General features: G+C 61.6%; 54 protein-coding genes and 1 tRNA gene (2 of these 55 cut by a window edge). 20 read left to right on the plus strand and 35 right to left on the minus strand.

Features of this window, described 5'->3' with window-relative positions; translation table 11 throughout:
* From KUD11_RS06655 to KUD11_RS06675, 5 genes are all read left to right on the plus strand, one after another.
* A protein-coding gene (locus KUD11_RS06655; RefSeq protein ID WP_109385496.1) for a TRAP transporter large permease crosses the window boundary here: on the plus strand, positions 1-1,206 show its 3' portion. The gene continues 117 nt to the left of window position 1, outside the view; 1,206 of the gene's 1,323 nt are visible here — the last part of the coding sequence; the start codon falls outside the window, past its left edge; the stop codon is at positions 1,204-1,206.
* Positions 1,207-1,286: 80 nt separating this feature from the next.
* On the plus strand, positions 1,287-2,321 hold the full coding sequence (locus KUD11_RS06660) for a TRAP transporter substrate-binding protein (protein ID WP_109385494.1): 1,035 nt from the start codon (positions 1,287-1,289) through the stop codon (positions 2,319-2,321).
* 79 nt (positions 2,322-2,400) lie between these two features.
* Entirely contained in the window at positions 2,401-3,759 is a 1,359-nt protein-coding gene (locus KUD11_RS06665; protein WP_109385492.1) for a glutamine synthetase family protein, read from the plus strand.
* A gap of 97 nt (positions 3,760-3,856) precedes the next feature.
* Entirely contained in the window at positions 3,857-5,239 is a 1,383-nt protein-coding gene (locus KUD11_RS06670) for an aldehyde dehydrogenase family protein (RefSeq protein ID WP_109385490.1), read from the plus strand.
* Entirely contained in the window at positions 5,236-6,381 is a 1,146-nt protein-coding gene (locus KUD11_RS06675; protein WP_109385488.1) for an iron-containing alcohol dehydrogenase, read from the plus strand. Before KUD11_RS06670 ends, KUD11_RS06675 begins: the two co-directional genes overlap by 4 nt.
* Positions 6,382-6,467: 86 nt before the next feature.
* Here the strand turns inward: KUD11_RS06675 and gltB are convergent, their stop codons facing one another.
* The 5 genes from gltB to KUD11_RS06700 form a co-directional block, all read right to left on the minus strand.
* Positions 6,468-11,000, minus strand: coding sequence for a glutamate synthase large subunit (gltB, locus tag KUD11_RS06680; RefSeq protein ID WP_109385486.1), 4,533 nt, complete (start codon positions 10,998-11,000; stop codon positions 6,468-6,470).
* 76 nt (positions 11,001-11,076) lie between these two features.
* Entirely contained in the window at positions 11,077-11,496 is a 420-nt protein-coding gene (locus KUD11_RS06685; protein ID WP_109385484.1) for a GFA family protein, read from the minus strand.
* A 35-nt stretch (positions 11,497-11,531) separates the two neighbouring features.
* Complete coding sequence (locus KUD11_RS06690; protein ID WP_181375291.1) at positions 11,532-12,965, minus strand: NAD(P)-dependent oxidoreductase; 1,434 nt, start codon at positions 12,963-12,965, stop codon at positions 11,532-11,534.
* A 150-nt stretch (positions 12,966-13,115) separates the two neighbouring features.
* Positions 13,116-13,919: an undecaprenyl-diphosphate phosphatase gene (locus tag KUD11_RS06695; RefSeq protein ID WP_109385480.1), complete on the minus strand. Its 804-nt coding sequence runs from the start codon at positions 13,917-13,919 to the stop codon at positions 13,116-13,118.
* A 15-nt stretch (positions 13,920-13,934) separates the two neighbouring features.
* Positions 13,935-14,915, minus strand: coding sequence for a complex I NDUFA9 subunit family protein (locus KUD11_RS06700; RefSeq protein ID WP_109385478.1), 981 nt, complete (start codon positions 14,913-14,915; stop codon positions 13,935-13,937).
* A gap of 161 nt (positions 14,916-15,076) precedes the next feature.
* Here KUD11_RS06700 and KUD11_RS06705 point away from each other — a divergent pair.
* Positions 15,077-15,162, plus strand: a tRNA-Leu gene (locus tag KUD11_RS06705).
* A 206-nt stretch (positions 15,163-15,368) separates the two neighbouring features.
* Here the strand turns inward: KUD11_RS06705 and KUD11_RS06710 are convergent.
* Together KUD11_RS06710 and KUD11_RS06715 are read right to left on the minus strand one after the other, a co-directional pair.
* Positions 15,369-15,785, minus strand: a complete 417-nt coding sequence (locus KUD11_RS06710; protein WP_109385476.1) for a metallopeptidase family protein — start codon at positions 15,783-15,785, stop codon at positions 15,369-15,371.
* Between the two features lie 63 nt (positions 15,786-15,848).
* Entirely contained in the window at positions 15,849-16,760 is a 912-nt protein-coding gene (locus KUD11_RS06715; RefSeq protein ID WP_397545205.1) for an MBL fold metallo-hydrolase, read from the minus strand.
* A 154-nt stretch (positions 16,761-16,914) separates the two neighbouring features.
* On the opposite strand from KUD11_RS06715, the gene gltX reads away from it, so the two are divergent.
* The gene (gene gltX / locus KUD11_RS06720) at positions 16,915-18,237 is read left to right on the plus strand and encodes a glutamate--tRNA ligase (RefSeq protein WP_109385472.1); all 1,323 of its coding nucleotides are present in this window, start codon (positions 16,915-16,917) and stop codon (positions 18,235-18,237) included.
* A gap of 134 nt (positions 18,238-18,371) precedes the next feature.
* Positions 18,372-19,712: an MATE family efflux transporter gene (locus KUD11_RS06725; RefSeq protein ID WP_109388123.1), complete on the plus strand. Its 1,341-nt coding sequence runs from the start codon at positions 18,372-18,374 to the stop codon at positions 19,710-19,712.
* Here the strand turns inward: KUD11_RS06725 and KUD11_RS06730 are convergent.
* Positions 19,683-20,261, minus strand: coding sequence for a gamma-glutamylcyclotransferase family protein (locus KUD11_RS06730; RefSeq protein WP_109388125.1), 579 nt, complete (start codon positions 20,259-20,261; stop codon positions 19,683-19,685). The two genes, KUD11_RS06725 and KUD11_RS06730, sit on opposite strands and share 30 nt — an antisense overlap.
* A gap of 87 nt (positions 20,262-20,348) precedes the next feature.
* Between KUD11_RS06730 and KUD11_RS06735 the strand changes: the two genes are divergently transcribed.
* Positions 20,349-20,801 (plus strand): RrF2 family transcriptional regulator, encoded by a 453-nt coding sequence (locus KUD11_RS06735; RefSeq protein WP_109385470.1) that lies wholly within the window; start codon positions 20,349-20,351, stop codon positions 20,799-20,801.
* A 2-nt stretch (positions 20,802-20,803) separates the two neighbouring features.
* Here the strand turns inward: KUD11_RS06735 and KUD11_RS06740 are convergent, their stop codons facing one another.
* On the minus strand, positions 20,804-23,320 hold the full coding sequence (locus KUD11_RS06740; RefSeq protein WP_109385468.1) for an ABC transporter permease: 2,517 nt from the start codon (positions 23,318-23,320) through the stop codon (positions 20,804-20,806).
* Positions 23,317-24,000, minus strand: a complete 684-nt coding sequence (locus KUD11_RS06745; protein WP_109385466.1) for an ABC transporter ATP-binding protein — start codon at positions 23,998-24,000, stop codon at positions 23,317-23,319. Before KUD11_RS06745 ends, KUD11_RS06740 begins: the two co-directional genes overlap by 4 nt.
* Here KUD11_RS06745 and KUD11_RS06750 point away from each other — a divergent pair.
* Positions 23,999-24,682 carry an arylesterase gene (locus KUD11_RS06750; protein WP_109385464.1) on the plus strand — a complete coding sequence of 228 codons (684 nt, stop codon included), beginning with the start codon at positions 23,999-24,001 and terminating at the stop codon, positions 24,680-24,682. The genes KUD11_RS06745 and KUD11_RS06750 overlap by 2 nt on opposite strands.
* 46 nt (positions 24,683-24,728) lie before the next feature.
* Here the strand turns inward: KUD11_RS06750 and KUD11_RS06755 are convergent, their stop codons facing one another.
* The 3 genes from KUD11_RS06755 to KUD11_RS06765 all read right to left on the minus strand — a co-directional run bounded on the left by KUD11_RS06755 (position 24,729) and on the right by KUD11_RS06765 (position 28,236).
* Entirely contained in the window at positions 24,729-24,935 is a 207-nt protein-coding gene (locus KUD11_RS06755; RefSeq protein WP_109385462.1) for a cold-shock protein, read from the minus strand.
* A gap of 361 nt (positions 24,936-25,296) precedes the next feature.
* Positions 25,297-27,255 carry a DNA topoisomerase IV subunit B gene (gene parE, locus KUD11_RS06760; protein ID WP_109385460.1) on the minus strand — a complete coding sequence of 653 codons (1,959 nt, stop codon included), beginning with the start codon at positions 27,253-27,255 and terminating at the stop codon, positions 25,297-25,299.
* Between the two features lie 75 nt (positions 27,256-27,330).
* On the minus strand, positions 27,331-28,236 hold the full coding sequence (locus KUD11_RS06765) for a glucokinase (RefSeq protein ID WP_109385458.1): 906 nt from the start codon (positions 28,234-28,236) through the stop codon (positions 27,331-27,333).
* Positions 28,237-28,333: 97 nt separating this feature from the next.
* Here KUD11_RS06765 and KUD11_RS06770 point away from each other — a divergent pair, with 97 nt between their 5' ends.
* The gene (locus KUD11_RS06770; protein ID WP_109385456.1) at positions 28,334-29,227 is read left to right on the plus strand and encodes a DMT family transporter; all 894 of its coding nucleotides are present in this window, start codon (positions 28,334-28,336) and stop codon (positions 29,225-29,227) included.
* Here the strand turns inward: KUD11_RS06770 and KUD11_RS06775 are convergent.
* From KUD11_RS06775 to mscL, 5 genes are all read right to left on the minus strand, one after another.
* Positions 29,187-29,996: a division plane positioning ATPase MipZ gene (locus tag KUD11_RS06775; RefSeq protein ID WP_109385454.1), complete on the minus strand. Its 810-nt coding sequence runs from the start codon at positions 29,994-29,996 to the stop codon at positions 29,187-29,189. The two genes, KUD11_RS06770 and KUD11_RS06775, sit on opposite strands and share 41 nt — an antisense overlap.
* 130 nt (positions 29,997-30,126) lie before the next feature.
* Positions 30,127-30,726 (minus strand): Fic family protein, encoded by a 600-nt coding sequence (locus KUD11_RS06780; RefSeq protein ID WP_109385452.1) that lies wholly within the window; start codon positions 30,724-30,726, stop codon positions 30,127-30,129.
* A 338-nt stretch (positions 30,727-31,064) separates the two neighbouring features.
* Positions 31,065-32,207 (minus strand): molecular chaperone DnaJ, encoded by a 1,143-nt coding sequence (gene dnaJ / locus KUD11_RS06785; RefSeq protein WP_109385450.1) that lies wholly within the window; start codon positions 32,205-32,207, stop codon positions 31,065-31,067.
* Positions 32,208-32,282: 75 nt separating this feature from the next.
* Complete coding sequence (gene dnaK / locus KUD11_RS06790) at positions 32,283-34,196, minus strand: molecular chaperone DnaK (RefSeq protein ID WP_109385448.1); 1,914 nt, start codon at positions 34,194-34,196, stop codon at positions 32,283-32,285.
* Positions 34,197-34,692: 496 nt separating this feature from the next.
* Positions 34,693-35,103 (minus strand): large conductance mechanosensitive channel protein MscL, encoded by a 411-nt coding sequence (mscL, locus tag KUD11_RS06795; RefSeq protein WP_109385446.1) that lies wholly within the window; start codon positions 35,101-35,103, stop codon positions 34,693-34,695.
* 145 nt (positions 35,104-35,248) lie between these two features.
* Here mscL and KUD11_RS06800 point away from each other — a divergent pair, with 145 nt between their 5' ends.
* On the plus strand, positions 35,249-35,947 hold the full coding sequence (locus KUD11_RS06800) for a glutathione S-transferase family protein (protein ID WP_109385444.1): 699 nt from the start codon (positions 35,249-35,251) through the stop codon (positions 35,945-35,947).
* A 75-nt stretch (positions 35,948-36,022) separates the two neighbouring features.
* Complete coding sequence (locus KUD11_RS06805; protein WP_224380162.1) at positions 36,023-36,187, plus strand: hypothetical protein; 165 nt, start codon at positions 36,023-36,025, stop codon at positions 36,185-36,187.
* On the opposite strand, the gene KUD11_RS06810 is transcribed toward KUD11_RS06805, so the two are convergent.
* The 4 genes from KUD11_RS06810 to pheS form a co-directional block, all read right to left on the minus strand.
* Positions 36,157-36,603, minus strand: coding sequence for a YtoQ family protein (locus tag KUD11_RS06810; protein WP_109385442.1), 447 nt, complete (start codon positions 36,601-36,603; stop codon positions 36,157-36,159). The two genes, KUD11_RS06805 and KUD11_RS06810, sit on opposite strands and share 31 nt — an antisense overlap.
* Before the next feature lie 17 nt (positions 36,604-36,620).
* Entirely contained in the window at positions 36,621-39,020 is a 2,400-nt protein-coding gene (pheT, locus tag KUD11_RS06815; protein WP_109385440.1) for a phenylalanine--tRNA ligase subunit beta, read from the minus strand.
* 107 nt (positions 39,021-39,127) lie between these two features.
* A complete protein-coding gene (locus KUD11_RS06820) occupies positions 39,128-39,538 on the minus strand; it encodes a BLUF domain-containing protein (RefSeq protein WP_109385438.1) in 411 nt (136 codons plus the stop codon).
* A gap of 105 nt (positions 39,539-39,643) precedes the next feature.
* A complete protein-coding gene (pheS, locus tag KUD11_RS06825) occupies positions 39,644-40,717 on the minus strand; it encodes a phenylalanine--tRNA ligase subunit alpha (RefSeq protein WP_109385436.1) in 1,074 nt (357 codons plus the stop codon).
* A 198-nt stretch (positions 40,718-40,915) separates the two neighbouring features.
* Here pheS and KUD11_RS06830 point away from each other — a divergent pair, with 198 nt between their 5' ends.
* Positions 40,916-41,188, plus strand: a complete 273-nt coding sequence (locus KUD11_RS06830) for a hypothetical protein (protein ID WP_109385434.1) — start codon at positions 40,916-40,918, stop codon at positions 41,186-41,188.
* Here the strand turns inward: KUD11_RS06830 and KUD11_RS06835 are convergent.
* The 7 genes from KUD11_RS06835 to KUD11_RS06865 form a co-directional block, all read right to left on the minus strand.
* Entirely contained in the window at positions 41,155-42,078 is a 924-nt protein-coding gene (locus KUD11_RS06835) for a fatty acid desaturase (RefSeq protein ID WP_109385432.1), read from the minus strand. The genes KUD11_RS06830 and KUD11_RS06835 overlap by 34 nt on opposite strands.
* A 60-nt stretch (positions 42,079-42,138) precedes the next feature.
* Positions 42,139-42,645, minus strand: coding sequence for a hypothetical protein (locus tag KUD11_RS06840; RefSeq protein WP_146190847.1), 507 nt, complete (start codon positions 42,643-42,645; stop codon positions 42,139-42,141).
* 183 nt (positions 42,646-42,828) lie between these two features.
* Positions 42,829-43,686 carry a glycosyltransferase family 2 protein gene (locus KUD11_RS06845; protein ID WP_224380163.1) on the minus strand — a complete coding sequence of 286 codons (858 nt, stop codon included), beginning with the start codon at positions 43,684-43,686 and terminating at the stop codon, positions 42,829-42,831.
* Positions 43,673-44,410, minus strand: coding sequence for a glycosyltransferase family 25 protein (locus KUD11_RS06850; RefSeq protein WP_181375289.1), 738 nt, complete (start codon positions 44,408-44,410; stop codon positions 43,673-43,675). The genes KUD11_RS06845 and KUD11_RS06850 overlap by 14 nt, the downstream gene beginning before the upstream one ends.
* A gap of 296 nt (positions 44,411-44,706) precedes the next feature.
* Positions 44,707-45,072, minus strand: a complete 366-nt coding sequence (gene rplT, locus KUD11_RS06855) for a 50S ribosomal protein L20 (protein ID WP_109385426.1) — start codon at positions 45,070-45,072, stop codon at positions 44,707-44,709.
* A 14-nt stretch (positions 45,073-45,086) separates the two neighbouring features.
* On the minus strand, positions 45,087-45,287 hold the full coding sequence (gene rpmI, locus KUD11_RS06860) for a 50S ribosomal protein L35 (protein ID WP_109385424.1): 201 nt from the start codon (positions 45,285-45,287) through the stop codon (positions 45,087-45,089).
* A 132-nt stretch (positions 45,288-45,419) separates the two neighbouring features.
* Entirely contained in the window at positions 45,420-46,472 is a 1,053-nt protein-coding gene (locus tag KUD11_RS06865) for a sodium-dependent bicarbonate transport family permease (protein ID WP_109385422.1), read from the minus strand.
* A 128-nt stretch (positions 46,473-46,600) separates the two neighbouring features.
* On the opposite strand from KUD11_RS06865, the gene KUD11_RS06870 reads away from it, so the two are divergent.
* Positions 46,601-47,464, plus strand: a complete 864-nt coding sequence (locus KUD11_RS06870; RefSeq protein ID WP_109385420.1) for a LysR family transcriptional regulator — start codon at positions 46,601-46,603, stop codon at positions 47,462-47,464.
* Positions 47,465-47,472: 8 nt separating this feature from the next.
* Here the strand turns inward: KUD11_RS06870 and KUD11_RS06875 are convergent, their stop codons facing one another.
* Both KUD11_RS06875 and pyk read right to left on the minus strand, forming a co-directional pair.
* Entirely contained in the window at positions 47,473-47,694 is a 222-nt protein-coding gene (locus KUD11_RS06875; protein ID WP_109385418.1) for a hypothetical protein, read from the minus strand.
* 31 nt (positions 47,695-47,725) lie between these two features.
* Positions 47,726-49,171: a pyruvate kinase gene (pyk, locus tag KUD11_RS06880; RefSeq protein ID WP_109385416.1), complete on the minus strand. Its 1,446-nt coding sequence runs from the start codon at positions 49,169-49,171 to the stop codon at positions 47,726-47,728.
* Positions 49,172-49,311: 140 nt separating this feature from the next.
* On the opposite strand from pyk, the gene KUD11_RS06885 reads away from it, so the two are divergent.
* From KUD11_RS06885 to KUD11_RS06895, 3 genes are read left to right on the plus strand one after another with little or no spacing between them, the layout of a single operon-like run.
* The gene (locus tag KUD11_RS06885; RefSeq protein WP_109388119.1) at positions 49,312-50,046 is read left to right on the plus strand and encodes an N-formylglutamate amidohydrolase; all 735 of its coding nucleotides are present in this window, start codon (positions 49,312-49,314) and stop codon (positions 50,044-50,046) included.
* A 13-nt stretch (positions 50,047-50,059) separates the two neighbouring features.
* The gene (locus tag KUD11_RS06890) at positions 50,060-50,398 is read left to right on the plus strand and encodes a 5-carboxymethyl-2-hydroxymuconate Delta-isomerase (RefSeq protein ID WP_109385414.1); all 339 of its coding nucleotides are present in this window, start codon (positions 50,060-50,062) and stop codon (positions 50,396-50,398) included.
* A gap of 31 nt (positions 50,399-50,429) precedes the next feature.
* The gene (locus KUD11_RS06895; RefSeq protein ID WP_109388117.1) at positions 50,430-50,741 is read left to right on the plus strand and encodes a DUF1244 domain-containing protein; all 312 of its coding nucleotides are present in this window, start codon (positions 50,430-50,432) and stop codon (positions 50,739-50,741) included.
* A gap of 12 nt (positions 50,742-50,753) precedes the next feature.
* On the opposite strand, the gene KUD11_RS06900 is transcribed toward KUD11_RS06895, so the two are convergent.
* The 4 genes from KUD11_RS06900 to KUD11_RS06915 all read right to left on the minus strand — a co-directional run bounded on the left by KUD11_RS06900 (position 50,754) and on the right by KUD11_RS06915 (position 54,121).
* The gene (locus tag KUD11_RS06900) at positions 50,754-51,614 is read right to left on the minus strand and encodes a D-amino-acid transaminase (RefSeq protein WP_109388115.1); all 861 of its coding nucleotides are present in this window, start codon (positions 51,612-51,614) and stop codon (positions 50,754-50,756) included.
* Positions 51,615-51,648: 34 nt separating this feature from the next.
* Entirely contained in the window at positions 51,649-52,614 is a 966-nt protein-coding gene (gene dgcA / locus KUD11_RS06905) for an N-acetyl-D-Glu racemase DgcA (protein WP_109385412.1), read from the minus strand.
* An 80-nt stretch (positions 52,615-52,694) separates the two neighbouring features.
* A complete protein-coding gene (gene dgcN, locus KUD11_RS06910; RefSeq protein ID WP_109385410.1) occupies positions 52,695-53,696 on the minus strand; it encodes an N-acetyltransferase DgcN in 1,002 nt (333 codons plus the stop codon).
* Positions 53,697-53,830: 134 nt separating this feature from the next.
* A complete protein-coding gene (locus KUD11_RS06915; protein WP_146190846.1) occupies positions 53,831-54,121 on the minus strand; it encodes a hypothetical protein in 291 nt (96 codons plus the stop codon).
* A 240-nt stretch (positions 54,122-54,361) separates the two neighbouring features.
* On the opposite strand from KUD11_RS06915, the gene KUD11_RS06920 reads away from it, so the two are divergent.
* Positions 54,362-55,324 (plus strand): L-malyl-CoA/beta-methylmalyl-CoA lyase, encoded by a 963-nt coding sequence (locus KUD11_RS06920; RefSeq protein WP_109385406.1) that lies wholly within the window; start codon positions 54,362-54,364, stop codon positions 55,322-55,324.
* A gap of 214 nt (positions 55,325-55,538) precedes the next feature.
* A protein-coding gene (locus KUD11_RS06925) for an ion transporter (RefSeq protein WP_109385404.1) crosses the window boundary here: on the plus strand, positions 55,539-56,046 show its 5' portion. It continues 305 nt past the right edge of the window; 508 of the gene's 813 nt are visible here — the first part of the coding sequence; its start codon is at positions 55,539-55,541; its stop codon lies off the right edge, out of view.

A 56,046-nucleotide genomic window follows, 5' to 3' on the forward strand; every position in this document is an offset into this window, starting at 1 on the left:
TGGGGTACGGGCGGTGTCGATGTGCCGTTTTCGGCGGCGATGAAGCTGATGAAATGGTATCCGCTTCTGACCCTGCCGATGTTCATCTTCATGGGCTATGTCCTGTCGGAATCGCGCATCGCCGATGACCTTTACAAGATGTTCCACGTCTGGATGGGCAACGTGAAAGGTGGGCTGGCGATTGGCACGATCGGGTTGATGGTGCTGATCTCGGCCATGAACGGGCTCAGCGTGGCGGGCATGGCCATCGGGGCCACCATTGCGCTGCCGGAATTGCTGCGCCGGGGCTATGACAAGATCATGGTGACTGGCGTGGTGCAGGCAGGCTCGTCGCTTGGTATCCTCGTGCCGCCCTCGGTGGTGCTGGTGCTCTATGCGATGATTGCGCGCCAGCCGGTGGGGCAATTGTGGCTCGCGGGCGTGATCCCCGGCCTGATGATGGCCACCATGTTCATCATCTACATCTATGTGCGCTGCCGGATGCAGCCCCATCTCGGCCCGCCCCTCTCGGAAGAAGAGCGTAACGTGCCAATGGACGAAAAGCTCCGCCTTCTGCGCGCGGGCCTTTTGCCGATCTTTATCTTCGCCTCAATGATGGTGCCCTTCGTGAACGGCTGGACCTCGCTTGTCGAAAGCTCGGCCATAGGCGCTATGACAGCGTTCCTCGCCGCGATCCTCAAAGGCCGCATGACCCGCGTGGTGTTCGAGAACTCCGTGCGCAACACACTGGCCATCTCGTGCATGTTCATGTGGATCATCCTTGCTGCACTGGGCTTTGGCGCGATCTTCGATGGCCTCGGGGCGGTTAAGGCGATTGAGACCCTCTTCACCACCCAATTGGGCCTGAACCCTTGGATGATCCTTATCCTGATGCAGCTCAGCTTCATCATCATGGGCACGTTCCTTGATGATACCGCCATGCTGGTGATCGTGGCACCGCTTTACGTCCCACTTGTGGGGATGCTGGGGTTCGATCTGATCTGGTATGGTATCCTCTACACGATCACGACCCAGATCGCCTATATGACGCCACCCTTCGGCTATAACCTGTTTTTGATGCGCGCCATGGCGCCGCCCGAGATTGGCCTGATGGATATCTACCGCTCTATCATCCCGTTTGTGGGGATCATGATCTTAGCGCTCGGGCTGGTGATGATATTCCCCCAGATTGCCCTGTGGCTGCCAGAATATGTCTATGGAAAGTAACACAGAAAATTAACACTGAAAAATAACCCGAAGAAGAGCCCCGCGAGGGGGCCGCAATTCAACAACAAGGAGAGACGACCATGACAACAAGACGCAAGTTTCTGACCGCCGCTGGTGCGGGCGCGATTGCCGCCCCGCTGGCCACACCTGCTATTGCCCAAGACCAGATCAAATGGCGTATGCAAACCTATGCCGGTACGGCGCTGGCTGAGCATGTGATCAAACCCGCCATTGATATGTTCAACAAGATCGCGGGCGACCGGATGCAGATCGAGCTTTTCTATGCCGATCAGCTGGTCCCCACGGGCGAGCTATTCCGCGCCATGCAGCGCGGCACGATCGACGCTGTGCAATCCGACGATGACAGCATGGCCTCGCCTACCGAAGTGACAGTCTTTGGCGGCTACTTCCCCTTCGCCTCGCGCTATTCGCTCGATGTTCCGGTCCTCTTTAACCAATACGGCCTCAACGAGATCTGGGACGAGGAATATTCCAAAGTTGGCGTGAAGCATATCTCCGCAGGTGCATGGGACCCGTGCCACTTCGCCACCAAGGAGCCGATCCGCAGCCTTGAGGATCTCAAGGGCAAACGCATCTTCACCTTCCCCACGGCGGGCCGCTTCATGTCGCAATTCGGCGTGATCCCTGTGACCCTCCCATGGGAGGATATCGAAGTCGCCATGCAAACGGGTGAGCTTGATGGCGTGGCATGGTCGGGCATCACCGAAGACTACACTGTGGGCTGGGCGGATGTGACGGATTATTTCCTGACCAACAACATCTCGGGCGCGTGGGCCGGGTCGTTCTTTGCCAATATGGACCGCTGGAACGAGCTGCCGGAAGATCTGCAAACCCTCTTCCGGGTCTGCTGTGATCAGTCGCATTACTACCGCCAATGGTGGTATTGGGGCGGCGAGGCCGATCTGCGCGTGAACGGCACCAAGATGCAGCTGACCTCGATCCCCGACGCCGAATGGGCGCAGGTGGAGACAGCTGCACTTGATTTCTGGGAAGAGATCGCGGCCGAGTCCGAGACCAAGCGGCGTGTCGTGGACATCTTCAAGAAATACAACGAGACGATGGCCAAGGCCGGGCGGCCCTACCGCTACGGCTAAGCCAAGACGGGGCGCGTGCCGGGGCAAGATCTCGGGCGCGCGCGCCACACTGCAACACCCTTAACGCCAAGAGGCCCCCATGCCCGCCATGACATTCGACGATCTCAAAGCCCAAACCGCCAGCGGCGCGGTGGATACCGTTCTGGCATGCCTTGTGGATATGCAGGGGCGGCTGATGGGCAAGCGCTTTGTCGCGCAGCATTTCATCGACAGCGCATGGGAAGAGACCCATTGCTGCAACTATCTTCTGGCCACCGATCTGGAGATGGCCACCCCGGATGGCTATGCCAGCACATCCTGGCAATCAGGCTATGGCGATTACGTGATGAAGCCTGACCTCGCCACGATCCGCCCGATGCCGTGGCTCGACGGCACCGTGATGGTGCTCTGCGATGTGATCGACCACGACACACACGCCGATGTGCCGCACTCGCCGCGCGCGCTGCTGAAGGCGCAGCTTGCCCGGCTGGAGGCGATGGGCCTCACACCGATGATGGCGACCGAGCTTGAGTTTTTTCTCTTTGAGAAGAGCTTTGACGAAATTCGCAAATCGGGCTTCCGCGATCTGGCACCGATCTCGGGCTATAACGAGGATTACTCGATCCTTCAGACCACCCGCGAAGAGCATGTGATGCGCCCCTTGCGCAACCATCTCTATGCCGCGGGTATCCCCATTGAGTGCACCAAGGGCGAGGCCGAGACAGGCCAAGAGGAGTTGAACATCAAATATGGTGCGGCGATGGATTGCGCCGACTATCACACCATCGCCAAACACGCGGTCAAAGAGATCGCATGGCAACAAGGCCACGCCGCATCGTTCCTGCCAAAGTGGAGCCATGATAAGGTCGGAAGCTCAAGCCATGTGCATCAGTCGCTCTGGAAGGGTGGCGAAAACGTGTTCTTTGACAGCTCTGATGCGCTTGGTATGTCCGCCCTGATGAAAAACTACATGGCTGGGATGCTGAAATATGCGCCTGACTTTACCTATTTCCTGGCCCCCTACATCAACAGCTATAAACGTTTCCAGAAAGGCACATTTGCGCCCACGCGCACCATCTGGTCTGTGGACAACCGCACGGCGGGCTTCCGGCTCTGTGGCGCGGGCACCAAGGGCGTGCGGGTGGAGTGCCGGGTCGGCGGCTCGGATTTGAACCCCTACCTCGCGATGGCAGCGCAGCTTGCCGCCGGGATTGCGGGGATCGAGGAGGGGCTGGAACTCGCCCCGCCCTTTAAAGGGGATGCCTACGCGGGCAATGAGGGAATGATCCCGCAGACCTTGCGCGATGCCAAGGACGCGCTTGCATCCTCTGCCATGCTGCGTGCGGCGATGAGCGACGATGTCGTGGACCACTATACCCGCGCGGCAGAGGTCGAGATCGAGGATTTCGACCGTGTGGTCACTGATTACGAGATCGCACGCGGGTTTGAGCGCGCCTGATCGCGTGGGGCTGGGGGCGGGTGCCTCCGGCGGGAGTATTTTGGCCAAGAAGAAGACCGGGGTTTTCCGGGGCCTTTGCAGATAAAGTGAGACGGAAATGAGCAAGATGTTGCAATGTATATCGCCGATTGACGGCTCTGTTTTTGCAGAGCGCCCGGTGCTGAGTTTGGAGGCGGCGCAAGAGGCCGCAGCGCGGGCGCGCGCGGCGCAAGCGGCGTGGGCGGCGCGGCCACTGACCGAGCGGGTGGCGCTGGTGCAGGCGGGCGTGGCCGCCGTGGGTGCGATGAACGACGAGGTAGTACCGGAGCTTGCCCATATGATGGGGCGACCCGTGCGCTATGGCGGTGAGTTCGGCGGGTTTGATGAGCGCGCGAGCCATATGGCGGCGATTGCCGAGGAGGCGCTGGCCGATATCAAGGTGGGCGAGGATGCGGCGTTCAAGCGCTATATCCGGCGGGTGCCACAGGGCGTTGTCTTTGTCGTGGCCCCTTGGAACTACCCCTATATGACAGCAGTGAACACGGTGGCACCTGCGTTGATTGCAGGCAATGCGGTGATGTTGAAACATGCCACGCAGACCCTTTTGGTGGGCGAGCGGATGGTAGCGGCGTTTGTTTCGGCGGGCATCCCGGCGGACGTGTTTCAGAACGTCTTTCTCGATCATGATACGACCTCAGACCTCATTGCGGGCCGCGCCTTTGATATGGTGAATTTCACCGGATCGGTTGGCGGGGGCCGCGCGATGGAGCGGGCTGCGGCGGGCACGTTCACGGCGGTGGCGACTGAGCTTGGCGGCAAAGACCCCGGCTATGTCATGGAGGACGCCGATCTGGATGCAGCGGTCGATACGCTGATTGATGGGGCGATGTTCAACGCCGGGCAATGCTGCTGCGGGATCGAGCGGATTTATGTGCATGAGAGCCTCTATGATACCTTCGTGGAGAAGGCCGTGGCGATTGTGCGTGGCTATACGCTGGGCAATCCGCTTGATGCGGACATAACGATGGGCCCAATGGCCAATGTGCGTTTCGCTGAAGAGGTGCGTGCGCAGATAGACGAGGCCGTGGCCGCCGGGGCCACCGCGCATATCGCGCGCTTTGCCGAGGATGACGGCGGCGCCTACCTCACCCCGCAGATCCTCACAAACGTCACCCACGACATGCGCGTGATGCGCGACGAAAGCTTCGGCCCCGTGGTGGGCATCATGTCCGTCAAGGATGATGACGAGGCAGTGCGCCTGATGAACGACAGCCAATTCGGCCTCACCGCGAGCCTCTGGACCGCCGATCTGGACCGCGCCGCCGCCCTTGGCGACCGGATCGAGACGGGCACCGTCTTTATGAACCGCGCCGATTACCTTGATCCGGGCCTCTGCTGGACCGGATGCAAGGATACCGGGCGCGGCGGCGGCCTGTCGGTCATCGGTTATCACAATCTCACACGTCCCAAATCATACCATCTTAAGAAAGTCACATCATGAGCCTGACAGGAAACTGGTCCTATCCGACATCGGTAAAATTCGGCGCAGGCCGCATTGCCGAGCTTCCCGCCGCCTGCGCGCAAGCGGGTATTACGCGGCCCCTTCTGGTCACCGATCGGGGGCTGGCCGATCTGCCCGTCACGGCCACAGTGCTGGACATCATGGAGGCCGCAGGCTTGGATCGTGCGATCTTTGCCGATGTGGACCCGAACCCCAACGAGACTAATCTCATTGCCGGAGTGACCGCCTATAACGCGGGCGGCCATGACGGCGTGATCGCGTTCGGCGGTGGCTCGGGGCTGGATCTGGGCAAGATGATTGCCTTCATGTGCGGCCAGACGCGGCCCGTTTGGGATTTTGAAGACATCGGCGATTGGTGGACCCGCGCCGACGCGGATGCCATCGCGCCCATCATCGCCGTGCCCACCACCGCCGGGACGGGCTCCGAGGTGGGCCGCGCCAGCGTGATCACAAATGCGCTGACCCATGAGAAGAAAATCATCTTCCACCCCAAAGTGCTGCCGGAGGTTGTGATCTGCGACCCCGAGCTGACTGTGGGCATGCCCAAATTCATCACCGCGGGCACCGGGCTTGATGCCTTTGCCCACTGTGTCGAGGCGTTCAGCAGCCCACATTACCACCCGATGAGCCAGGGGATCGCGCTGGAGGGGATGCGCCTTGTGAAAGACTACCTTCCCCGCGCCTATGCCGATGGCAATGATATCGAAGCCCGCGCCCAGATGATGAGCGCCGCGATGATGGGCGCCACCGCCTTCCAAAAGGGCCTTGGTGCGATCCACGCGATGAGCCACCCTGTCGGCGCGCATTACCACACGCATCATGGCACCACGAACGCCGTTTGCATGCCTGCGGTGCTGGAGCTGAACGCGCCGATGATCGCCGACCGCTTCCGCATCGCCGCCGCCTATCTCGATATCGAAAATGGCTTTGATGGGTTCCGCAGCTTCGTGCAGGAATTCAACGATGCACTTGGCATCCCGAAAGGTCTCAAAGCGCTCGGCGTGGACCCCGCCAAGATTGACGCGCTCATCCCGTCGGCTCTCTCGGACCCAAGCTGTGGCGGTAATCCGATCACGCTCACGGCTGAGAATATCGGGCAGCTCTACCGCGCCAGTCTTTAGGGCTTCTTCTTAGCAGAAATACTCAAAGCCACTGCCTGCAAAAGCAGGAAAAAGGGCCGCTGGATCACTCCGGCGGCCCTCATTGTTTATTCCGCAGGCACGGCGATATCGGCAAAGCCCAAAGGTGCGGGCAGCTTATCGAGCATCTCGGCTGGGCAGACCTGAACGAAATGTCCGATCTCCCGGTCCCAGTTTTGCAAGATGCCCTTGGCCTTGGTGCTTCCGGTCTCTGCGGCGTGCCGCTCGATCAGGCCGCGCAGCTGCGCCTCCCAGTGCGGATTGGCCACGGGGCCCGTCACGATGCCCTCAGGGTTCATCAGCTTCGGTGTCACCCCGTCGGGATCATAAAGATAGGCCATCCCACCAGTCATCCCGGCGCCGAAATTGGCCCCGATCTGCCCAAGGATCACGGCCACGCCGCCGGTCATGTATTCGCACCCGTTTGATCCACAGCCCTCGATCACCACATGCGCGCCCGAGTTGCGCACGGCAAACCGCTCGCCCGCGCGTCCGGCGGCAAAAAGATACCCTGCCGTGGCCCCGTAAAGCACGGTGTTGCCGATGATCGTATTCTCGGACGCCTTCAGCGCGCTGGACATGGGCGGCCGCACAACGATCATCCCCCCCGAGAGGCCCTTGCCCACGTAATCATTGGCATCGCCCGACACTTCCAGCTTTAGCCCAGGTGCGGCAAACGCGCCCAGAGATTGCCCGGCAGAGCCGCTTAGCTTCACGGTCAGATGGTCCTCCTGAAGCGCATTATGCATCCCGAACTTCTGCACGATATGGCTGCTCAGCCGCGTGCCCACGGTGCGGTCGGTGTTTTGCACCTCGTAATGCAGCTGCATCTTCTCGCCATCGTTGAGAAAGCGTGCCGCGTCCCGCACGATCTCGGCGTCCAGCGTATCTGGCACCTCGTTGCGCGCGCGATGGCGGTCATAGCGGATCTCCTTGGAGCCATCGACCATGATCAGCATCGGGTTGAGATCCAGATCATCAAGATGCGCCGACCCGCGGCTGACCTGCGTCAACAAATCGGCCCGCCCGATCACATCGTCAAGGCTGCGCGCCCCGATGGAGGCCAGAACTTCGCGCACTTCCTGCGCATAGAACGTGATCAGGTTCACGACCTTCTCGGCATTGCCGGTGAATTTGGCGCGCAGCGCCTCATCTTGGGTGCACACGCCCACCGGGCATGTGTTGCTCTGGCACTGGCGCACCATGATACAGCCCATGGCAATCAACGCGGCGGTGCCGATCCCGTATTCCTCGGCCCCCATCATGGCGGCCATCACGATATCGCGCCCGGTGCGCAATCCGCCATCCGTGCGCAGCGTCACCCGCTGGCGCAGGTTGTTCATGCTCAGCACCTGATGCGCCTCTGTAAGACCCATTTCCCATGGCAGCCCGGCATATTTGATCGACGTGGCAGGGGATGCGCCCGTGCCGCCATTATGTCCGGAGATGAGGATCACATCGGCCTTGGCCTTGGCCACACCTGCCGCAATCGTGCCCACGCCCGATTGCGCCACCAGCTTCACGGTGACCTTGGCGCGCGGGTTGATCTGCTTGAGATCATAGATCAGCTGCGCCAGATCCTCGATCGAGTAGATATCGTGATGCGGCGGCGGCGAGATCAGCGTGACGCCCTTGGTTGAATGGCGCAGCCGCGCGATGAGGTCCGTGACCTTCATGCCCGGCAATTGCCCGCCCTCACCGGGCTTCGCGCCTTGGGCGACCTTGATCTCAAGCTCCTCGCATTGATTGAGATACTCCGCCGTGACGCCAAAGCGTCCCGATGCCACCTGTTTGATCTTGGCCGACGGGTTGTCGCCATTGGGCTCCGGCACGAAATGCGCGGGATCTTCCCCGCCCTCGCCGCTGTCGCTGCGTGCGCCGATCCGGTTCATCGCCACGTTGAGCGTTTTATGCGCCTCGGGGCTGAGTGCGCCCAGAGACATGCCGGGCGTCACGAACCGTTTGCGGATCGCGGTAACGCTTTCGACTTCTTCAATGGGGATCGCACTTCCCATGGGCTTGATCGCCATGAGATCGCGCAGATGAATGGGCGGGTTTGATTGCATCGCGTGGCTATAGCGTTTCCAAAGCTCAAAGCTCGCCGTGTTGCACGCGGTTTGCAGCATATGCATGGTCTGCGCGCCCCATGCGTGGCTCTCGCCGGAGCTGCGCGCCTTGTAAAAGCCGCCAATGGGCAGAATGTTCTCGGCCCCCTTGTAGGCACGCGCGTGGACCTCCTCCAGCTTGGTCTGGATGCCGGTGACACCGATGCCGCTGATCCGGCTGGTCAGACCCGGGAAATATTCCGCACACATCGCGCGGCTGAGGCCGATGGCCTCGAAATTCAGGCCCCCGCGATAGGAGGACACGACTGAAATGCCCATCTTGGACATGATCTTGAGCAGGCCTGAATCAATCGCCGCACGATACCGCGCCACCGCCTCGGTGAGGCTGCCCTCCAGAAGGCCGCGCTCGATCCGGTCGGCAATGCTGTCCTCCGCAAGATAGGCGTTGACCACGGTGGCCCCTGCACCAATCAGCACGGCGAAATAATGCGGGTCGATACACTCGGCCGAGCGCACGTTGAGCGATGTGAACGTCCGCAAGCCTTTGCGGGTGAGGTGGCTATGGACCGCACTTGTCGCAAGGATCATCGGCATGCCGATGCGGTCTTCGCCCACGCCCTGATCGGTCAGCACGATATGACCCACGCCCGAGCGCACGGCATCCTCCGCCTCGGCGCGGATACGGGTGAGACCCTCTTGAAGCGCGCCTTTGCCGGGGCCAAAGGTGCAATCAATTATGGCCGTGTCCGCGCTGAGCTGTGTCAGCAGAACGTCCCATTGCGCGTTGCCCACGAACGGGCTTTCCAGCACCACGATCTCAGTCTGAGCGCTGCTCTCGTCGAGCACGTTCTTGAGATTGCCGAAACGTGTCTTGAGGCTCATCACCCGGTATTCACGCAGGCTGTCGATGGGCGGGTTTGTCACCTGGCTGAAATTCTGGCGGAAATAGTGGCTGAGCGGGCGATAGGTCTTGCTCAGCACGGCACTTGGCGTGTCGTCGCCCATGCTCGCCACAGCCTCCTTCGCGTCCTCGGCCATGGGGGCAAGGATCTGCTCCAACTCCTCAATGGAATAGCCCGCCGCGATCTGGCGGCGGCGCAGATCCGCGCCGGTATGCATCGGCGCTTCGCTCACCACAGCCAGTTTGGCATCAAGATCAGTGATCTTGCTGACCCATTCGCCAAAGGGCAAGGCGGCTGCCAGCTTGTCCTTGATCTCGGTGTCGTGGAACATCAGACCCTTATTCATATCCACGGCCAGCATCTGACCGGGGCCAAGCGCGCCCTTCTCGATCACGGTGCTCTCGTCAATCGGGACCATCCCGGCCTCCGATCCCGCGATGACAAGCCCATCGCCCGTCACCACATATCGCATCGGACGCAGGCCGTTGCGATCAAGCCCCGCGCAGACCCAGCGCCCATCGGTCATGGCAAGGGCTGCGGGGCCGTCCCACGGCTCCATCACCGAGTTGCAATAGGAATACATATCGCGCCACGCCTGCGGCAATTCCTCGGCCTGCTTGGACCACGATTCCGGCACCAGCATCGTCTTTGCCATCGGCGCAGAGCGGCCCGCGCGCACCAGCACCTCGAACACGGCATCAAGGGCCGCACTGTCGGATGCGCCGCCCGGAATGATCGGCTTGATATCCTCGGCCATGTCCCCAAACGTGCCCGAGGCCATGCGGATCTCGTGGCTTTTCATCCAGTTGATGTTGCCCTTGAGCGTGTTGACCTCGCCATTATGCGCCAGCATCCGAAACGGCTGTGCCAGCCACCATTGTGGGAAGGTGTTGGTGGAATAGCGCTGGTGATAGATTGCGAATGCGCTTTTGAAGCGCGCATCCATCAGGTCAGGGTAGAAGACGGCGACCTGCTCAGCCAACATCATGCCTTTATAGATGATCGATCGACAGCTGAGAGAGGCTATATAGAGCCCCGAAATGCCCGCCGCCGCCGCTGCTTTCTCAATCCGGCGGCGAATGACGTAAAGCTCGCGCTCAAACTCTTCTTCATCCGCACCGCGCGTGTTGGAGATGATGATCTGCTCAATCTCGGGGCGGGTCGCGTTGGCCTTGTCGCCAAGGCAGGTCACATCGACCGGCACATGACGCCAGCCATATATGTTGTGGCCCATGCGGAGCACTTCGGTCTCCACAATCGTGCGGCAGGTCTCTTGCGCGCCGAAATCCGTGCGCGGCAGGAACACCTGACCGACGGCGATAAGCTGATCCTCTTGCGGCTCGTGCCCGGTGCGGCGGATCTGATCATAGAAAAACGGAATGGGGATTTGCACATGAATACCTGCGCCGTCACCCGTCTTGCCATCTGCATCCACCGCACCCCGGTGCCAGATGGCCTTGAGAGCGTCGATGCCCGCCTCGACCACGCGGCGCGAGGGCTTGCCGTTGATCGACACCACGAGGCCCACGCCGCAGGAGGAATGCTCCTCGGCTTCCGAATACATGCCGCTTTCGGCCATCCATGCGCGTTTGGCTTCTTCGGCTTTCGCCCAGCTTTCGTCATAACGGGTCATGCTGTCATCCTATCTTTGCGCTGTGTGGCCCCGCTTGCGGGGTCGTTGTTTTTGTATCTCGGTCAGGGCGCGCGTATTACGCGCTGCCACTTTCAAACTGGGTGTCTACCTCGGCCTCGGTCATCGGGCTTTTGGGCGGCTGGTTCAGAAGGGCGCAGATCGCCTTGTCGGTGTACCAGTGCCCGTCGAACGCAAGCCCGCTCAGATCATCAAAGAGGCCCAGAGAGAGGCCGACACCCGGCTCCCCGCCCGTTGGCCGATACCAAAGCGATGATCCGCACGCGCCGCAAAATCCCCGCTCGGCCCAATCAGAGCTTTGGATCGTGCGCACCTGAGCTGCGTCCTTAATCGTGACATCCTCGAAGGGCACCCATACGGACATGAATTGCGATCCGGTCAGGCGGCGGCACATGTCGCAGGCACATGCATTGAACGTATCTGGCTCTGACCTGATGGTCAGGCTTACGGCCCCACACATACATTTCCCGGTTCTCATCGCTTTACACGTCCTTCGGTTATTGGGTCAGCGCTCTATTCCGCCGCCACGGCGGATGCGCCTTCCAGATCCTCCAGAACCGCCACAGCCGCTTCGCGCCCATCGCGGATCGCCCAGACGACAAGGCTCGCACCGCGCACGATATCGCCCACCGCATAGACGCGGGGCAGGGCCGTGCGCCCGGTGCCGAACTCGGCCCGGATCGTGCCCCAGCGGGTCACGCCCAGCTCCGGCTGATCCCAGAGTGTGGGCAGGTCCTCAGGCTCAAACCCGAGCGCCTTGATCACAAGATCTGCGGGGGCGTCGAAGACATCACCGTCAATGGCCTCAGGGCTTTGGCGGCCCGTCGCATCGGCCTGGCCAAGGCGCATACGCTGCACGCGCACGGCGCTGGCAGGCGCGCCGATAAAGGCCAGAGGCGCGCTCAGCCACTCAAAGACCACACCCTCTTCCTCGGCATTGGCCACCTCACGCTGGCTGCCGGGCATGTTGGCCCGGTCGCGGCGGTAAAGGCAGGTGACCGATTTAGCCCCTTGGCGCACGGCTGTGCGGACGCAATCCATAGCCGTATCACCGCCGCCGATCACCACGACACGCTTGCCCACGGCATTGAGCGTGCCATCGTCAAATTCGGGCACAGTGTCGCCAAACGACAGACGGTTCGAGGCGGTCAGGAAGTCCAGCGCGGGCACAATGCCCTGCGCGCCGCTGCCCGGGGCTTCGATATCGCGCGACTTGTAAACGCCGGTGCCGATGATCACCGCATCATGGCGCGCGCGCAGCTCATCAAATGTCACATCCTCACCGATGGTGCAGTTCAGCTCCATTTTGACGCCGCCTTGAACCAGCTGATCAATCCGGCGCATCACCACGTCTTTCTCAAGCTTGAAGCCCGGAATTCCGTAGGTCATCAAGCCGCCCGCGCGGTCATAGCGATCATAGACAGTTACCTGAATGCCCGACCGGCGCAGCACATCTGCCGCCGACAATCCGCCCGGACCCGCGCCGATGATGGCCACGCTCTCCGCGCGCTCCTCACGCGGTGCGATGGGCTGAACCCAGCCTTCGTCCCACGCGGTGTCGGTGATGTATTTCTCGACCGAGCCGATGGTGACGGTTCCGTGGCCAGAGGATTCGATCACGCAATTGCCCTCGCACAGACGGTCCTGCGGACAAATCCGCCCGCAAATCTCGGGAAATGTATTGGTCGCCTGCGCCACCTCATAGGCCTCGCGCAGCCGCCCCGAGGCCGTCAGGCGCAGCCAATCGGGGATGTTGTTGTGCAACGGGCAGTGGCTCTGGCAATAGGGTACGCCGCATTGGCTGCACCGGCTGGCCTGCTCGGCTGCCTTTTCGGTGGCGTATTCGGCGTAGATCTCGCGGAAATCCTGATTGCGCAGGTCAGGCGGGCGCTTCTCGGGCATATCGCGCGCCACATCCACGAATTTCAGCATAGGGTCTTTGGCCACAGGTCACCTCATTTCCAATTGGCCGCTTATAATATGGTCGGATCGGAAATAAAAGTCAGCAATAGTGATCTATATTGATCACTCGCCTGTGGATTTGTTGAGATTTTCACGATGCCATCAAAAAAATGGTAAACAAGTGTGACCTAACTTCTAAAAGCCAGCCCAAAGCAGCGCCATGGCAATGCTGCCCACAGTGATTCGCCACCACCCGAACGGCGCATACCCATGACGGCTCACGAAATCGAGGAGCCAGCGCACCACGAAGATCGCGCTGAGAAAGGCCATGGCGAAGCCCACGGCAATATCGCCCATCGCCGACACATCCAGAATGTCGCGGTTTTTGTAGAGGTCAAAGGCAAAGGCCCCGGCCATGGTCGGGATCGATAAGAAGAAGGAAAATTCCGCCGCGGCCCGCTTGCTCACCCCCATCAACAGCGCGCCCACAATGGTGGAGCCCGAGCGCGAGGTGCCGGGTATCATCGCCAGACACTGAAAAAGCCCGATCCGCACCGCCACACCCACCGGAAGGCGCATCGCATCGCTGTGACGCGGTTCGGGCGCGAAACGGTCCACAAAAATCAGGACGATCCCCCCGAGGATCAGCATCAGGGCAATCAACTTTGGCGTCTCGAAAAGCACCGTTTTGATGAACCCGTGCGCCATCACGCCAATCAGCGCGGAGGGCAAAAACGCCAGCAGAACCGCAATGAGGAACCGCCGCGCAGCGGGATCATGTGGGGCCTGTCGGATCACCGTGCTGAGCCGGGCGAAATACACCAGGATAATTGCGAGAACCGCCCCAAGCTGGATCACCACCTCGAATGTGTTGCCCTTGCTGTCAAACCCCAGAAAATGCCCGCCAAGGATGAGGTGCCCAGTCGATGATACCGGAATAAACTCGGTCAGCCCCTCCACAAGCCCCAGAAAGGCCGCGACCAGTGTGGTGTCTGACATCCCCGCGACCCCGGATCAGTCGCGCAGATCGTTTGCGGATTCCTTGATCGCCGAATACTGTCCTGAGGGCCGGAAGCGCCAGAGATAGTCGGGCAGAACCGCGCCCATGGCTTGTGGCGCGATTTCCAGATCGGCAAATCCGCGCGCGCCCTCAGGCACCACATTATCGGATTTGAGCGAGCGCACCTGATCTCGCGTGATCTGTGCCGGGATGATCCCAAAGCTGAGGGTCTGTGCAAGCTCCATCATGATGGCCAGAGGTGTGGCGACAAAATAAGGAATGTTTACCACAAGCCTGCGCCGACGGATCACTTTCAGCATCCGCCGCATCAGGCCCGCAAACGTATCCACATCTGGCCCACCAAGCTCATAGATGCCCGGCTTGGCGGTGCCTTCCGCGCCCATCACGGCGGCTTTGGCTAGATCGTCCACATAAACCGGCTGAAACTTCGTATCCGCGCCCACAACGGGCAAAACTGGCCCGAGCCGCGTCATCCCGGCGAAGCGGTTGAAAAACTGATCCTCAGCGCCGAACACCACGGATGGGCGCAGGATCACTGCGGTCGGGAAATGCTTGAAAATCGCGGCCTCGCCCCGACCCTTGGATTGCGCATAAAGGCTGGCCCCGTCCGCATCCGCGCCAATGGCCGACAGATGCACCATACGTGCAACCCCCTCATCGGCGGCAATGCGTGCGATGCGCGCGGCACCCTCGTCCTGCACGGCGGTGAAATTGTTCTTGCCCTTGCGGTCAAACGTCCCGACGCAGTTGATGACCACATCGGCCCCCTGCATGACGGCGCGCACACTGGCATCATCGCGGATATTGCACAGCACAGGCTCCACTTGCCCGACCGAGCCATAGGGCTTCACGAACATCGCCTCATTGGGCCGGCGGACCGCGACCCGGATCCTCCAGCCAGCCTGGGCCAGGCGTCGGGCGATATACCGGCCCACAAAGCCTGATCCGCCGTATATGGTGACGAGTTTCGACATGATCTGGCCCTCCGCAGTGCTGGCGCATGTTTGCGCCCCCTGATTAGCGCCAAGCCCCCTCTGCCGCAAGGCGCAAGGGGAGGTGGCTTGGGCGGCAAATTGGCGTTGACACTGATGGGTGCGGGGGCTAAACGCTGCGCTCACGACAAGTCCCTAAATGGGCCCAGGTGGCGGAATGGTAGACGCGCTAGCTTCAGGTGCTAGTACTCGCAAGGGTGTGGAGGTTCGAGTCCTCTCCTGGGCACCAAATATCTTCAAGGCATAAGCTGATAAGGCTCTGACTTTCAGGTATTTTTCGATCTTTTCAGAACTAGAATTGGCGCAGGGAAAACGGTTTTTAACCGTTGTGACCACAGCGCAACCCTTCCAGTTGGTGCGGCCATCAACGCCGACTTGCGATGCCGCGCAGTTCGCAGGTTCGGTCGACCAATGCCGATACACTGGTCTCTTGGTCTATTCCCACCATCGGTCGATTGCTGCGATATCATCGTCAGACCAGCCGAAGTGATGCGCGAATTCATGGACCGTCACATTGGCGACGACATCGTTCAAAGGCACGCCATCCCTCTCGCACCATTCCGACAGGATCGGGCGACGGTAAAGCCAGACCACATCCGCAAAAGGCGCCGGATCGGACAGTGATTTTTCCGTCATGGGCAGGCCGTCATAGAGGCCTGTAAGCTCCAGAGGGTCCGTTATGCCGAACTCTTGCAGCACCTCGGCCTCGGGCCAATCTTCAACGCGCAGCACCACAGGCGCAGCAAGGGTTTTGAACGGCTCGGGAAAGTCCGCGATCGTGGCGCGGGCCATGGCCTCGATCGCGTCCAGCGAGGTGTCGGTGCTTTCATCAGGGGTGTCGGGCGGCGTCATGGGCCAGATATGGCGCGCCGCCGCCCGGAAGGGAAGACCCGGAGGGCCTTTGCACAGGCCGGATCAGAGGCTGAGCTGATAGCTCTCGGGGACATAGGCGAACCCATCACCTGCCGTTTCCACATAGCCAAAAGCCGGGAAGGGCATGTGGTAGCCCACGAAAGGCAGCTTGTCGGCGGCCAGCATATCGAGCAGGCGACGGCGGGTCTGGGCCGCGGCTGCCTTGTCCATGTCGAACGACACCTCCCATTCAGGATGGGCCAGCGAGAAGACATAATGATTGGCAAAATCCGCGCCCAAGATCAGGCTGTGCCCCTCGCTTTCGATCCGGTAGGTCATGTGGCCCGGCGTGTGGCCAAACGCGTTCATCGCGGTAATGCCGGGGGCGGGGGTGTCCTCAGGGGCGATCATCGTGGTCTGCTCGGCCAAGGGGCGCATATTGGCATCGAACCCCTCATTTTCGGCAGCGGCCCATGCATCAAACTCGACAGAGCCCGTGACGTAGCGGGCATTGGCAAAAGTTGCGCTGCCCGCGTTCATCAGCCCACCGATATGGTCGCCATGCATGTGGGTGATCACCACAACGTCGATCTGATCGGGGGTGTAGCCAGCGGCGGCAAGGGCGGCTGTGGTCCCTTCAGCGGAGAGGCCCGTGTCAAAGAGCACAAGCTCGGCCCCGGTGTTGACCACGGTGGGGGTGAAGAAGAAATGCGCCTCATCCGAGGGGATCAGGGCCGCGTCTGCGGCGGCCTCAAACGTGGGCGCATCGACGTTGAGGCCGAAGATATTGTGCGGCTCAGCCACTGTGCGGCTTCCTGCGAGGAGGGTTGTCACCTCAAATGCGCCCAGCGTGATACGGCGGAAGGGCGGCTGTGCGGCACCCAGCATGGGGGCTGCGGTATGCGCGGCCCCGGCCAGCGGTATCGCGGCGGCGGTGGCAAGCAGGTGGCGGCGACTGATCATTGGGGATTTCATCGGCATATCCTTTGCTGGGTCGGCTTATACTATAGCACGCGCACGCGCTGCTGCGAGGCCCTCACGCGGATGTGAGCGCGGCGGCGTTTCTGGACAAATGCCCGGCGCTATGAGATGCACCGCGCCAGTCATTGCGCCAGTCAGGGAGCCTTTCATGACCACCACCCGTTTTGCCCCATCGCCCACCGGATACATCCATGTTGGTAACCTGCGCACCGCGCTGATGAACTATCTGATCGCGCGTAAGTCGGGCGGCACGTTCATCCTGCGGATCGACGATACGGACCCCGAGCGGAGCAAGGAGGCCTATGTCGATGCGCTCAAGGAAGATCTGGAGTGGCTCGGCCTGACATGGGACCGGGTGGAGCGGCAATCGCAGCGGCTGGACCAGTACCATGAGGCCGCAGATAAGCTGCGCGAGATGGGGCGGTTTTACGAGGCGTTCGAGACGCCGACTGAGCTGGACCTCAAGCGCAAGAAACAGCTCAATATGGGCCGCCCGCCAGTGTATGACCGCGCGGCCTTGGCCCTGACGGAGGCCGAGCGGGACGCGTTTCGTGCCGAACGGGGCGCGGGCGTGTGGCGCTTCAAGCTGAACCAGAACCGGATTGAATGGAACGACGGCGTGTTGGGCGACATCTCGATTGATGCGGCGTCCGTGTCGGACCCGGTGCTGATCCGGGGCGACGGGCAGGTGCTCTATACGCTGGCCTCGGTCGTGGATGATACGGAAATGGGCGTGACCCATGTGGTGCGTGGATCGGACCATGTGACCAACACTGCCACCCAAATTCAGATCATCGAGGCGCTGGGCGGCACTGTGCCCTCCTTCGCGCATCATTCGCTTCTGACCGGCCCGCAGGGCGAGTCGCTTTCCAAACGGCTGGGCACGCTCAGCCTGCGGGACCTGCGCGCGCAGGGCGTGGAACCTATGGCGCTTCTCAGCCTCATGGCGCGGCTGGGGTCGGCAGACCCAGTGGAGCTGCGTACCGATATGGCGGAGCTTATCGACGGGTTCGATATTGGGCGCTTCGGATCGGCGCCCACGAAATTCGACGTGGCGGATCTCTTCCCCCTCACGGGCCGTTTGATCGCGGCGCGGGACTACGCGTGCGTCGCAGGTCAGATCGCCGCCTTGGGTGTGCCCGAGGCAGATGCCGAGCAGTTTTGGGCCGTGATGCGCGAGAACATCACCGTGATGAGCGACCTTGAGGCGTGGTGGACCCTCTGCCGTGATGGGGCAGAGCCCGTGATCGACGATGAGGACCAGGAGTTCGTCACTGAAGCGATGGCGCTTTTGCCCGCGCGCCCATGGGATGCGACCACGTGGGGCACTTGGACGGCGGCGGTGAAGGAGCAGACGGGCCGCAATGGCCGGGGTCTCTTCATGCCGCTCCGAAAGGCGCTCACGGGTCAGGCGCATGGGCCTGATATGGGGCAGCTTCTGCCGCTCTTGCAGACTGTCCGGGCCAAGTAATCATGGCGGCGCCCACACAGGGCGAAACGCCGGATGGCGCCGCTGGGAGATCACCTGACGGACCGCAGGGCGCAGCACAGCGCGGCAGGCCCGCGAAGTTCCTGAGCGGTAATCTTTTCGGCCATGTCAGTGTGATGTCCCTTACCGCCTCGGTGGGCCTCATGGGGATATTCTTTGTCGATTTCCTCGATATGGTTTTCATCGCGATGCTGGGCAAGGCCGAGCTGGCCGCCGCCGTGGGCTACGCCGCCGCGATCCTTTTCTTCACCACCTCCTTCGGCATCGGCATGGCGATCTCGGCAGGTGCTTTGGTGTCGCGCGCCCTCGGCGCAGGCGATGAAGAGGTGGCGCGGGAACGCGCGACCAATGCGCTTATCTACGGTGTGCTTTCCGGCGCGGTGTTCGCCGCGCTCGTCTGGAGCCAGCTTGAATGGCTCGTGGCCCTCATGGGGGCCACAGGCGAGACGGCTGTCTTGGCGGTGCATTACCTCGCGATCATCGTGCCGTTCTTGCCGTTTTTGATCGTCGGCATGGTTGGCGGTGCGATCTTGCGCGCCCATGGCGATGCGCGCCGTGCGATGTACGCCACACTCTACGGGGGCGGCGTCAATGCGGTGCTCGACCCGATACTCATTTTCGGGCTGGGTCTTGATCTCACCGGTGCGGCGCTCGCGTCAGTGGCGGCGCGGGTGGTCATGGCGGCCACGTCGCTCTTGCCCATTCTCAAGCATTATGGCGGCTTTAAGCGCCCCACATGGCGCAGCCTTGCGCGGGATTTCCCGCCGGTTCTGGCTATCGCCGGCCCCGCGATCCTCACGCAGCTCGCCACGCCCGTGGGGCAGGCTTACGTCACCCGCGCCATGGCCGAATTTGGTGAGCTTGCCGTGGCGGGGATGGCCATTGTCGGGCGTCTGACGCCGCTGGCTTTCGGGGTGATTTTTGCGCTCTCGGGGGCGGTGGGGCCGATCATTGGCCAGAACCACGGTGCGGGCAATGCCGAGCGGGTGCGCGGGGCGTTTCGCGCAGGGTTGATTTTCACGGCCCTTGTGGTGGTCGCGGTCTCCGCGCTCCTTTTTGGGCTGCGCAGACCGATTGCCGATCTCTTTGGTGCCTATGGCATCACGCGCGAGCTGGTTTATCTGTTCTGTGGCCCGCTCGCGCTTTTGTTTTTCTTCAACGGGATGCTTTTCGTGTCCAATGCGGCGTTCAACAATCTGGGCCGCCCGCTTTATTCCACCGGGGTGAACTGGGCGCGCCATACGCTGGGCACGATCCCTTTGGTTATGATCGGCGCGGCGCTTTTTGGCGCGCCGGGGGTGCTGATTGGTCAGGCGCTTGGCGGTATGATCTTCGGCCTCTTGGCTCTCGTTCTGGCGGGCAGGGTGATGGCGCAGACGAATGCGGGCGGCCCTCAGCCCGAGGCACCGTTCCAGCTTCAGGCGCGGCTACTCAGCTTGCTGCATCTGCGCCGATAAGCGCGCAAGCTGCGCATCGACAAAGGCCCGCTCATGCCTGCTTAGCGCACAATGGCGCGGATAAAGTGGTGCCGCGCGATCATCGAGAATGGGCGTGTCCCAGCCATCGGTCGTCTCGAAAAACGCCTGCGCGCCCGCCTCGCCAAACTCGGCAAGATACCCCTGCACAACCGCATCAAGATAGCTGAGCCGCACGGCATGTGACGGCGCAGGTGGGCGATGGGCGGCCTCTGGCACTGCATAGACCGCGATGCGGGGCGCTCCGGGCAGGCCATGCGTGATCATCGCGGCGGCGTCCACCCGCTCATACCCCGCCTCGCGCAGATCAAGCGCGGGCCACGCCTCCGCCGCCACCGGCGCGAGCAGCCCGTCGATTGCATGGCCCGGTGCGCGCACCGCCGTGAGAAACGGCGCCGGGCGCAGATCGGTGAGCCGCCAGGCCCGCCGCCACCCGGTCAGCCTTGCGGGCCGTGCATCTGGATAATCATGCGTCGCCCGGTTCACGAGGCTGCCATAGCCAAAGACCCATCCATGCTCCGCGCTGTCCATTGATCCCCCTTGATCTGCATCAATCCGCTGAGGCCTTTTTGCAGGCATGATCGATATCATGCAACTGCCCGGAAAGGCCGCGCGCTCATGAGGATCACCAAACGCAGCAATATCGCCATGCGCGTGCTGATGTTTTGCGCGGTCCATAAAGGGCGGCGTGTGACCAAGGGAGAGGTGGCTGCGCGCTGCAACACGTCTGAGAGCCATCTCGCGCAGATCATCAATCAGCTGTCGCAGCTGGGCTACCTTGCGACACAGCGCGGGCGCGGCGGGGGTCTGGCGCTTGGGCGCGCGGCCGAGGATATCCTGATCGGCGATGTGTTTCGCGACCTTGAAGGGGCCGCGCCGCTCACCGAATGTTTTGCCGATGTGGACAATACATGCCCCCTGATCAGCGCGTGCCGATTGCGGCTGGCCATTTCGGATGCGGCGGAGGCGTTCTTTGCGCATCTCGACGGGATCACGCTCGATGCGCTGGTCTGCGGAAATGACGCGCTGTTCGAGATGCTCGGCGCGCCCTGCTGTCCCGAGGCGGCCTGAGCCTATTCGCGCGCGCGCAAGACCCGCGCCGGGCGCGCCCTGAGCGGCCCCCATGCAAAGGCGAGCGCCGCCAGAAGTGTGACCGCCACGCCGCCTATGACAATTGCCAGCGCCGACGGCCAGATCACGCGGTAGGATGTGTCCATCACGAAATGGCTGACCGCCCAGCCGCCCAATATACCCGCACCAATCGCCACGATCCCCGCCGCCGCGCCCAAAAGCCCCGCGCGCAGGGCAAGGCTCAGCAAAATGCGCCCCCGGCTGGCCCCTAGGGTCTTTAATACTGCCGCCTCATAAACTCGAGCACCCTGATCCGCCGCCGCCGCCCCGATCAGCACAAGGAACCCGGTGAGCAATGTCGCCGCCGCCCCCCATGACGTGGCCGAGGCGAGACTGCCCAACAGATCCGAGACCCGGCTGATCGCATCCCGCACGGAGATCGCCGTGACGTTTGGCATGGCGTTCGATATCTCCCGAAGGAGCCGCCCCTCTGCCTCGGGGGCGGCATAGACGGTGGAGATGAAGCTATGCGGCGCGCCCTCCAGCGCGGAGGGGTTCATCGACATGATGAAGCCGATCCCGGCGGTGGAGAAATCCACCACCCTGAGCGATGTGAGGGTCGCGGTGATGTCGCGACCAAGGATGTTGACAGTGATCGCGTCCCCAAGGTTCAGCCCCATTTCTGAGGCCTCTTCTGCGGCGAAGCTGACCTGTGGAGGGCCTGCGTAATCCTCGGGCCACCATGCGCCCGCCGTGATTTCGGCCCCCTCCGGCGGGGCGTCGGAATAGGTCACACCGCGGTCGCCTTCCAGCACCCAATGGGTGCCTGCGACCTCCGCTGCGGGGCGGCCATTGATCTGGGTGATGATGCCGCGCAGCATGGGGGCGGCTTGGACTTCGGTGACGCCCATGTCGGCCTCCATCCGGGCGCGAAACTCGGGCATCTGGTCGCGCTGAAGATCGACAAAGAAGAACGCGGGCGCGCGGGTCGGGAGATCCCGCTCGATCGCGCCGCGCAGGTTGCCGTCGATCTGCCCCACAGCGGCCAGTACGCTGAGGCCAAGGCCCAGTGACAGAACCACAGGACCCGCCGTCGTGCCCGGCCCGCCGATGGCCCCAAGCGCCCAAGCGACGGCGGGGCGACCGCGCGCAGCAGGGCGCAGAGCGCGGGCCAGCGCCTTGATCGCGCGCGCGGCGAGACCCAGAAGAATGAGCGCGCCAAGGATGCCCCCGGCGGTCCAGAGTGTGAGCATAAGATTACCGGAAAAGACCGCAGCGGCGGTGACGAGCAACGCCAGAAGAAGTGCTATGACAGCGAGGAACGGCAGCGGCGGCCATGTCCGCTCAGACGCGCCGCCATCGCGGAAGAGGCGCGCGGCGCGGATATCCTGCACCTTGGCCAGCGGGATGAGCGTGAAGAGAAGGGCGGCCAGCGTGCCGTAGATCGCGGCCTCCAGCATCGGGCCGGGATAAAAAGCGAAGCGCGCGGGCACAGGCAGCCGCGCCTCCAAAAGGGGGGCCAGCAGCACGGGAATGCCCGCGCCCAGCACCGTGCCGACGACAAGGCCAAGGGCGCAGAGCGCGCCGATCTGGATAAAATACGTGGCCAAAATCGTGCCGCGCCCAGCCCCCAAAGTGCGCAGGATTGCGATGGTCTCGGTCTTGCGGGCGAGATAGGCGCGCACAGCCGCCGAAATGCCAACGCCCCCCACGGCTAGCCCGCTCAGCCCCACAAGCACGAGAAACGCGCCCAGCCGGTTGACGAATTCCGCCACGCCGGGCGCGCCGTTCCGCGCATCGGTCCAGCGCAGTCCGGACGCCTCGCTCGCGGCCTCAGCCTCCGCTTGAAGTGCCTCAAGATCAGTGCCCGGCGGCAGGGTCAGGCGGTAACGGGTGGAGAAGAGCGTGCCGGGTTGCAGCAGACCCGAAGTGGCCAGCGCTTCGGTTCTCAGAAGCGTCCGGGGCCCAAGGCCGATGCCGCCGGTGGCATTGTCCGGCTCCCGCACGAGCGCGGCCATGAGGATGAACTCCTGTGTACCCAGCGCGAACCTGTCGCCCGGCACCATATCCAGCCGCGCAATCAGCACGGGGTCCATGACGGCACCGGGGAGGCCTTCCGCACCATCCAGCGCCGCGCCCAAGGCCATATCCGGCTCAAGCCGCGCCGCGCCAATCAGCGGATAGAGATTATCTACCGCCTTCACTTGGGTGAGCCCCCGCTCATCGCCCGCCACGGCAAGGGAGCGGAAATCGACCACCTCGGACACCGCCAGCGCTGTCTCGGCCATCCACGCACGCTCGCCCTCGGAGGCAAAGCGGTAGGTCAGCTCAATCTCCGCATCGCCACCCAAGAGGGCCGCGCCCTCAGCGGTCAGCCCGGCGGTGATGCTCTCGCGGATCGTGCCCACGGCGGCAATCGCGGCCACCCCGAGGATGATGCAACCCAGAAGGATGCGGAACCCCGCCAGCCCGCCGCGCAGCTCCCGCCGGGCAAGCCGCGCCGCGATGCGCAGGGTCACGCGGCCTCCGATGCTGCAATCTGCCCATCGCGCAGTGCGATCACCCGGTCACAACGGCGCGCGAGGTCCATGTCATGCGTGACCAGAACCAGCGTCGCGCCATGCCGTTCGCGCAGTCCGAAAAGAAGCTCCACGATGCTGGCCCCAGTAGCGGTGTCGAGATTGCCAGTGGGTTCATCCGCAAGGATCAATTTGGGGCGCGGGGCGGCGGCCCGGGCCAGTGCGACACGCTGTTGTTCCCCGCCCGAAAGCTGAGCGGGGTAGTGCCCGGCGCGCGCAGAAAGGCCTACCGCGTCCAATTCAGCCAGCGCGCGCGCCTCTGCGTCGGGCGCGCCCGCAAGCTCCAGAGGGGTTGCGACATTCTCCAGCGCGGTCATTGTGGGGATCAGGTGAAATGACTGAAACACCACGCCCATATTATCGCGCCGGAGCCGGGCCAGCGCATCCTCGTTCATCGCACCGAGATCCTGTCCAAGCGCCATCACAACGCCGCCCGTCGCCTTCTCCAGCCCGCCCATCAGCATCAAGAGCGAGGATTTTCCCGAGCCGGACGGCCCCACGAGGCCCACCGTTTCACCCGGATGGACATCCAGCGTGATCCCGCGCAAAATCTCGACCAGACCTGCACCGGCCCTAAGTGAAAGCTGTGCATTTTGCAGGGAAATGAGGGGAGAGGTCATGGGACGCCTATGTTTGCGGGACACCCTTGGATATATCGGTGCGGGCTGGCGCGGCAAGGCGGCGGCGGGGTTTCTTTTCCTGGCCTCGCCCGCATGGGCCGAGCCGGTCACGGTTCTGGCGCTGGGCGATAGCCTGACGCAGGGCTATGGCCTGATCGAAGCAGAAGGGTTTGTGCCGCAACTCTCCGCATGGTTGGAGGCAGCGGGGATCCCTGCGGTTGTGATCAATGGCGGCGTGTCGGGCCAGACCACGGCAGGCGGGGCGGCGCAGGTCGCGTGGAGCCTCACGCCGGAAGTGGACGCGATGATCGTGGCGCTGGGCGGAAATGACCTTCTGCGCGGGATCGCGCCGGAGGTGGCGCGCACAAACTTGAAACGAATCATGCAAGAAGCCCGCGCGCAAGACGTGGAGGTGCTGCTGGTGGGGCTGCCTGCGCCAAGCAATTATGGGGCTGCGTATAAGGCGGAATTCGATGCGATTTACCCCGATCTGGCGGCGGAATATGGCACGGCTCTGGCCCCTGATTTCTTCATAGGGCTGGCGGGTGAGGAGGACGTGCGCGCACGGTTTTTTCAGCCCGATGGCATCCACCCGAACGCGGCCGGGGTGACACGGATCGTCGAGGCGTTGGGCCCGGAGGTTGCTGCCCTGATCGCGGCGGCGCAGATGGATGCGCAATAAAAAAGGGCCCCAGAAGGAGCCCTTTTTCGAATTAGATAACAGTCGCTTAGACGAGAACGATGTTCGCGGCGGACTGGCGGGCATCACGGCCCTCTTCGATGTCGAAGGTGACTTTCTGGTCATCTGCGAGGCCGGTCAGGCCGGCACGCTCGACTGCAGAAATGTGCACGAACACATCTTTTCCACCACCATCGGGGGCGATGAAGCCGTAACCTTTGGTGGAATTAAACCATTTCACTGTGCCATTGGCCATGTGAGTGTCTCCTAATAGTTGCTACCCGCGAAGTGCGGCAGCCTGGCTTATCGTCGCAAGATCGAGTGACTGAGCCGTTAGGAGCAGGTGGTCGATAGAGGTCGGGTCGCAAAAGTCGTATGCACCCTAAGACGCCAAAAAGCAAGGGTTGTCTTTGACCGCGCGGTGTATGGGCAGGAATTTGCGCGGCGGGTTTTGGGGGTGATTTTTGGTGGGCGCGGTTGGTCTCGGGCTGGCCCGGCCAGCGATGCGGCCCGACCTAGGATAACGCTCAGCTCCGAGCCATGCTGCGCCGGAACATTGAGCTTGCCCCTCCGCTGGTGGTCGGCGCTATTGGCTTGACTCATCCACCAACAGTCCCTCAAACATCCAGTTCCTCCACAAACCGCGCGTTTTCCTGAATATACTGAAACCGCAGCTCGGGTTTCTTGCCCATGAGGCGCTCGACCAGATCGCCGGTCTCGCCCGGCTCATCCTCGTCAATCGTGACGCGGATCAGTTTGCGGGACGCGGGGTTCATGGTGGTGTCCTTGAGGTCCTTGGCGTCCATCTCACCGAGGCCTTTGAAGCGGGAGACGTCGATCTTGCCCTTCCCGCCAAGGCCTTTTTCCATCCACATGTCACGTTCGGCCTCATCAAGACAGTAGACGCGTTTGGCCCCTTGGCTAAGCCGGTAGAGCGGCGGGCAGGCGAGGTAGAGATGGCCTGTGTCGATCATGGGTCGCATTTGGCTGAAGAAAAACGTCATCAGGAGCGCCGCGATATGCGCGCCGTCCACATCCGCATCGGTCATGATGATGATCTTGTCATAGCGCAGATCGTCGATGTTAAAGCGGCTGCCGAGGCCCACGCCGAGCGCTTGGGTCAGGTCTGAGATCTCGGCGTTGGACCCCAGTTTGGAAGAGGCCGCCCCCAGCACGTTTAGGATTTTGCCGCGCAAGGGCAAGAGCGCTTGGGTTTTGCGGTCGCGCGCCATTTTGGCCGATCCGCCCGCTGAGTCGCCTTCGACGATGAAAAGCTCCGTGCCCTCGCGAGTCGCGGAGGAGCAATCGACCAGCTTGCCGGGCAGGCGCAGCTTTTTGGTGGCTGTTTTGCGTTGGGTTTCTTTCTCCTGACGGCGGCGCAGACGCTCCTCGGCGCGCAGCACCAGAAAATCGAGGATCGCGCCCGCTGATTTCGTGTCGGCGGCCAGCCAGTTGTCGAAGTGATCACGCACAGCACCCTCTACGAGGCGCGCGGCCTCGGTGGTGGCGAGGCGGTCTTTTGTCTGACCGACAAACTCCGGCTCCGAGATAAAGCACGACACCAGCGCGCAGCCGCCCGCCATCAAATCCTCGCGTGTGATCTGCGCAGCCTTTCGGTTGTTCGACAGCTCGCCGTAAGCCTTGATCCCCTTGAGGATTGCGGCCCAGAAACCCGCCACATGGGTGCCGCCCTCGGGTGTGGGCACGGTGTTACAATAGCTCTGGATGAACCCGTCGCGCGCGGGGGTCCAATTGATGGCCCATTCGACCTTGCCGGGGGCTTGGAAACGCTCGTTGAAATCGACGGTCCCGGCGAAGGGGGCATCGGCGTAGGTGGAGGCCGACCCGAGCGTTTCGCGCAGGTAATCGGCGAGGCCGCCGGGGAAGTGGAATGTGGCCTCTTGCGGAGTTTCGCCGTCATTGATGGCCGATTTCCAACGGATCTCAACACCGGAAAAGAGATAGGCCTTGGAGCGGATAGATTTGAAAAGCCTCGCAGGCTTGAACCGGTGCGCGCCAAAAATCTGCTCATCGGCATGAAAGGTTACCGTGGTGCCGCGCCGGTTGGGGGCGGCGCCGATTTTTTGCACAGGACCCTGCGGGATACCGCGCGAAAACGACTGTTCCCACAGCTCCTTGTCGCGGGCGACCTGAACGACCATGGAATCGCTCAGCGCGTTGACCACCGACGCGCCCACCCCGTGCAGGCCGCCCGATGTCTGGTATGCTTTGCCCGAGAATTTGCCGCCCGCGTGCAGGGTGCAGAGGATCACCTCAAGCGCGGATTTGTCGGGAAATTTGGGGTGCGGATCGACGGGGATGCCGCGCCCGTTGTCGCGGATCGTCATGGAGTAATCGGCGTGCAGCTCCACCTCGATCCGGTTGGCATAGCCTGCCACAGCCTCGTCCATGGAGTTGTCCAGAACCTCGGCCACGAGGTGATGCAACGCGCGCTCATCCGTGCCGCCAATATACATGCCGGGGCGTTTGCGCACAGGCTCCAGCCCCTCCAGCACTTCGATGGAGGAGGCGTCATAATCGCTCGGGCTTGATCCGCCGCTCAGAAGGTCATTCATACCGCTGCTCTTTGCTTTTGATTGAGGCCGAGTATGGCAGGGCGCGGGCGCGGGGAAAAGGAGGAACGCGCGACGCTAGGCGCTGATTTGCCTTAAAAGGCGGGCGCAGCCGATGAGGGCAGCGGTATCATCGTGCAAGACACGTAGCGGAACGCGCGTCGCAATGGCGCGGTAGGGGCCTTTGGCCCACATCCGCTCAGTGAATTCGGGGCGCATGAGATGCGGGGCCAGCGCACGCGCCAGACCGCCGATAAGGGTGATGCCCTCGGTCGGCAGATGGGTGAGCGCCAGATCACCTATCACATGGCCAAGCACATGGAGCGCGATCCGGGTTGTGTGCCGCTCAGGGTCTTGCAGCAAGCTTGGCAGATCATCGCCCTCTCCCAACCACGCGGCGATCTGGGTGAGAGCGGGGCCGCTCAGCACGGCCTCAATCGGCAGATGCGGCGCAGACCGTGCCAGATGCTCGATCACCCCGTCGGGCAGGTCTGGCATATGGGGTAGGCGGGAATGGCCCGTCTCGGATGGTGGCACGAAAAGCCACGCGCCCGTGCGGTAGACCACCGCGATATTGCAGCCAGTGCCAAGCCCGAGCACAAGACGTGTACCGCGCACAGGCATGCCCGGCAAAATCTCGGTGATGCTCTCAGGGGCCAGATCGTCCAGCGCATAGCCCTGTGCTTGGAGGTCGTTGATCAGATGAACCGTCTGCGCGCCAGTTATGCGGGCAAGCCGCGCACCATCCACATGCCAGTCGATATTCGTGAGCTGCGCCGTCCCTGATTGCACTGGCCCCGCCACCCCGGCGGCGATGGCCGAGACAGGGCGCCCCATCAGATAGGTCTCAATCAGCGCCTCTGAACTGGTATGATCGGCATTGCGCAAGGTCTCTACGCTGGCTGCATCCAAAGCGCCAAAATGGCTGAGGCCGAGGCGGGTGTTTGTCCCGCCGATATCCATGAGAAGGCTGGGCGTGGTCATGGGCGGCTCCTTTCGGGGCATTTATGCACGGGCTTGCATGTGCGCGCCAGCCTGGCGGCACTTTACAAACGCTGCCCCGCGCGCCAGAGATTGGGGCATGAGCGAGCATATGAAGGGCATATTGATCACGGCGCTGGGCGTTATGCTCATCGTGCCGGATTCGCTTTTCGTGCGGGTGATCGACGCAGGGCCGGCGACGATCACCTTCTGGCGCAGCTTCATGGCGGGGGGGCTGATCCTCCTCGGCTTGCTGATTTTTCAGGGTGTCTCGGGGTTTCGCGCGGTGTTGCGCACGGGGCGACCGGGGCTGATCTATACGTTGTTGATCGGCTTGACCGCGCCGGGCTTTGTGATGGCGATCACGCTGACCTCGGTGGCGAATGTCGTGTTTATCTTCGCCTCAATCCCGATTTTCGCCAGCATTTTCAGCCGGATATTTCTGGGCGAGCCAATAAGCCGGCGGCTGGTCGTGACCATGGCCGCTGTGATGGTGGGCCTTGCCATCATCGCCTATGGCAGTCACGCATCGGCCATTTCATCCTGGCAGGGTGATCTCATCGCCCTCATCGTGTCGATCAATTTCGCAGGCGCGCTGACGGCGGTGCGCATGGTCAAGGCGACCTCAATGATTCCGGCCATTCCGGTGGCGTATCTGGGCGCGGCTTTCGTGATGTTCTTCTTCGCAGAACCGCTCAGCGTGATGCCCGGCCAATGGCACCTCGTGATCCCGCATGGCACGCTCATTGCCGTCTCCACATGCCTTCTGACACTGGGCCCGCGCTATATCAGCTCGGCGGAAGTGTCGCTTTTGATCTTGCTGGAATCGGTGCTGGCACCGCTTCTGGTCTGGGCCGTGATCGGCGAGAATCCGGGCGCATGGGCTTTTGTCGGCGGAGCCGTGGTGATCACGGCGCTCTTTGCATCGAACCTCATGGCGCTCCGGGCAGGCGCTAGAAGTCGATCTCGACCCCCGGCAGGCGCAGCGCCTTGATCAGGTCGCGCAATTCCTGACGCGCGGCAACGTTCGAGATGTTGAGCTGTTTCACACCCACATCCTTGAGGTCCAGCAATGTCAGCCCGCGCGGGAACAGCTCGCGGAAGATCACCCGCTCGTTAAAGCCCGGCCCGGTGCGAAACCCAATCCGCTTGGCGAGGTTATCCAGCGCCTCTCCCATCTTCTTCTTGTTCACCATGTTCTGCGCGCCAAGACGGTTGCGCAAAACGATCCAGTCGATGGGTTTGAGACCGGCCTGCGCACGCAGCTGCCGTGCGTTCCAGACCATTTCGGAATAGACGGACGGCTTGAGGATCTTCTGCCCATCCGCGTCGATATGGGCCAGAAGGTCAAAATCAATGAAGCTGTCATTGAGGGGCGTCACCAACGTGTCGGCAAGGCTATGGGCCACTTGACTGAGCCGCGTATGGGAGCCGGGGCAATCAATCACGATGAAATCGCTATCGGGTTCCAGCGCCGCAACAGCCTCGCTCAGGCGGCGGTCATAGACGTTTTCGCCGGGGCTGAGGCTGGCGTGATCCACCTCGGGGAGGTCATGATAATGCGGGCTGGGCAGGGTGAGACCGGACTTCGCCACGAAGGATTTACGGTTCTCGGCGTAGCGCCCGAAGGTTTTCTGGCGCAGATCCAGATCCAGCGCGCTGACCGTGTGACCCATGCGCGCAAGCGCCGTGGCCACATGCATCGACACGGTCGATTTGCCCGCACCGCCTTTTTCGTTCCCCACGACAATAATATGCGCCATGCGCCGTTCCCTTGCCTTTGCGCTACGTGCCGAGCGCTGCGCGGGTAGACTATACTGCACTGCGGCAAGAGGAAAGACGCGTGATTTGAGTGGGGGAGGAGCGCGGCAGTATGCACAAGGGGTTAATCCGTCAGGTGTTCGAAATTTGAGCCTTCACCAAGCCTGCAATATAGTTGCTCATTTCGGAAAGATCTAAATCTCCGCCCGCCCAAGCGTCGTCAGCCGCGCGTAACGCATGGTAATATGGTTCGCGGTTTGCCCGTATTCTGTCGGGTACAATGTTATCCCCAGGCAGCAGTCGACCAAGTTTGGTGCACAAAACATAATAGCAAATTGCTCGTGAAGTTCGACCATTGCCTTCAATGAACGGATGTATCCAGTTCAGTCGCCACAAGCTGTAGGCGGCAAGAGTGTAGGCATCAGCGTAATCCCAGTTTTCGTAAAGAAATGAGAAGAACCTATCTACCAGTTCTGGGACCTCCACGCAGGTTGGCGGGCGATGGCCTGAATTGCCGATGTATATAGGCTCTTGTCGATAGCGGCCTGCCAACTGCGAAATTCCAGAGACCGCCGAGTGATTAAGTGCATATAAAGTGTACTTATCTGCCGCGTGTGGACCGAGGCGGAGGCCTAGTTGGATGAGATTCACCAGTAAATCATACTGTCGTGAGAGGTTTCTCTCCTGAAGGGAGTTATATAAGTCCGGATCTTGACTTTCGATTATAAGCATAAAAAAACGCTCGCCTTACAGCGAGCGCTCCAAGTTATATAAGAATTTGTGTGGCAGCGCGTTGAGCGCTTTGCCTTGTAACCGTTGAGTTCTCAGACGAATTCCCGAAAATGAAACTTGCCCTTTGCTTGGCCAGCTGATCTTCCGAAAGTTCCACATCTGGAAGACTATCAAGAAGGCTTTGCAATTCGGGATCGTTCACTGGTTCGCCCAACAAGGATTTCCTTGGGATGGACATGATTTCAATCCTCTCTCATGTGAGGCTCAGAGATAGACTTCTAACACTTGCAACTCAACAGTATTCAGTCAACTGAAAGAAATCGTGAATCTGATTTGCGTCACCCCTTCATCGAATCCCAGAAGGTCTTCACCGACGAAAAGAAGCTTTTGCTTTCTGGGTTGTTATCCTCGGAGAGCGCTTCAAACTCGCGCAGAAGCTCCTTTTGCTTCGATGTCAGGTTCACTGGGGTTTCCACCGCCAATTCGATGAACATATCGCCCGCGCCGCCGCCGCGCAGGGCTGGCATGCCCTTGCTGCGCAGACGCATCTGGCGGCCTGATTGGCTGCCTGCGGGAATTTTCACCCGGCTGCGGCCCCCGTCGATCGTGGGCACTTCGATGTCACCGCCCAATGCTGCCGCCGTCACCGAGACCGGGACGGTGCAGAAAAGATTGATCTCCTCACGCTCAAAGAGGGCGTGTTTGCTCACCTCAATGAAGATGTAGAGATCACCGGGAGGCCCGCCGCGCATGCCCGCCTCGCCCTCGCCCGAGAGGCGGATACGGGTGCCCGTCTCCACGCCTGCGGGGATGTTGACGCTCAGCGCGCGGTCCTTTTGGACGCGGCCTTGGCCACCGCAGGATTTACACGGGTTCTGAATGATCTGGCCAAGGCCACCGCATGTGGGGCAGGTCCGCTCGACCGTGAAGAACCCTTGCTGCGCGCGCACCTTGCCCATGCCCGAACAGGTGGGGCAGGTCGACGGCTCCGCACCGCCCTCGGCGCCTGAGCCCTCGCAAGAGGTGCAGACCACGGATGTCGGCACGTTGATCGTCTTTTGCAGGCCGGTGAAGGCTTCTTCCAGCGTGACGCGCATGTTGTAGCGCAGGTCCGATCCGCGCGCCGCGCGTCCGCGTCCGCCGCCACCGCGCGCGCCCATGAAATCGCCAAAAAGGTCATCGAACACATCCGAGAACGCGCTTGCAAAGTCGCCTTGGCCTTGGCCGCCCCCTTGGCGCGGTCCGCCCATACCGCCTTCAAAAGCGGCGTGGCCAAAGCGGTCATAGGCCGCCTTTTTATCGGCGTCCTTCAGGACCTCATACGCTTCGCCGGCTTCCTTGAACTGGGTCTCGGCGTTGGGATTGTCTTTGTTGCTGTCGGGGTGCAGCGCCTTTGCCTTCTGGCGATAGGCTTTCTTTATCTCGTCAGCCGAGGCGCCACGGGCAATGCCCAGCACCTCGTAATAATCACGTTTGGCCATGCGAGAGCTCCTTTGATTGAACCGGAAGGGGCCGAGCGCTGGGCCCGGCCCCCCCCTCAGGGTTCGTTGAGGCGCTTAGCCGCGCTTGCTGTCGTCGAGGTCTTCGAAGTCGGCATCGACGATATCATCGTCGCCCGGCCCTCCGGCCTCATCGGCGGCTTTCGGTGCGTCATCGGCTTCTTCTGCGCTGGCCTTATAGATCGCCTCGCCCAGCTTCATCGCGGCCTCGGTGACGTTCTGGATGCCGGATTTGATCTTGGACGTATTGTCCGTCTCCAGCTCATCCTTCAGCGCGACAATCGCCAGCTCAATCGCCTCAATGGTGGTCGGGTCCACCTTGTCGGCGTGCTCTTCCATCGACTTCTCGGTCGAGTTGATCAGGCTTTCGGCCTGGTTTTTAGCCTCGACCAGCTCGCGGCGTTCCTTATCGGCCTCCGCATTCTCTTCGGCGTCGCGCACCATCTTCTCGATATCTTCGTCCGACAGACCGCCCGAGGCTTGGATGGTGATCTTTTGCTCTTTGTTCGTGCCCTTGTCCTTGGCCTGAACCGAGACGATGCCGTTGGCGTCGATGTCGAATGTCACTTCGATCTGCGGCATGCCGCGTGGCGCGGGCGGGATGCTTTCAAGATTGAACTGACCCAGCATCTTGTTATCTGCCGCCATTTCCCGCTCGCCCTGGAAGACGCGGATCGTGACCGCGTTCTGATTGTCCTCGGCGGTCGAGAAGACCTGAGATTTGTTCGTCGGGATGGTCGTGTTGCGATCGATCAGACGGGTGAAGACCCCGCCCAGCGTCTCAATCCCGAGCGACAGGGGGGTGACGTCCAGAAGGACCACATCCTTGACGTCACCTTGCAGGACGCCCGCCTGAATGGCGGCCCCCATGGCGACGACTTCGTCGGGGTTCACGCCCTTATGAGGCTCCTTGCCGAAGAACTTCGTCACTTCCTCGATCACGCGGGGCATACGGGTCATACCGCCGACCAGAACAACCTCGTCAATCTCATTGGCCGACATGCCAGCATCTTTGAGCGCGGCCTGACAGGGCTTGATCGACGCTTTGATCAGGTCCGACACGAGGCTTTCCAGCTTCGCACGGGTCAGTTTCATGACCATGTGCAGAGGCGATCCGTCCGACCCCATCGAGATGAAGGGCTGGTTGATCTCGGTCTGGCTGGACGAGCTGAGCTCGATCTTGGCCTTTTCCGCCGCTTCTTTCAGGCGTTGCAGCGCCATCTTGTCCTTGGTCAGGTCAACGCCATGCTCTTTCTTGAACTCATCCGCGAGGTAGGTGACGATCCGCATGTCGAAGTCTTCACCGCCAAGGAACGTGTCGCCATTGGTGGATTTCACCTCAAAGAGGCCATCGTCAATCTCAAGGATGGTCACGTCGAACGTGCCGCCGCCAAGGTCATAGACCGCAATCGTGTGCGTCTCTTGCTTGTCGAGACCGTAGGCCAGTGCGGCCGCTGTCGGCTCGTTGATGATGCGCAGAACCTCAAGGCCCGCGATCTTGCCTGCGTCCTTGGTCGCCTGACGCTGGGCATCGTTGAAATAGGCGGGGACGGTGATGACGGCTTGCGTCACCTCTTCGCCGAGATAGCTCTCGGCGGTTTCTTTCATCTTACCCAAGATAAACGCGGAAATCTGGCTGGGCGAATATTTCTCGCCGCGCGCCTCTACCCATGCGTCGCCATTGCCGCCGTCGATGACGTTGAACGGCATGTTTTTCTTGTCTTTGGCCAGATCCGCATCATCCGCGCGGCGACCGATCAGGCGCTTGACGCCGAAGACGGTGTTTTCGGGGTTGGTCACGGCCTGCCGCTTGGCGGGCTGACCGACGAGGCGCTCATTCTCGGTGAAGGCCACGATGGAGGGCGTTGTGCGCGCGCCTTCCGAATTCTCAATCACGCGGGCAGCACCACCATCCATGATGGCGATGCAGCTGTTGGTGGTTCCGAGGTCGATACCAATGACTTTGGACATGTGTTTATCCCTTTCTCTTCAGGCGATGGTGCGAAGCCCTGACCCGTTACGGCATCAGGGCGCCGATGAATTTAACGCGTCGCGTCATCGATGCGCCGCGCGTCGAGGCGTATATAGGCAGGGCAGCGGAGCGCTGCAAGCGCTGTGCCCACGGGGGCGCGGGAGTTTTTTGCGTTGGACGTTAGACCGGGCGCCGCTCGGGCGGCTCAATGCCGCAGCTTGGCAGGCTACGGATTGTGGCACGTGTTGATCCGTGCGCGGGATGCGCTTTGCTGCGACACGGGGGATATGCGCGATGCAGATCAGGCATTTATGCGAAACCCTTGCCAGCGATATGCCCCGGTGTGGCGTGGGCGAGGTGATTACGCTTTAGGGCCAGCGCCTGTGTCAGGGCGTGGATTTGGATATTTTTGCCAAGAAAAAGACTGGAAGCCCGTGCCACGTAAAAGGCCCGCCGGATCAGGGCGGGCCTTGGGTCGAGCTTTGCGATCAGCGTTTACTTTTTAAGGCTGTCGCGGATTTCCATCAAGATATCCAGCTCAGACGGGCCGGGATCGGCGGCGGGGGCCTCTTCCTCTTTCTTCTTGGTCTTGTTGACGGCCTTGACCAGGATGAAGACAACCCATGCGATAATTAGGAAATTGATGATCGCCATGATGAAGCGACCATAGGCGAAGACGGCGGCGCCGGCTTCTTCTGCGGCGGCCATGGAGGGGTAGTCGGTGCCGCCCAGAACCACATGCAGGCCCGCGAAATCAATACCGCCCATGAAGAGGCTGATGAATGGGTTTATGAGGTCGGCCACAAGCGAACCGACGATCGCGGTAAATGCCGCGCCGATGATGATACCAACCGCCATGTCCATGACATTGCCCTTGGCGATAAAATCTTTGAACTCTTTGATCATTACTATCCCTTTTCGCGGTTTCATGGCTCCTAAAAGAGCCGCGCAGATGCGTTAGCACATTTTTGCACATGCAGAAGGGTGAAAACCGGGGAAAGGGAGGGTAGGGTTCCCCTGAGCCCTGATTTCATCACAAGGATACGCCTCTATGAGTCTCGTTGATTTTCCAATCGCCTCCCGCTGGCCCGCATCTGATCCGTCAAAGCTTCAGCTTTATTCGTTTCCCACGCCTAACGGGGTGAAGGTGTCGATCATGTTAGAGGAGATTGGCCTGCCTTATGAGGCGCATACGGTCACGTTGTCGGATGCGGATGTGAAAAGTGCGGAGTTTCTGTCGCTCAACCCCAACAACAAGATTCCTGGGATCATTGATCCTGATGGGCCGGGGGGCAAGCCTCTGGGCCTGTGGGAGAGCGGTGCAATCCTGATTTATCTGGCCGAGAAATCCGGCAAGCTGCTGCCAAGCGATCCTGCCAGGCGGGCCGAGGTCCTGCAATGGGTGATGTTCCAGATGGGTGGCCTTGGGCCCATGCTTGGCCAAATGGGGTTTTTCGTGAAATTCGCAGGCAGCGAGATCGAGGACCCGCGCCCGCGCGCGCGGTATGTGACCGAGGCCAAGCGGCTTTTGGGCGTGATTGAGGGGCAGCTTGAGGGGCGCGACTGGATTACGGGTGACTATTCCATCGCCGATATCGCGATTGCCCCATGGCTCAGGGCGATTGATTTCTACGGCGCGCGGGATCTGGTGGATTGGCAGGCGCACCCCAATTGCGTGGCCTATCTGGAGCTGTTTCTGGCGCGCCCGGCGGTGCAGGTCGGTCTGGTGACGCCGCCGCGTGAGGGGTAGGGCGCTTACGTCTGAGCGGCGTCCAGTGCGTGGCGCAGCGCGGCACCAGCCGCGCAGCACGGTCAGGTGAGCCTCTTGAGCACGGCAGAGACGCCCTTTGCGATCCTCTTGGCGTGGATGCTGCTGGCAGAATGGCCCGGCGTGGTCACATGGGCTGGGGGCGCGCTTGTGATGGGCGGCGTGATCCTCGGTGGGTTTGGCCGCGAGGCTCAGCCGGGCAGCGTGCCGTCCAAAACGTAGCGCAGCATCTGCACGACCTCTTCGGGCGTGCGCGCCACGGCGAGGGCGGCGGCATTCACTTCCTTGAGGGCGTGATCATGTTCGGGCGGTTGCAGGATAATCAGAGATTTGCCCATCGCCGACGCATAGCCCGCGTCAAACGCCGCGTTCCACTGTTTATACTTATCGCCAAAACGCACGACGACAACATCCGCCTCCTCGATCCCCTTGCGGGTGCGGATGGCGTTGAGCATGGCGCCTTTGCGGTCATGCCAGAACTTGTTCTCCTCGGGCCCGAGGATGGCGACACCGCAATCATCCGAGGCCGCGTGATCGGTCACAGGGGCAGAAAACGCGATGGCCAGATCTTCGGCCCCGCGCGCAATTTCGTCGCGCCAGTCGGTGTGGATCTCACCGGATAAATAGACGTTCAGCATGGGATTTCTCCTTTAGCTCAGCCGCGCAACGCGCCGCCGGTGGCTTTGGTGACTTTTTCAACGATTCGCGCGGAAACGGCCTCGATATCGGCCTCTTTCAACGTGGCATTGGTGGGTTGCAGGCGCACGGTCACGGCAATGGATTTCTTGCCCTCGCCAAGGCTGCCGCCGATGAATTCGTCAAAGACGCGCACATCCTCGATGAGGGTTTTATCCGCGCCCGTGGCGGCATTGACCAGCGTCAGCGCCTCGACATCCGCATCCACCACGAAGGCAAAGTCACGCTCGACCGCTTGCAGATCGCGCAAGGTCAGCGCGCCGCGATTGGGGTTTGCGTTGCGCGGCAGGGGGATTTCCTCGGGCCAGAGGGTGAAGGCGACGGCGGGGCCTTTGACATCCATCGCGGCGAGGATTTTCGGGTGCACCTCGCCGAAGATGCCAAGCACCTTCTTGGGGCCAAGGCAGATCATGCCATGGCGACCGGGGTGCCACCATGTGGGCCCATCGCGCAGGATTTGCACTTTAGCAGGCGCGCCAATGGCCGCGAGGATCGCCTCGGCATCGGCCTTGGCATCGAACACATCGACCGCGCGGGCGGCGCTATGCACATCCTTTGGCCCCGTGCGGCCAATCAACAGGCCCGCGACCTGCATATGCTGCTCGCCCGGCTCACCGCCATGAAAGGCGTGGCCGACCTCGAAAAGCGCCAGATCCATCTGCCCGCGCGCCTGATTGCGGGCGGCGGCCTGCAAAAGACCGGGCAGAAGGGCGGGGCGCATATGGCTCATCTCGGAGCTGATCGGGTTGGCCAGCATCGTGGCGTCATCGCCGCCCCCAAAGAGCGTGGCAGAGGCCCGGTCAATGAAGCTGTAAGTGACACATTCGTTATAGCCCAAAGCGGCCCCGGTGCGGCGGGCAATCTGCTCGCGCTTTTGCAAGGGCGACAGGATCGGGCGGGGCACGCCGGCTTGGGTGCGCGGCAGGGGGCGTCCCTTGAGCTTGGTCAGCGAGGCGATGCGCGCGACCTCCTCGACCAGATCGGCCTCGCCCAGCACGTCTGGCCGCCAGCTTGGCACATGGGCCATGTTGCCCTCGATGCGGAAACCCAGCGCGGTGAGCGTCTGGCGCTGTTCGGCCTCGGGGATGTCCATACCAACGAGCGATTGCACCCGCGCAGGCACGAGGCGGTAAGCGCGGGAGACGTCCGGCACCTCGCCTGCCACCACCGCTTTGGAGGGGGTGCCGCCGCAGAGATCCATGATCATCTGCGTGGCGAGATCCAAGGCGTCCATGTTGAAGGCCGGATCAATCCCGCGCTCATTGCGGTAGCGCGCATCGGAGTTGATCTTGAGCGCGCGGCCCGTCGTGGCGATCTGCACAGTGTCCCAGACGGCGGCTTCGAGAAACACATCCAAGGTGCCCTCGGTGCAGCCTGTGGCGAGGCCGCCCATGATGCCGCCGACACTTTGCACGCCTGCATTATCGGAGATGACGACCATGCCCGGCGCGAAAGTGTAGTCCTTGTCATCAAGCCCCGTCATAACCTCCCCACCGTCCGCGCGGTGCACGCGCAGATCGCCGGTGACTTTGCCTGCATCAAAGACATGCAGGGGGCGGTTGCGGTCATAGGTGAAGAAATTGGTGATATCCACGAGGGCCGAGATCGGACGCAGCCCAATGGCGCGCAAACGCTCTTGCAGCCATTTGGGGCTAGGTCCGTTCGTGACGCCCGTGATGAGGCGGCCTGCGAAGACGTGACAGCCGTCCGTGCGCGTGTCGTCGTCGATCGTGATGTTGATGGGGCTTGCCGCGTCCGCGTCGATATGCGCCTCGGGTGCGGGGCGCAGTGTGCCCAAGCCGCGCGCGGCCAGATCACGGGCAATGCCGCGCACGCCCAAAGCATCGGGGCGATTGGGAGTGATCGCGATCTCGATCACCGGATCGACCTTGGCGGGATCGTTGGCCGCCAACCAATCTGTATAGGTCTGGCCCACCTCGCCAGAGGGCAGCTCAATGATGCCGTCATGCTCGTCCGACAGCTCCATCTCGCGCTCGGAGCACATCATTCCATAGCTCTCAACGCCGCGGATTTTGCCGACGCCGATGGTGGTGTCGATACCGGGCACATAAACGCCGGGCTTGGCCACGACCACGGTGATGCCTGCGCGCGCATTTGGCGCGCCGCAGATAATCTGGAGCGGGCCTTCATCGGTCTGCACTTGGCACACGCGCAGGCGGTCGGCGTCCGGGTGCTGCTCGGCGGAGGTGACCTTGCCGATGGTGAACGCGCCAAGCCGGGCTGCGGGGTCCGAGATATCTTCGACCTCCAGCCCCAGATCGGTCAGCGTCTCGGCGATCTCGGCCACGCTTGCCGTGGTGTCCAGATGCTCCTTGAGCCAGGAAATCGTGAATTTCATCTCGTGTCATCCGCAAGTGATAAGGGGTTGGCCTTGCGTCTAGCGGATATGGCGCGCAGGGGGAAGGGTAGAGCGTCTTTGGACGGAGCCTTCGCGCTTGGCCCGGATCAGGCCTCAGGCGCGATCTCGGTGCTGGCGAGGCGCTCGAAAATGCGCAGCACCTCGTCCTCGGTTGCGCATGCGACGGCGCCGGACTTCACCTCGTCCATGGACCAGATCCAGCTTTCCGCTGGATCGTCGCGCATGGCCCAGCCGGGGAAGAGGCGCGTGTCAACGCCCCGTCGCAAGAGTGTTGTAATCTCCAGATGGCGGTCATCGCGGCAGATACGCTGGTAACAAGCATCTACCATGGCCTCGGGGCCTTCGAGCATCTGAAGGAAAAGATCATGGCGCGCGATAAGCGCACCTGTGATGTTATCGCGTGCGTTCAGGCGGCGGGCATCGAGGAGGATGTTGGACAAGATGGCGGCGTCAAAACCAAAGGGGCGCGAGGCATAGGCGATCTGAATAAGGGCCATGGGGGTGCTCCTGTTCCACGCTGAATGCTATCGTGGATAGGCGCGCGAGTCGATGGGTCTGGGCGGCCAATGTGAGGTAAGCGTCCGGACGTTGACCCTTGGTCGCTAGCGGCTGAGCCCACCCCTGAGCGTCGGCACGTCCAGCGCGGAAAACCCGTAATGGCGCAGCCAGCGCAGGTCGGAATCGAAGAACGCCCGCAGGTCGGGGATGCCGTATTTAAGCATCGCGATCCGGTCGATTCCGAGGCCAAAGGCGAAGCCTTGCCACTCATTTGGGTCAATGTTCCCAGCCTGCAAAACCTTGGGATGGACCATGCCGGAGCCGAGCACTTCGAGCCAGTCATCGCCTTGGCCAACCTTGAGCGTACCGCCCTCCCATGAGCAGCGGATATCGACCTCGGCCGACGGCTCGGTGAACGGGAAATGCGAGGCGCGGAAGCGCAGCTCCACATCATCCACTTCGAAGAAGGCCTTCACAAACTCCTCCAGCACCCATTTGAGGTTAGCCATGGAGATATCCTTGTCGATGGCGAGCCCCTCAATCTGGTGGAACATGGGCGTGTGGGTCATGTCATAATCGGCGCGGTAGACACGGCCCGGCGCGATCACCCGTATGGGCGCGCCTTGGTCTTGCATCGCGCGGATTTGCACCGGCGAGGTGTGGGTGCGCAGCACATGCGGCGGGCGGTCGTCACCTTCGCTGCGGTGTGTGTAGAACGTGTCCATCTCGGCGCGCGCAGGGTGGTGGCCGGGGATGTTGAGTGCGTCGAAATTATACCAATCGGATTCGATCTGCGGCCCTTCGGCGACCTTGAAACCCATATCGGCGAAGATCGCTGTGACTTCCTCAGTCACTTGGGAAATCGGGTGGATCGTCCCTTGCCGCCGGGGGCGCGTGGGCAGCGTCACGTCAAGCCATTCGCGGCGGAGCCGTTCGTCCAGTGCCGCATCGCCAAGTGCTTCTTTCTTGGCCGCCAGCGCGCTCGCGATCTCGTCTTTCAGCGCGTTGAGCTTGGGTCCTGCGACTTGCCGTTCCTCAGGCGTCATCCGGCCAAGCTCGCGCATTTGCAGGCTGATCTCGCCCTTCTTGCCGATGGCCTGTACGCGCAAATCCTCCAGCGCGGCCTCGCCGCCCGCATTGGCAATCAGGTCAATATACTTGTCGCGCAGATCGTCCATGGCGTCAGCTCCCTTAGGCGGCTCGGCAGTGCCGATCTGCTAGCGGTCTGCCGGGATGATTGCAAGCGGCTTGGGATGCGAAAACCTTGCTTCAAATCTGCAGCAATATCCAGATTTTCGCCAGAATTCCGCCGCCTATGCGCCTCGCATGGTGCTGAAATTGTGGCCAGAGACGTATCGTCCAACAGGAGTTTTGCCATGAAATTGACTGCCACCATCGCCGCTTGTGCCCTCGCGCTGGCGCTGACGTCCACATCCGCGCAGGCCCTTGTCAACGCGGTGCGCAGCGCGCCCACGCCGCCGCCCGCCACTGATCAGAGCCAATGGTTCACCACGCCCGATGGGTGTGCCTATTCACGCGCCAAGGCGCCGGGATATGCGCCACAATGGATATTGATCCTGAACCCGCATCACCTTGGCATGTGCCCTGCGCCACGTCACTGCGCGCCGTCATTGCGCGCGGGCAACTGACCGGTCCCGAGGCCGCGCAGAAACTCCGCGTTGAAGGCTGTGTATCCCGGCGCTGTCACCTTGTGATGGCCCCGCATTGCCGCGTTCAGCGCGGGAAGCTTGTGAAAGGGCACCATCGGCAGGGCGTGATGCTCGGTGTGATAGGGCATGTTCCATGCGAGAAACTGCACGATGCGGTTGGTATAGGTCGTGCGGGTGTTGCGAAACATATCGGCCACGAAGGCGCAGCGCCCATGCTCGGCCAGAAGATAGAGCCTGAGGAATGGCTGCCCCAGAAGCACTGGCAGAAGCCATATCCAAAACAGCAGCGGCGAGGCGAGAAGGCTGAGCGCCACGAGCGCGTAAATGGCCAGCATCGTCTGCGCCTCGCGCTGAAGGCGCGGCTTGGCCCGCTGTGGCGTGAAATCATCCTCTATCCGTCCGCGCGCAGTGCCCCATGTGATCCGCGCCATGGCGGCCCAAAGGGGCAGGCCCGAGACATGGCGAATATACTGCCAAGCCGTCTCCGGCTTGCCCCCTGCCGTCAATTCCGGGTCCTTGCCGGGAATGTTCGTGTGGCGGTGATGGGCCAGATGAAGATAGCGGAACCATTCAAACGGTTGCAGGATCAAAACCCCGATGATGCGGCCCGCCCATTCGTTCAGCGCGCGCGAGGCAAAGGGCGTCTTGTGGGTGCATTCATGCTGTAGCGTGAAGAGAAAACAGATCACGATGCCTTGCGCCACGAGGGCCAACTGCCAAAGCGGCCAGCCTTGCGCGATCCAAACGGCAAACCCGGCGATTAGCGCCACATGCCCCGCCAGATGCCACAGCCCGGCCGCGTTCTCGGTCCGGCTTAGCTCTGCCAAGGCATCTTTGGGTAAGGCTGCGATGAAATCCTTATGGGTCATGATCTGATTGCTCTGCGGGGCGCTGTGTCGGGGCAAGGCAGCCCCTCTTCAAGGTCCATCCTACTCAAGCGTCATGGTCTGAGCCATCAAACGTGTGATCAGCCTGTCGGCTAAAATTCTCATCAAACGGCTTTCGGCGTCTCTTCTTTCTGTCTCGGGAAAACTGCCGCCGCTTGTGTAGCTTGCGAACGCATCCACAGCGCTCACGAACGCGACGGTATCTGTCTCCAGATTGACGAAATCAGCGACGACCCGGCCCACGACCTGAACCCGCGAGGCGTCGATCACGTCCAATCCCTGATAGCTGACGCTGAGCTGGTAATCGACCCTGTATTGTGGGTTTTGCGGCGGTGGAAGTCTCTCTTCAAAGGCTTTTAGGAAAAGAAACTCCGGCTGCGTGGTGGGATCCCTCAAGCTTGCTTGGCTCAGCGCCCCCGGCGTTGCCGAATTCTCGCCGTAGACCGGCTCAAACCCGCAGGACGCGAGGCCCATGGCCACGACCGTCATCAGCGCCAGCAAAGGTGATTTGCGCGATGCTGCTTGCGTTGCTTTTGACAAGAATCCCATTGAGGCGGCTCTTTCAGTCAGGTTTTTGTTTCTACACGGACGAGCGGGGCGTCACTCGAATCTCCGAATTGATGCCACCGGCACGCGGCGGACCGATAATCTTGGCGGCTCCATAGCGCCCTGAACTTGGCGTTTTCTGACGTCGAGGGGAAGGGAAATCTCGGCCACCGCCATGCCCTTGCGCTATCCGCGCCGGAGTGCGGCGAATATCCCTGCCATCCGTGCTGCATATTTATGCCTGCGCCGTGCGGACAAAAGCGTCAGTGGCGACAGCGCCCGCAACCCCGTGCGGAGAACGGCCACGGCCGCCGCGCGCCTGCGGCCATGTTTGCGCGTCGCATAGATCTGCGAGAAGCCCCAATTCCAGTTCTTGATCCGCTCGCTCTTGGGTGACCAAGCAGAAGAAGCGCCGCCCACATGGCGCAATTCAGCCCCGTGGATATACATCAATGGGCCTTGCGAGGCGGCCAGACGCACGCTGAGGTCATCATCCTCGAAGAAAAGAAAAATCTCGCTGTCGAACCCGCCCACCGCCTCGAAGGCCGCGCGCCGCACGAAAAACGCAGCCCCCGACAGAACCGGCAGAACGGTGTCTTGGCTCAATGCGCCCCTAGCCAACCACGCTGCGCGCGGCACAAGATCGCTGCGCCGCTTGAGGACGGTCGTGCCATCATCATTGAGGATGCGCGGATTGAACGCCGACGCCTCCGGGTACTGATCTGCGGCCTGCACAAGCTTTTGCAAACTGTCGGGAAAGAGGATCGTATCGGGGTTGAGAAAAAGCAAAAATTCGGTCTCGGCCTGCGCGGCCCCCGTGTTGCACCCGACACCAAAGCCAAGGTTTTCGGCGCTCTCTAGCAGGCGCACAGTGCCCAAATCTGCCACCACATTGCGCAGCAACGCTTGGTCCCCAGAGGCATTGTCGAAGATCACAACAGGAGTTTGCGCCGGGATAGAGGCCAGCATATCTGCCACCACGCCCGCGCTGTTATAGGCCACTGTCACGATCGTGACGCGCGTGTTGGGATCACTCGGCATCATGGAGATATGCCTTGGAGAGCGCCTTGATCTTGCGGCGATAAAGCGGGCGCAGCACCTCGCGCCGCAGCCGCTCAACGGGGCCGCTTTTGCGGGTGATGAGGCTGCCGCCAAGCTCGTTTGAGATTTCGCGCACGCCGCAGGGCCAAATGGTCCGCACCGGCACTTGGTGGACCCATTGCATCTGCAAAAAACTGTCCACTGGCCGGTCAAATGTCTCGGTCGCCGCCAGAAGCGCTTGGGCCGCGTTGCGGGTCACCAATTGCGCCACCATCCCGAGGGCCACACTGTCATATGATTTCAGATGGACCTCTCCGTTGGAGGCGATGTCGCGCAGAGCTGTCTCGCGCATCTTGATCGGAAAGCGGACAAGCTCGCCCTGCTGTGCGTGGGACAATGCGAGGTCCAAGGCCTTCGGAAAAATCTCCGGGTCGAGATGTAGATCGTCCTCAAGGATAAGTGCGGCCTCAAGCCCATCGTCGATGATTTTGCGCCAGCAGGCGCGGTGGCTGTGAAACGTGGCCACCTCGGAGGGCCTGAGATGAAACGGATAGCGTGGGCGCAGGCGGCGGGGCCTGTAGGCTTGGCTCTGCGCGCGGCTCATGTTTTGGCCGTCCACCGCTGCCACGATATGCGCTGGCAAAGGCACCATATCCATCATCTCACGCACCTGTGGCAGGCGCGCATGGGCGCGTTCAAGATGAATGATCAGGCAGTCTGTCTGCACGGCGTGATGCCTTCCCGGGATCGTGTATCTTGAGCGTCTGATGTGTTGCCACGCGAATTTATGGCAAGCGGGTCACATGAGCAACTGTGGCGCCAGAGTTTTTTGGAGCGCGCAAATGGGGTGTCTTGAGTTTGGCTGAGTGAGTTCACCCCACCCCAGGGGACTTGATTGCCCAAAAGTCTCCGGCGCGGGCTGCGTAACTAAAAGCAGTTTTTGCGTGCCCTCTGCCCCACACGCAAAAACGCCGCCGGGGCAGAAGCACGGCGGCGTCTTGATGTCTGACAGCACGGAAGCGGTTAAGCTGCCAGCGCGCCTTTGGCTTGGTCCACGATCGCGGCAAATGCTGCGGGCTCGTGCACGGCCAGATCGGCCAGAACCTTGCGGTCCACTTCGACCCCGGCCAGTGTCAGGCCATTGATGAAGCGGCTGTATGTCAGCGCCTCGTCATGGCTGCGCACGGCGGCATTGATCCGTTGAATCCACAGGGCGCGGAAGTTGCGCTTGCGATTCTTGCGGTCGCGGGTCGCGTATTGGTTGGCCTTGTCGACGGCCTGAGCGGCCACCTTGAAGGTGTTCTTGCGGCGGCCATAATAGCCTTTGGCGGCCTTGATGACTTTCTTGTGACGGGCGTGGGTAACAACCCCACCTTTGACGCGTGCCATATCTCAGATCCCCCTTATCGTGCGTAAGGCATCATCGGTTTGATGATACCTTCGTCTGCTTTGCTCAGCGTGGTAGTGCCGCGCGCGTTACGGAGAAATTTGTTGCTGCGTTTGATCATTCCGTGTTGCTTGCCGGCTTGCGCCGCCACGACACGGCCTGACGCCGTCACTTTGAATCGCTTTTTACAGCTTGATTTGGTCTTCATCTTGGGCATTTCCGGCTCCTATTCTGAGTTCGGTCGTATGCGCGCGACTCGGCATGCCACATTGGCCGGACGCGCGGGTGAAGCCGCCTTTTAGGCATCAATGCCGGGCCACGCAAGGGCAAAACCAGGCCCCTATGCGCCTCAAAACCCGATCATCGCGTCCGCCAGCGCCATGAAGAGAGGGATCGACAGGATCGCCACCGGCGTGCCCAACCCCGTGGAGGTGCCCACATAGGTCGAAGGGTTCGCCTCGGGCAGCGCGCCGCGCATGGTGGGTGGGCCAGAGATGTCCGAGCTGGACGCGGCCATCGTTGCCATCAAAACCACGCCACCTGCGGAAAATCCGGTGATGTGATGCGCGGCGAGGCCGAAGCCGAAGCCGATCATCCCGTGCACCAAAGGCCCCGCCAAGCCGTAGAGAATGTAGGCGCCCGCCACTTTGCGCATCTCCGCAAGGCGCGACCAGGCTTCCATCCCCATGACCAGCATCAGGATCGACAACAGACCGCGGAAAAGCGGCTCATAGAAGCTGGCATAGACGCTTTCGGGGCGCGCGAAGATGCCGAGGGCAAGACCCAGCACAAGCGCTGATATCGCAGGGCTGCGGAACGTATCGACAAAGATGCCGCGTACTTCTGCGCCGCTCATACCGCCTTTAGGCGCTTCGCTTATGGCGGCTGCACCGCCAGTTGTGACCTCTGCCCCTGCGCGCCGGGCTTTGGCCATCCGTGCCAGTACAATGGCCGTGACAAGGGCTGCGATATCCATGAACGGGTAGAGCGCGCCGATGAAGCCCTCATACGCGATGCCTTCGGAATCCAGAACCGCCATGCTGGCCGCCAACGTGGAGGCCGAGACCGCGCCAAAAAGCCCCGCTGTGGCCATCGCGTCCATATGCGAGACGCCGCGCAACCTTGCGATGGTCTGCGTGCCTAAAAGCACGATTGCGATCCCCGCCAACGCAGCAAAGAGCGCCGGCACCGCGAGCGAGATCAGATCCGCCTCACGCACCGAGATGCCCGCGCTCATCCCCACTTTCAGCAGCAATAGCATCACTACGAATTTGTAGACCGGGTCCGGCACTTCCAGCTTGCTGCCCATCGCGGCGATCAGCATCCCACCCAGCAAAAACGCCAATGTAGGTTTTTGAAACTGCGATATGATGGTGGAAAAGATGTCGGCCAGAATATCCATGTGACTCTCCTTGGGCGAAAGGCTTCGGAGGGATATGGCGGAGGGGGACGTGGATAATAAATATAACTTTTCGCACAAAACGTTCTATAAAAAAGATACCAAGCGCGCTAACATCCGGAGGGCCCTAGATGCAGCAGTTGAACTATCACCACCTGCGCTATTTTCGCGAGGTCGCGCATGAGGGCAATCTCACCCGCGTGGCTGAGCGGCTGAACCTGTCGCAATCGGCCCTCTCGACACAGATCCGGGCGCTGGAGGCGCGGCTGGGACAGCCTCTGTTTGACCGGGTCGGGCGACAGCTGGTGCTGACGGAGGTGGGGCAGATCGCGCTGGATTATGCAGACCGGATTTTCACGGCGGGCGATGAGATGCTGGTGACTCTGCAAGGTGCGGGCAGCGAGGTGCCACCCCTCAAGGTGGGCGCGCTCTCCACCCTGTCGCGCAACTTTCAGCTGCGCTTTCTGGAGCCCTTGATGGCCCAACCCGAGGCAAGCTTCATCCTGCGCTCGGGCAATGCCGAGCCGCTTCTGGAGGCGCTGCGCTCGCTCACCCTCGATGTGGTGCTGACCACCGAGCCGCCAAGCAGTGCCGCACGCGGGGCCTTCACCGCGCATCTCATTGCCGAGCAGACCGTGGGGCTGCACGGACCGCCCGCGCGGCTGGGATATGACAACCTGCGCGATCTTTTGGCCAATGAGCCGCTGATCGTGCCGACAGAAAGCCCCATCCGCACAGGGTTTGACAGCCTTGTGGCACGGCTCAAGGTCAGCCCCCGGATCGTGGCGGATGTGGATGATATGGCGATGGTGCGTCTTCTGGCGCGGGCGCAGGTGGGGGTTGCCGTGGCGCCGTCGGTTGTTCTGGCCGATGAGATCGCGGCGGGCACGGTGCAGACCGCGCCCTTTGATTTGGCGATCAAGGAGAGTTTTTACGCAGTCACTGTGCGGCGCAGCTTTCAGCATCCGGCGCTTGAGGGGCTTTTGCACCCCTGAGGCCCGTCTCAGATAATCATTGCCAAGACCCGCGCGAAGGCTGCGGGAATGTCCTGCAATTCATACCCGCCGGGTTTGGTTTGTATGGCGTAGACAATCAAAGCCCCGGAGGCGATCAGAGTGAAGGCGGCCACGCGCGGCGGGCGCTTATCGGACAGCGACGAAACGATGGACGGAACAGAGAATACGCCAATAACAAGGCCAGTCACGAGAAACAGGTCGGAGTTCATGCAGCGCCCTCTCAACTTATGTGAGGCGAGCTTAGCCCGGATCGGTGGCGTATATCAAACTTTCCTGACAGGGGGCCACGCGCAGGATGTTGGTCGTGCCCGGCACGTTGAAGGGCACACCGGCGGTCACCACAATCTGATCGAGGGTGGTCGCGTAACCTTGGGCGCGGGCGGCGCGGGCGGCATTGATCACCGCCTCCTTGAACCGGTCAAGCTCGGACGTCATGACACAATTGATCCCCCAGCTGAGCGCGAGGCGGCGTGCGGTGCCACGCTCAGACGTCATCGCGATGATCGGCACACGCGGACGCTCGCGCGATGTGAGAAGGGCTGTTGTCCCGCTTTGGGTGAAGCAACAGATCGCCTTGATATCCGTGGTCTCCGCAATCTCGCGCGCGGCGGCGACGATACCATCGGCCACGGTGGTGCGGCTTGCGGTGCGCGAGGCCTCGATGATCTGGGTATAGGTCGGGTCGCCCTCGACCTCACGGGCGACATTGTCCATCGTGGTCACGGCCTCGACAGGATAGCTTCCTGCGGCACTTTCCGCCGAGAGCATGATGGCGTCCGCCCCTTCATAGATGGCCGTGGCCACGTCCGAGACCTCGGCGCGGGTGGGCACGGGGCTTTCGATCATCGACTCGAGCATTTGGGTCGCCACGATCACAGGCTTTGCCGCCGCGCGGCAGGCCCGCACAAGACGTTTTTGGATGGGCGGCACGTTCTGCACAGGAAGCTCCACGCCCAGATCGCCCCGTGCGACCATAATCCCGTCCGAGGCCGCCAAAATCCCATTAAAACGGGTGACGGCGGAAGGTTTCTCGATCTTGCTGAGAATTGCGGCCCGCCCTGCGGCAAGCGCGCGCGCCTCGGTCACATCCTCGGGGCGCTGTACAAAGCTGAGCGCGAGCCAGTCGACGCCAAGCCCGCAGACAAATTCCAGATCGCGCCGGTCTTTCTCCGAAAGCGCTGCCACAGGCAGTTCCACATCCGGTACATTCACACCCTTGCGGTTGGAAATCACGCCGCCCACAACCACTTCGCAATTGGCATGGGTCTTGCTGCAATCGAGCACGCGAAGGCGAATTTTCCCGTCATTCACGAGAAGCGTGGCCCCCTCCCGCAGCGCCTTGAAAATCTCGGGATGGGGCAGATTCACACGGGTGCTGTCGCCCTCAGCCTCGTCCAGATCGAGACGGAATTGCGCGCCGGGCGCCAGATCCTCTTCGCCATTGGCAAAGACACCAACGCGCAGCTTGGGTCCCTGGAGGTCCGCAAGGATGGCGATGGGGCTATCAAGATCGGTCTCGACCTGACGGATGATGCGGTGTTGTTCGGCAATCGCGCCATGCTCGCCATGGCTCATGTTGAGGCGAAAGACATCCGCACCGGCCTCGTGCAGCGCGCGGATCATGTCATAGGTGTTGGAGGCAGGGCCCAGTGTGGCCACGATTTTCACGTTGCGATGGCGTCTCATGTGTCGTCCTGTTCTATGCGGCTTGTCTTATCGGTCGGTCTGGGGCCCACTGCTACAGTTATCGCTAACAGCGCGCCAGTGCTTTGTTGCACAGCACCACGATGCGACTTAGACCTTGGCCCGTGAAAGATGACGCCGCAATGACATATGAGCCTTTTTTTCTCGAGGGGCAGAGCCGTGCCTCGCGGTGGTTGATCACCTGCGATCATGCCAGCAATCTTGTGCCGCCTTTCGTGAATGGCGGCTCAGTTGGCGTGGCCCCCGCCGATATGGAGCGTCACATCGCCTATGATATTGGGGCCGCAGGCGTGGCGCGGGCGCTGGGCGCGGCGCTTGATGCGCCAGTGATCGGCACGAATTTCAGCCGCCTCGTGATTGATCCCAACCGGGGCGAGGATGATCCCACGCTGGTGATGAAGCTCTATGACGGCACCATCATTCCGGGCAACCGCCACGTGGACGCGGCTGAGGTGGAGGCGCGGCTCAACCGGATGCACCGACCCTATCACACGGCCCTGTCGCAAATCGCCGCGCGGCGGGACGATACGGTGATCGTGTCGATCCACAGCTTCACACGGCAATTGCGCGCGCGCCCGGCGCGGCCATGGCATCTGGCGCTTTTGTCGGCGGCGGACCGGCGGCTGGCCGAGCCCTTGCTGCGCAGCCTGCGCGCGGAGGCGGACCTTTGTGTGGGCGATAATGAGCCCTATACAGGCCACCTGCCCGGCGATGCGATTGCGCGTCACGCCATCGCTCATGAGCGGCCCAATATTCTGATCGAGCTGCGCAATGATCTGATCGCGGACGCAGACGCACAAGCCGCATGGGCCGCACGGCTCGCGCCCCATCTCACCGCCGCTTTGGACCATATCTGAGGAAATCCCGCCCATGCCGCATGTCATCATTGAGCATTCTGCCGATTTGAGGCCCGATGCGGCCTTTCTGGACGGGCTTTTCCGCGCGCTGGCCGCACATCCCGCAATCACGAAACCCGAGACGCTTAAGCTGCGCTGCACCGCATGTGATCTTCATATGTTGGGCACCAAGGGCCAGAGTTTTGCCCATGCCACGCTTTTGCTCTTGCCGGGGCGGGACGCCGCCACCAAATCAGACCTGTGCCGGGTAATCCTCGACCAGATGCAGATCGCCCTGCCCGAAGAGGCCAGCCTGTCGGTGAACCTCGCCGATCTGGACCCGGCTTACGTAAAACGCGTGCCGCCCCAATAATGCCAAAGGAGACTGCGATATGACCGACAAGATCGACGCCCAGACGCAACTTGAGCTTGAGGCCGCCGCCTTCCGCACCTTGCGCGAGCACCTGATGGAAAAGCGCACCGATGTGCAGAATATCGACATGATGAACCTCACCGGGTTCTGCCGCAATTGTCTGAGCCGCTGGTATCAGGAAGCCGCAAATGCGCGCGGCATCGAGATGGACAAGATGGAAGCGCGCGAGATTTTCTACGGCATGACGATGAATGAGTGGAAGGCCAACTATCAGACCGAGGCGGGCGCGGACAAGCAGGCGGCCTTCACCAAAGCCTTCGACGAGAACGTGACCAAAGGCTAGGGTTTGGCGGGGTCAGACCGCTGCCTTCCGACTCTCATCAATGTAGATTTCGCGCAAACGGCTGGCCACGGGGCCAGGCGCACCAGATCCTACGGCCACGCCGTCAATCTCCACCACGGGCATCACAAAGGCGGAAGCAGAGGTGATGAACGCCTCATCGGCGGCCAAGGCCTCCGCAAGGGTAAACGCCCGTTCCTCCACCTCCATTTGCGCCTCGCGGGCAAAGCGCAGAACGGCAGCGCGGGTGATGCCATGCAGGATTTCATTGCCCAGATGGCGGGTGATGATCCGGCCGTTCTTGATGATATAGGCGTTGTTGGACGTGCCCTCGGTCACATGCCCGTCCTCGATCATCCATGCATCGTCGCAGCCCGCCGTCTTGGCCATCATCTTGCCCATCGACGGATAAAGCAGCTGCACCGTCTTGATATCGCGCCGCCCCCAACGCTGATCAGGGATGGAGATGACCTTGATCCCCTTTTGCGCGGCTGGGCTGGTCGCGAGACCGGGCTTGGATTGTGTAAACAGCATCAATGTGGCTGGTGTGCCCGCCGCCGGATAGGCGAAATCACGATCTCCATCGCTGCCACGCGTGATCTGAAGATAGATCAGACCGTCCTCGATGTCGTTTGCCCGCACCAGCTCGCGGTGGATCTCCAGCAGATCGTCAAACCCGGCGGGCTTGTCCATCTCAAGCTCGCTCAGCGACCGTTCCAATCGTTTTGCGTGGCCTGCGAAATCAAGCAGCTTGCCGCCCAGAACCGTGGTCACCTCATAGACCCCGTCAGCCATGAGAAAGCCGCGGTCAAAGATCGAAATCTTCGCCTCATTCTCGGGCAGGTAATCGCCGTTCAAATAAACAATACGCGTCATCATAGGTTTCCTTATCTCTCGGGCCAAGCGGCCCCTATCCCCAAAGCGCAGGCTGCGGTGGATGCACGCCCGCCCCGTCAAACATCAATGGTGTCGCCCGATCCTCGGCCAGCAAAAGCGGCCCGTCCAGATCCGTCACCAACGCGCCTTGCGCTACCAATGTTGCAGGCGCCATCGCCAGAGATGAGCCGACCATGCAGCCCACCATGACCTTGTAACCCTGGGCACGCGCCGCATCCCTCAGGGCCAACGCTTCGGTCAGGCCTCCGGTCTTGTCCAGCTTGATATTCACCACATCATACTTGCCTTTGAGCGCGGCAAGGCTCTTGCGATCATGGCAGCTTTCATCGGCACAAACGGGTACGGGCCGCGCCATCCCCAGTAGTGCCTCATCCTCGCCTGCGGGCAAGGGCTGCTCCACCAAGGTCACCCCAAGACGCACAAGATGCGGGGCAAGATCCGCATAAACTTCCGCCGACCACCCCTCATTGGCATCCACGATGATCTGCGCGCGCGGCGCGCCCGCCCGCACGGCCTCCAGCCGAGCCATATCATCTGGCGTGCCAAGCTTGATCTTCAAAAGCGGGCGGTGTGCATGTTTCGCGGCTTGCGCGCGCATCTCGTCCGGCTCGGCAAGAGACAGCGTATAGGCCGTGATCTCCGGTCCGGGCTTGGACAAGCCCGCAAGCTCCCAAACCCGCTTGCCCGTGCGCTTGGCCTCCAGATCCCACAGCGCACAATCCACCGCATTGCGGGCGGCTCCCGCAGGCAGCAGATCATAAAGCGCCGCACGGCTCAGCGTGCCCGGCAGCCCCGCGATCTCATCGGTGACCGACTGCAACGTCTCGCCATAGCGCGCATAAGGCACACATTCGCCCCAGCCCTCATGGCCTGCGTCGCGGATCCGCACCGTCAATACCTGCGCTTCGGTCCGCGAGCCGCGCGAAATCGTAAAGACCTGCGCCAGCTTGAAGACATCGCGCGTAACGGTCACCTTCATGAGCCTGCTCCCTCATCATCTTCTTGCCAAAAATATCCCCGCCGGAGGCTCCTATACCAGCCTCAAGCGCCGCCGCTCGATTACATCGCGGCCAACGCATCAATCAATTTGTCCGACCCGAACCGGTAAGGATCGGTCGTGGGCAGCCCCAGACGCGCCTCCACCTCGGCCAGATACGTGCGCGCGTCTGTCTCGCTCATATGTTGGGTGTTGATCGACACGCCCACCACCTTGCAGGCCGGGTTGGCGACTTGGGCCAAGGGAAGGGCGGTGTCGCGCAGCCGCTCCAGCGAGGGCAGCGTGTAGCCGGGCAATCCGCGCATGTGGTTGCGCGTCGGCTCGTGGCACAGGATCAGCGCGTCAGGTTGCCCGCCATGGATCAGCGCCATGGTCACGCCTGAGTAGCTCACATGAAAAAGACTGCCTTGCCCTTCGATCATGTCCCAATGATCCGCATCATTATCTGGTGTCAGATACTCAACCGATCCGGCCATGAAATCGGCGATTACCGCATCTAAGGGCACGCCATGCCCGGTGATCAGGATGCCGGTCTGCCCGGTGGCGCGGAACGTGGCCTTCATCCCGCGCTTGGTCATGTCACGTTCCATCTGCATGGCCGTATACATCTTGCCGACCGAGCAATCCGTACCCACGGCGAGGCAGCGTTTGCCGCTGCGCTTCACGCCGTTGGCGATTGGGTAGCCATCGGTGGGCACGCGCACATCGTGCAGCGTCCCGCCATAGGTCTGGGCGGCGGCGACAAGATCGCCCTCATCGCGCAAAAGGTTGTGCAGGCCAGAGGCGAGATCAAACTCCATCTCCAGCGCCTTGATCAGCACCTCTTTCCACGCTGCGCTGATTATCCCGCCACGATTCGCAACGCCGATCACAAGGGTTTTCACCCCGGCGGCCTTGGCCTCTTCCAGCGTCATTTCCGTGAGGCCCAGATCGGCCCCGCAGCCGGGCAGGCTCAGCTGTCCCAGCGCATTTTCAGGCCGCCAGTCGCGGATGCCAATGGCCACTTTGGCAGCCAGCATGTCGGGCGCGTCGCCCAGAAAAAGCAGATATGGTGTCTCGATCATGGCCTATGTCCCCGGTGTGTCCTTCGTGATGATCTTGCGTTCATTGTGCCAAAGCGTACAGAATCAATGCTCAGTGGCCCAAGATCACAAAGCGCAGTTTGGACCGGACTACGCATAATATCATGTTGAATCCGCTATCCAAGCGGAAAAATGCGCAAGATTTCTTTTCTTGTGGTGCATATTTCCGCAGAAAATTCTTCTGAGAAAACGGGCCAAGGTGAATGCGCTTCTGTCTCACGCTTGGCATCGCTGACCTTGACCGTTTTTGCGTCAACCCACTTGGCCCAGTGTCCAGAAAGATCAGTTGCGCCACGGCTGCGCTTTCGGCTGCGCCCGCCTGTCTCTGTGCAGAACCCTCGATGATGTTGAAACTGAGCAAAATGCTGCGTGTGCGGCAACGTCAGCGCAGGGATCAGATCGATCAAGGCCAGATCACCGCCGAGATAGTGTTTGAGCCAAGCGTCGGGAAAGCCTGCGGTGACGAGTCCGCCTAAGGCGCCGGGTTTGAGGGCGTTGTCGTTGTGGTAGCCGACCTTCTCAATGCGGTTCCCCGCAGATCACGGGGATATACTGCACATGCACAATAACCTTGCGCGCAGGGGCGCAATTTAATAGCTCCACGTGCGAACTACCTGTAATTTTCTGACCCCGAAAGGCTACAAAACATGAGCTTCCGCCTCCAGCCATCCGCTCCCGCCCGCCCCAACCGCTGTCAGCTCTTTGGGCCTGGATCGAACGCCAAACTGTTCGAGAAGATGGCGACAAGCGCGGCGGATGTGATCAACATTGATCTGGAAGATTCGGTGGCACCCACGGACAAGGACCTGGCCCGCGCCCAGACGATTGAGGCGATCAACACGGTCGATTGGGGCAACAAATATCTCAGCGTGCGGATCAATGGCTTGGACAGTGGCTGGTGGTACCGCGACGTGGTGGATCTTCTGGAGAAGGGCGGCGACCGGCTTGATCAGATCATGATCCCCAAAGTGGGCTGTGCGGCGGATATCTATGCGGTGGACGCGTTGGTGACGGCAATTGAGCGCGCGATGGGACGCACCAAGCCGATCAGCTTTGAAGTGATCATCGAGAGCGCCGCAGGTATCTCCCATGTGGACCAGATCGCGGCGGCCAGCCCGCGCTTGCAGGCGATGAGCCTCGGGGCGGCGGATTTTGCGGCCTCCATGGGGATGGCGACTACGGGGATCGGCGGCACTCAGGAAAATTATTATATGATCCGCGAGGGCGAGAAGCACTGGTCGGACCCGTGGCATTGGGCCCAGACAGCGATTGTCGCGGCCTGCCGGACAAATGGTTTGTTGCCCGTTGATGGCCCGTTCGGGGATTTCTCCGATGACGAGGGGTTCCGCGCGCAGGCACGACGTTCGGCCACGTTGGGCATGGCGGGAAAATGGGCCATCCACCCCAAGCAGATCGCGCTGTGCAATGAAGTGTTCACACCCTCCGAGGCGGCTGTGTCCGAGGCGCGCGAGATCCTTGCCGCGATGGAAACGGCCAAGGCCAATGGCGAGGGAGCGACCGTCTATAAGGGGCGCCTTGTGGATATTGCCAGCATCAAGCAGGCAGAGGTGATCGTGACGCAATACGAGATGATCGCAGGCGGCACGTGACCCTGCGGGCTTGACCAAGCGGAGCGCCTTCGGCGCGCTGGATTTGTTTAGGGGCTGAGGGGGCGCTGCCCCCGATGTTGAAAATTTAAGCAATTTTCAACATCCCCCCGGGATATCTTCGGCAAGAAGAAGGACGGGTCAGGTTTGGCCGGGGCCTGCTTGTATGTGGGCAAGTGGCACCGCATATTGCGGGTGATGGGAGCATGGGGGTGGCATGACGGGGCTTCGGGCGCGGATCGACGAATTTCTGGAGCGCCCGCGGGTGCGGCAGGTGATCATCGGCGTGATCATCTTCAACGCCATTATTCTGGGCATGGAGACATCCAAAGGGCTGATGGCCTCGCATGGGGCGCTGATCCTTGCGATTGACCGGGCGTGTCTTGCGTTTTTCGTGGCTGAGATTGCGCTCAAGCTTTTTGCGCGGGGGGGGAGGTTTTTCCGCGATGGCTGGAGTGTTTTCGATCTGATCATTGTGGGTATTTCGCTCGCGCCTGTGGGCGAGGGTTTCTCGGCGCTGCGGGCGTTGCGGATTTTGCGCGTGTTGCGAATAATCTCCGTGGCGCCCAGCCTGCGGCGGGTGGTCGAGGGGTTTGTGACGGCCCTTCCGGGGATGGGCTCGGTCTTTATCTTGATGGCGATTATTTTCTACATCGGTGCTGTGATTGCGACCAAGCTCTTTGCCGCGGATTTTCCGCAATGGTTCGGCACATTGGGGCAATCTG

This window comes from Roseovarius carneus, from assembly GCF_020141465.1.
Lineage (GTDB): Bacteria > Pseudomonadota > Alphaproteobacteria > Rhodobacterales > Rhodobacteraceae > Roseovarius > Roseovarius carneus.

What these genes read in the sequence shown, in the direction of transcription:
- KUD11_RS06660 (WP_109385494.1), top strand. Translation starts at nt 1,287, where the DNA reads ATGACAACAAGACGCAAGTTTCTGACCGCCGCTGGTGCGGGCGCGATT.
- KUD11_RS06665 (WP_109385492.1), top strand. Translation starts at nt 2,401, where the DNA reads ATGCCCGCCATGACATTCGACGATCTCAAAGCCCAAACCGCCAGCGGC.
- KUD11_RS06670 (WP_109385490.1), top strand. Translation starts at nt 3,857, where the DNA reads ATGAGCAAGATGTTGCAATGTATATCGCCGATTGACGGCTCTGTTTTT.
- KUD11_RS06675 (WP_109385488.1), top strand. Translation starts at nt 5,236, where the DNA reads ATGAGCCTGACAGGAAACTGGTCCTATCCGACATCGGTAAAATTCGGC.
- gltB (WP_109385486.1), bottom strand. Translation starts at nt 11,000, where the DNA reads ATGACCCGTTATGACGAAAGCTGGGCGAAAGCCGAAGAAGCCAAACGC.
- KUD11_RS06685 (WP_109385484.1), bottom strand. Translation starts at nt 11,496, where the DNA reads ATGAGAACCGGGAAATGTATGTGTGGGGCCGTAAGCCTGACCATCAGG.
- KUD11_RS06695 (WP_109385480.1), bottom strand. Translation starts at nt 13,919, where the DNA reads ATGTCAGACACCACACTGGTCGCGGCCTTTCTGGGGCTTGTGGAGGGG.
- KUD11_RS06700 (WP_109385478.1), bottom strand. Translation starts at nt 14,915, where the DNA reads ATGTCGAAACTCGTCACCATATACGGCGGATCAGGCTTTGTGGGCCGG.
- KUD11_RS06710 (WP_109385476.1), bottom strand. Translation starts at nt 15,785, where the DNA reads ATGACGCCGCCCGACACCCCTGATGAAAGCACCGACACCTCGCTGGAC.
- KUD11_RS06715 (WP_397545205.1), bottom strand. Translation starts at nt 16,760, where the DNA reads ATGAAATCCCCAATGATCAGTCGCCGCCACCTGCTTGCCACCGCCGCC.
- gltX (WP_109385472.1), top strand. Translation starts at nt 16,915, where the DNA reads ATGACCACCACCCGTTTTGCCCCATCGCCCACCGGATACATCCATGTT.
- KUD11_RS06725 (WP_109388123.1), top strand. Translation starts at nt 18,372, where the DNA reads ATGTCCCTTACCGCCTCGGTGGGCCTCATGGGGATATTCTTTGTCGAT.
- KUD11_RS06730 (WP_109388125.1), bottom strand. Translation starts at nt 20,261, where the DNA reads ATGGACAGCGCGGAGCATGGATGGGTCTTTGGCTATGGCAGCCTCGTG.
- KUD11_RS06735 (WP_109385470.1), top strand. Translation starts at nt 20,349, where the DNA reads ATGAGGATCACCAAACGCAGCAATATCGCCATGCGCGTGCTGATGTTT.
- KUD11_RS06750 (WP_109385464.1), top strand. Translation starts at nt 23,999, where the DNA reads ATGGGACGCCTATGTTTGCGGGACACCCTTGGATATATCGGTGCGGGC.
- KUD11_RS06745 (WP_109385466.1), bottom strand. Translation starts at nt 24,000, where the DNA reads ATGACCTCTCCCCTCATTTCCCTGCAAAATGCACAGCTTTCACTTAGG.
- KUD11_RS06755 (WP_109385462.1), bottom strand. Translation starts at nt 24,935, where the DNA reads ATGGCCAATGGCACAGTGAAATGGTTTAATTCCACCAAAGGTTACGGC.
- parE (WP_109385460.1), bottom strand. Translation starts at nt 27,255, where the DNA reads ATGAATGACCTTCTGAGCGGCGGATCAAGCCCGAGCGATTATGACGCC.
- KUD11_RS06765 (WP_109385458.1), bottom strand. Translation starts at nt 28,236, where the DNA reads ATGACCACGCCCAGCCTTCTCATGGATATCGGCGGGACAAACACCCGC.
- KUD11_RS06770 (WP_109385456.1), top strand. Translation starts at nt 28,334, where the DNA reads ATGAGCGAGCATATGAAGGGCATATTGATCACGGCGCTGGGCGTTATG.
- KUD11_RS06775 (WP_109385454.1), bottom strand. Translation starts at nt 29,996, where the DNA reads ATGGCGCATATTATTGTCGTGGGGAACGAAAAAGGCGGTGCGGGCAAA.
- KUD11_RS06780 (WP_109385452.1), bottom strand. Translation starts at nt 30,726, where the DNA reads ATGCTTATAATCGAAAGTCAAGATCCGGACTTATATAACTCCCTTCAG.
- dnaJ (WP_109385450.1), bottom strand. Translation starts at nt 32,207, where the DNA reads ATGGCCAAACGTGATTATTACGAGGTGCTGGGCATTGCCCGTGGCGCC.
- dnaK (WP_109385448.1), bottom strand. Translation starts at nt 34,196, where the DNA reads ATGTCCAAAGTCATTGGTATCGACCTCGGAACCACCAACAGCTGCATC.
- mscL (WP_109385446.1), bottom strand. Translation starts at nt 35,103, where the DNA reads ATGATCAAAGAGTTCAAAGATTTTATCGCCAAGGGCAATGTCATGGAC.
- KUD11_RS06800 (WP_109385444.1), top strand. Translation starts at nt 35,249, where the DNA reads ATGAGTCTCGTTGATTTTCCAATCGCCTCCCGCTGGCCCGCATCTGAT.
- KUD11_RS06810 (WP_109385442.1), bottom strand. Translation starts at nt 36,603, where the DNA reads ATGCTGAACGTCTATTTATCCGGTGAGATCCACACCGACTGGCGCGAC.
- pheT (WP_109385440.1), bottom strand. Translation starts at nt 39,020, where the DNA reads ATGAAATTCACGATTTCCTGGCTCAAGGAGCATCTGGACACCACGGCA.
- KUD11_RS06820 (WP_109385438.1), bottom strand. Translation starts at nt 39,538, where the DNA reads ATGGCCCTTATTCAGATCGCCTATGCCTCGCGCCCCTTTGGTTTTGAC.
- pheS (WP_109385436.1), bottom strand. Translation starts at nt 40,717, where the DNA reads ATGGACGATCTGCGCGACAAGTATATTGACCTGATTGCCAATGCGGGC.
- KUD11_RS06830 (WP_109385434.1), top strand. Translation starts at nt 40,916, where the DNA reads ATGAAATTGACTGCCACCATCGCCGCTTGTGCCCTCGCGCTGGCGCTG.
- KUD11_RS06835 (WP_109385432.1), bottom strand. Translation starts at nt 42,078, where the DNA reads ATGACCCATAAGGATTTCATCGCAGCCTTACCCAAAGATGCCTTGGCA.
- KUD11_RS06840 (WP_146190847.1), bottom strand. Translation starts at nt 42,645, where the DNA reads ATGGGATTCTTGTCAAAAGCAACGCAAGCAGCATCGCGCAAATCACCT.
- KUD11_RS06845 (WP_224380163.1), bottom strand. Translation starts at nt 43,686, where the DNA reads ATGATGCCGAGTGATCCCAACACGCGCGTCACGATCGTGACAGTGGCC.
- rplT (WP_109385426.1), bottom strand. Translation starts at nt 45,072, where the DNA reads ATGGCACGCGTCAAAGGTGGGGTTGTTACCCACGCCCGTCACAAGAAA.
- rpmI (WP_109385424.1), bottom strand. Translation starts at nt 45,287, where the DNA reads ATGCCCAAGATGAAGACCAAATCAAGCTGTAAAAAGCGATTCAAAGTG.
- KUD11_RS06865 (WP_109385422.1), bottom strand. Translation starts at nt 46,472, where the DNA reads ATGGATATTCTGGCCGACATCTTTTCCACCATCATATCGCAGTTTCAA.
- KUD11_RS06870 (WP_109385420.1), top strand. Translation starts at nt 46,601, where the DNA reads ATGCAGCAGTTGAACTATCACCACCTGCGCTATTTTCGCGAGGTCGCG.
- KUD11_RS06875 (WP_109385418.1), bottom strand. Translation starts at nt 47,694, where the DNA reads ATGAACTCCGACCTGTTTCTCGTGACTGGCCTTGTTATTGGCGTATTC.
- pyk (WP_109385416.1), bottom strand. Translation starts at nt 49,171, where the DNA reads ATGAGACGCCATCGCAACGTGAAAATCGTGGCCACACTGGGCCCTGCC.
- KUD11_RS06885 (WP_109388119.1), top strand. Translation starts at nt 49,312, where the DNA reads ATGACATATGAGCCTTTTTTTCTCGAGGGGCAGAGCCGTGCCTCGCGG.
- KUD11_RS06890 (WP_109385414.1), top strand. Translation starts at nt 50,060, where the DNA reads ATGCCGCATGTCATCATTGAGCATTCTGCCGATTTGAGGCCCGATGCG.
- KUD11_RS06900 (WP_109388115.1), bottom strand. Translation starts at nt 51,614, where the DNA reads ATGACGCGTATTGTTTATTTGAACGGCGATTACCTGCCCGAGAATGAG.
- dgcA (WP_109385412.1), bottom strand. Translation starts at nt 52,614, where the DNA reads ATGAAGGTGACCGTTACGCGCGATGTCTTCAAGCTGGCGCAGGTCTTT.
- dgcN (WP_109385410.1), bottom strand. Translation starts at nt 53,696, where the DNA reads ATGATCGAGACACCATATCTGCTTTTTCTGGGCGACGCGCCCGACATG.
- KUD11_RS06920 (WP_109385406.1), top strand. Translation starts at nt 54,362, where the DNA reads ATGAGCTTCCGCCTCCAGCCATCCGCTCCCGCCCGCCCCAACCGCTGT.